Source organism: Sulfuricurvum sp. PD_MW2, from assembly GCF_002633015.1.
Classification (GTDB): Bacteria; Campylobacterota; Campylobacteria; order Campylobacterales; family Sulfurimonadaceae; genus Sulfuricurvum.
Genome location: NZ_NSIU01000015.1, coordinates 1 through 49,970, shown reverse-complemented (window position 1 = coordinate 49,970; position 49,970 = coordinate 1). Strand labels below are relative to the sequence as shown.

At 42.7% G+C, this 49,970-nt stretch carries 51 protein-coding genes; 27 read left to right on the top strand and 24 right to left on the bottom strand.

Annotated elements, in window-relative coordinates; genetic code table 11:
• Window positions 1-160: 160 nt before the first annotated feature.
• From CJD30_RS07990 to CJD30_RS07980, 3 genes are all read left to right on the top strand, one after another.
• On the top strand, window positions 161-592 hold the full coding sequence (locus CJD30_RS07990) for a MarR family transcriptional regulator (protein WP_294918134.1): 432 nt from the start codon (window positions 161-163) through the stop codon (window positions 590-592).
• 169 nt (window positions 593-761) lie between these two features.
• Window positions 762-2,327, top strand: a complete 1,566-nt coding sequence (locus CJD30_RS07985; protein WP_294918132.1) for a methyl-accepting chemotaxis protein — start codon at window positions 762-764, stop codon at window positions 2,325-2,327.
• Window positions 2,328-2,445: 118 nt separating this feature from the next.
• Entirely contained in the window at window positions 2,446-2,682 is a 237-nt protein-coding gene (locus CJD30_RS07980) for a CDGSH iron-sulfur domain-containing protein (RefSeq protein WP_294918131.1), read from the top strand.
• Here CJD30_RS07980 and CJD30_RS07975 read toward each other — a convergent pair.
• The gene (locus CJD30_RS07975; protein ID WP_294918129.1) at window positions 2,679-3,566 is read right to left on the bottom strand and encodes an AEC family transporter; all 888 of its coding nucleotides are present in this window, start codon (window positions 3,564-3,566) and stop codon (window positions 2,679-2,681) included. The genes CJD30_RS07980 and CJD30_RS07975 overlap by 4 nt on opposite strands.
• A 90-nt stretch (window positions 3,567-3,656) precedes the next feature.
• Here CJD30_RS07975 and CJD30_RS07970 point away from each other — a divergent pair, with 90 nt between their 5' ends.
• Window positions 3,657-4,571, top strand: coding sequence for an MBL fold metallo-hydrolase (locus tag CJD30_RS07970; protein ID WP_294918127.1), 915 nt, complete (start codon window positions 3,657-3,659; stop codon window positions 4,569-4,571).
• On the opposite strand, the gene CJD30_RS07965 is transcribed toward CJD30_RS07970, so the two are convergent.
• From CJD30_RS07965 to CJD30_RS07935, 7 genes are all read right to left on the bottom strand, one after another.
• Window positions 4,532-5,059: a YceI family protein gene (locus CJD30_RS07965; RefSeq protein WP_294918125.1), complete on the bottom strand. Its 528-nt coding sequence runs from the start codon at window positions 5,057-5,059 to the stop codon at window positions 4,532-4,534. The two genes, CJD30_RS07970 and CJD30_RS07965, sit on opposite strands and share 40 nt — an antisense overlap.
• A complete protein-coding gene (locus tag CJD30_RS07960) occupies window positions 5,056-6,009 on the bottom strand; it encodes a hypothetical protein (protein WP_294918123.1) in 954 nt (317 codons plus the stop codon). Before CJD30_RS07960 ends, CJD30_RS07965 begins: the two co-directional genes overlap by 4 nt.
• Window positions 6,006-7,553, bottom strand: coding sequence for a cbb3-type cytochrome c oxidase subunit I (locus CJD30_RS07955; RefSeq protein WP_294918121.1), 1,548 nt, complete (start codon window positions 7,551-7,553; stop codon window positions 6,006-6,008). Before CJD30_RS07955 ends, CJD30_RS07960 begins: the two co-directional genes overlap by 4 nt.
• On the bottom strand, window positions 7,531-8,163 hold the full coding sequence (locus CJD30_RS07950) for an ATP-binding cassette domain-containing protein (protein ID WP_294918119.1): 633 nt from the start codon (window positions 8,161-8,163) through the stop codon (window positions 7,531-7,533). Before CJD30_RS07950 ends, CJD30_RS07955 begins: the two co-directional genes overlap by 23 nt.
• Window positions 8,160-9,239: an FtsX-like permease family protein gene (locus CJD30_RS07945; protein ID WP_294918117.1), complete on the bottom strand. Its 1,080-nt coding sequence runs from the start codon at window positions 9,237-9,239 to the stop codon at window positions 8,160-8,162. The genes CJD30_RS07950 and CJD30_RS07945 overlap by 4 nt, the downstream gene beginning before the upstream one ends.
• Window positions 9,236-9,694 (bottom strand): hypothetical protein, encoded by a 459-nt coding sequence (locus tag CJD30_RS07940; RefSeq protein ID WP_294918115.1) that lies wholly within the window; start codon window positions 9,692-9,694, stop codon window positions 9,236-9,238. Before CJD30_RS07940 ends, CJD30_RS07945 begins: the two co-directional genes overlap by 4 nt.
• Before the next feature lie 68 nt (window positions 9,695-9,762).
• Window positions 9,763-10,815, bottom strand: coding sequence for a hypothetical protein (locus tag CJD30_RS07935; protein ID WP_294918113.1), 1,053 nt, complete (start codon window positions 10,813-10,815; stop codon window positions 9,763-9,765).
• Window positions 10,816-10,982: 167 nt separating this feature from the next.
• Between CJD30_RS07935 and CJD30_RS07930 the strand changes: the two genes are divergently transcribed.
• From CJD30_RS07930 to CJD30_RS07920, 3 genes are read left to right on the top strand one after another with little or no spacing between them, the layout of a single operon-like run.
• Window positions 10,983-11,588: a hypothetical protein gene (locus tag CJD30_RS07930; protein ID WP_294918111.1), complete on the top strand. Its 606-nt coding sequence runs from the start codon at window positions 10,983-10,985 to the stop codon at window positions 11,586-11,588.
• Entirely contained in the window at window positions 11,585-12,466 is an 882-nt protein-coding gene (locus CJD30_RS07925; protein ID WP_294918109.1) for a hypothetical protein, read from the top strand. The genes CJD30_RS07930 and CJD30_RS07925 overlap by 4 nt, the downstream gene beginning before the upstream one ends.
• A gap of 7 nt (window positions 12,467-12,473) precedes the next feature.
• Window positions 12,474-14,768, top strand: a complete 2,295-nt coding sequence (locus tag CJD30_RS07920) for a diguanylate cyclase (protein ID WP_294918107.1) — start codon at window positions 12,474-12,476, stop codon at window positions 14,766-14,768.
• Here the strand turns inward: CJD30_RS07920 and CJD30_RS07915 are convergent.
• Window positions 14,749-15,957 carry an OmpA family protein gene (locus CJD30_RS07915; protein ID WP_294918106.1) on the bottom strand — a complete coding sequence of 403 codons (1,209 nt, stop codon included), beginning with the start codon at window positions 15,955-15,957 and terminating at the stop codon, window positions 14,749-14,751. The genes CJD30_RS07920 and CJD30_RS07915 overlap by 20 nt on opposite strands.
• Window positions 15,958-16,024: 67 nt before the next feature.
• On the opposite strand from CJD30_RS07915, the gene CJD30_RS07910 reads away from it, so the two are divergent.
• Window positions 16,025-16,792, top strand: coding sequence for an RMD1 family protein (locus tag CJD30_RS07910; protein ID WP_294918104.1), 768 nt, complete (start codon window positions 16,025-16,027; stop codon window positions 16,790-16,792).
• Between the two features lie 76 nt (window positions 16,793-16,868).
• Window positions 16,869-17,159, top strand: a complete 291-nt coding sequence (locus tag CJD30_RS07905) for a c-type cytochrome (RefSeq protein ID WP_294918102.1) — start codon at window positions 16,869-16,871, stop codon at window positions 17,157-17,159.
• A gap of 3 nt (window positions 17,160-17,162) precedes the next feature.
• Here CJD30_RS07905 and CJD30_RS07900 read toward each other — a convergent pair whose 3' ends face one another.
• Together CJD30_RS07900 and CJD30_RS07895 are read right to left on the bottom strand one after the other, a co-directional pair.
• Window positions 17,163-19,685, bottom strand: coding sequence for an EAL domain-containing protein (locus CJD30_RS07900; RefSeq protein ID WP_294918100.1), 2,523 nt, complete (start codon window positions 19,683-19,685; stop codon window positions 17,163-17,165).
• A complete protein-coding gene (locus CJD30_RS07895) occupies window positions 19,682-21,019 on the bottom strand; it encodes a diguanylate cyclase (RefSeq protein WP_294918098.1) in 1,338 nt (445 codons plus the stop codon). Before CJD30_RS07895 ends, CJD30_RS07900 begins: the two co-directional genes overlap by 4 nt.
• Before the next feature lie 168 nt (window positions 21,020-21,187).
• Between CJD30_RS07895 and CJD30_RS07890 the strand changes: the two genes are divergently transcribed.
• Window positions 21,188-22,582, top strand: a complete 1,395-nt coding sequence (locus CJD30_RS07890) for a diguanylate cyclase (protein WP_294918096.1) — start codon at window positions 21,188-21,190, stop codon at window positions 22,580-22,582.
• Here the strand turns inward: CJD30_RS07890 and CJD30_RS07885 are convergent.
• Window positions 22,536-22,853, bottom strand: a complete 318-nt coding sequence (locus CJD30_RS07885; RefSeq protein ID WP_294918094.1) for a hypothetical protein — start codon at window positions 22,851-22,853, stop codon at window positions 22,536-22,538. The genes CJD30_RS07890 and CJD30_RS07885 overlap by 47 nt on opposite strands.
• A 102-nt stretch (window positions 22,854-22,955) precedes the next feature.
• On the opposite strand from CJD30_RS07885, the gene CJD30_RS07880 reads away from it, so the two are divergent.
• From CJD30_RS07880 to CJD30_RS07860, 5 genes are all read left to right on the top strand, one after another.
• A complete protein-coding gene (locus CJD30_RS07880) occupies window positions 22,956-23,717 on the top strand; it encodes a M15 family metallopeptidase (protein WP_294918092.1) in 762 nt (253 codons plus the stop codon).
• The gene (locus tag CJD30_RS07875) at window positions 23,702-24,298 is read left to right on the top strand and encodes a hypothetical protein (protein WP_294918090.1); all 597 of its coding nucleotides are present in this window, start codon (window positions 23,702-23,704) and stop codon (window positions 24,296-24,298) included. The genes CJD30_RS07880 and CJD30_RS07875 overlap by 16 nt, the downstream gene beginning before the upstream one ends.
• Window positions 24,299-24,302: 4 nt before the next feature.
• Complete coding sequence (locus tag CJD30_RS07870) at window positions 24,303-24,749, top strand: nucleoside deaminase (RefSeq protein ID WP_294918088.1); 447 nt, start codon at window positions 24,303-24,305, stop codon at window positions 24,747-24,749.
• Window positions 24,750-24,828: 79 nt separating this feature from the next.
• The gene (locus CJD30_RS07865) at window positions 24,829-25,092 is read left to right on the top strand and encodes a hypothetical protein (protein ID WP_294918086.1); all 264 of its coding nucleotides are present in this window, start codon (window positions 24,829-24,831) and stop codon (window positions 25,090-25,092) included.
• Between the two features lie 73 nt (window positions 25,093-25,165).
• Window positions 25,166-26,473 (top strand): methyl-accepting chemotaxis protein, encoded by a 1,308-nt coding sequence (locus CJD30_RS07860; RefSeq protein ID WP_294918084.1) that lies wholly within the window; start codon window positions 25,166-25,168, stop codon window positions 26,471-26,473.
• Here CJD30_RS07860 and arsC read toward each other — a convergent pair.
• Window positions 26,470-26,814: an arsenate reductase (glutaredoxin) gene (arsC, locus tag CJD30_RS07855; protein ID WP_294918083.1), complete on the bottom strand. Its 345-nt coding sequence runs from the start codon at window positions 26,812-26,814 to the stop codon at window positions 26,470-26,472. The two genes, CJD30_RS07860 and arsC, sit on opposite strands and share 4 nt — an antisense overlap.
• A 122-nt stretch (window positions 26,815-26,936) precedes the next feature.
• On the opposite strand from arsC, the gene CJD30_RS07850 reads away from it, so the two are divergent.
• From CJD30_RS07850 to mobA, 6 genes are all read left to right on the top strand, one after another.
• Entirely contained in the window at window positions 26,937-27,926 is a 990-nt protein-coding gene (locus tag CJD30_RS07850) for a hypothetical protein (protein ID WP_294918082.1), read from the top strand.
• Window positions 27,926-28,327, top strand: coding sequence for a hypothetical protein (locus tag CJD30_RS07845; protein ID WP_294918081.1), 402 nt, complete (start codon window positions 27,926-27,928; stop codon window positions 28,325-28,327). The genes CJD30_RS07850 and CJD30_RS07845 overlap by 1 nt, the downstream gene beginning before the upstream one ends.
• Window positions 28,317-29,831 (top strand): HD domain-containing phosphohydrolase, encoded by a 1,515-nt coding sequence (locus CJD30_RS07840; protein ID WP_366722935.1) that lies wholly within the window; start codon window positions 28,317-28,319, stop codon window positions 29,829-29,831. Before CJD30_RS07845 ends, CJD30_RS07840 begins: the two co-directional genes overlap by 11 nt.
• A 69-nt stretch (window positions 29,832-29,900) precedes the next feature.
• Window positions 29,901-31,169: a 3-isopropylmalate dehydratase large subunit gene (locus CJD30_RS07835; RefSeq protein ID WP_294918080.1), complete on the top strand. Its 1,269-nt coding sequence runs from the start codon at window positions 29,901-29,903 to the stop codon at window positions 31,167-31,169.
• 69 nt (window positions 31,170-31,238) lie between these two features.
• Window positions 31,239-31,697 (top strand): DUF2780 domain-containing protein, encoded by a 459-nt coding sequence (locus CJD30_RS07830; protein ID WP_294918079.1) that lies wholly within the window; start codon window positions 31,239-31,241, stop codon window positions 31,695-31,697.
• A 2-nt stretch (window positions 31,698-31,699) separates the two neighbouring features.
• Window positions 31,700-32,284 carry a molybdenum cofactor guanylyltransferase MobA gene (mobA, locus tag CJD30_RS07825; protein ID WP_294918078.1) on the top strand — a complete coding sequence of 195 codons (585 nt, stop codon included), beginning with the start codon at window positions 31,700-31,702 and terminating at the stop codon, window positions 32,282-32,284.
• On the opposite strand, the gene CJD30_RS07820 is transcribed toward mobA, so the two are convergent.
• Entirely contained in the window at window positions 32,226-33,107 is an 882-nt protein-coding gene (locus CJD30_RS07820; protein WP_294918077.1) for a hypothetical protein, read from the bottom strand. The genes mobA and CJD30_RS07820 overlap by 59 nt on opposite strands.
• A 242-nt stretch (window positions 33,108-33,349) precedes the next feature.
• Between CJD30_RS07820 and moaC the strand changes: the two genes are divergently transcribed.
• From moaC to CJD30_RS07805, 3 genes are read left to right on the top strand one after another with little or no spacing between them, the layout of a single operon-like run.
• On the top strand, window positions 33,350-33,835 hold the full coding sequence (gene moaC / locus CJD30_RS07815; protein WP_294918076.1) for a cyclic pyranopterin monophosphate synthase MoaC: 486 nt from the start codon (window positions 33,350-33,352) through the stop codon (window positions 33,833-33,835).
• On the top strand, window positions 33,801-34,070 hold the full coding sequence (locus CJD30_RS07810; protein WP_294918075.1) for a DUF493 domain-containing protein: 270 nt from the start codon (window positions 33,801-33,803) through the stop codon (window positions 34,068-34,070). The genes moaC and CJD30_RS07810 overlap by 35 nt, the downstream gene beginning before the upstream one ends.
• A gap of 10 nt (window positions 34,071-34,080) precedes the next feature.
• The gene (locus CJD30_RS07805; protein ID WP_294918074.1) at window positions 34,081-35,124 is read left to right on the top strand and encodes a DUF6781 family protein; all 1,044 of its coding nucleotides are present in this window, start codon (window positions 34,081-34,083) and stop codon (window positions 35,122-35,124) included.
• Here CJD30_RS07805 and CJD30_RS07800 read toward each other — a convergent pair whose 3' ends face one another.
• From CJD30_RS07800 to CJD30_RS07770, 7 genes are all read right to left on the bottom strand, one after another.
• Window positions 35,125-36,213: a 4Fe-4S binding protein gene (locus tag CJD30_RS07800; protein WP_294918073.1), complete on the bottom strand. Its 1,089-nt coding sequence runs from the start codon at window positions 36,211-36,213 to the stop codon at window positions 35,125-35,127.
• The gene (locus CJD30_RS07795) at window positions 36,206-36,775 is read right to left on the bottom strand and encodes a molecular chaperone TorD family protein (RefSeq protein ID WP_294918072.1); all 570 of its coding nucleotides are present in this window, start codon (window positions 36,773-36,775) and stop codon (window positions 36,206-36,208) included. The genes CJD30_RS07800 and CJD30_RS07795 overlap by 8 nt, the downstream gene beginning before the upstream one ends.
• 97 nt (window positions 36,776-36,872) lie before the next feature.
• Window positions 36,873-37,271 (bottom strand): hypothetical protein, encoded by a 399-nt coding sequence (locus tag CJD30_RS07790; RefSeq protein ID WP_294918070.1) that lies wholly within the window; start codon window positions 37,269-37,271, stop codon window positions 36,873-36,875.
• On the bottom strand, window positions 37,271-38,473 hold the full coding sequence (locus CJD30_RS07785) for an ethylbenzene dehydrogenase-related protein (RefSeq protein ID WP_294918068.1): 1,203 nt from the start codon (window positions 38,471-38,473) through the stop codon (window positions 37,271-37,273). Before CJD30_RS07785 ends, CJD30_RS07790 begins: the two co-directional genes overlap by 1 nt.
• Entirely contained in the window at window positions 38,473-39,570 is a 1,098-nt protein-coding gene (locus CJD30_RS07780; protein ID WP_294918066.1) for a 4Fe-4S dicluster domain-containing protein, read from the bottom strand. Before CJD30_RS07780 ends, CJD30_RS07785 begins: the two co-directional genes overlap by 1 nt.
• A gap of 9 nt (window positions 39,571-39,579) precedes the next feature.
• The gene (locus tag CJD30_RS07775) at window positions 39,580-42,492 is read right to left on the bottom strand and encodes a molybdopterin-dependent oxidoreductase (RefSeq protein WP_294918064.1); all 2,913 of its coding nucleotides are present in this window, start codon (window positions 42,490-42,492) and stop codon (window positions 39,580-39,582) included.
• A gap of 10 nt (window positions 42,493-42,502) precedes the next feature.
• On the bottom strand, window positions 42,503-43,624 hold the full coding sequence (locus tag CJD30_RS07770) for a rhodanese-like domain-containing protein (RefSeq protein WP_294918062.1): 1,122 nt from the start codon (window positions 43,622-43,624) through the stop codon (window positions 42,503-42,505).
• 301 nt (window positions 43,625-43,925) lie between these two features.
• Between CJD30_RS07770 and CJD30_RS07765 the strand changes: the two genes are divergently transcribed.
• From CJD30_RS07765 to CJD30_RS07755, 3 genes are read left to right on the top strand one after another with little or no spacing between them, the layout of a single operon-like run.
• Window positions 43,926-44,531, top strand: a complete 606-nt coding sequence (locus CJD30_RS07765; protein ID WP_294918060.1) for a hypothetical protein — start codon at window positions 43,926-43,928, stop codon at window positions 44,529-44,531.
• Window positions 44,528-44,902, top strand: coding sequence for a hypothetical protein (locus CJD30_RS07760; RefSeq protein WP_294918058.1), 375 nt, complete (start codon window positions 44,528-44,530; stop codon window positions 44,900-44,902). Before CJD30_RS07765 ends, CJD30_RS07760 begins: the two co-directional genes overlap by 4 nt.
• Window positions 44,892-45,932, top strand: a complete 1,041-nt coding sequence (locus CJD30_RS07755) for an Mrp/NBP35 family ATP-binding protein (protein WP_294918057.1) — start codon at window positions 44,892-44,894, stop codon at window positions 45,930-45,932. The genes CJD30_RS07760 and CJD30_RS07755 overlap by 11 nt, the downstream gene beginning before the upstream one ends.
• A 110-nt stretch (window positions 45,933-46,042) precedes the next feature.
• Here CJD30_RS07755 and CJD30_RS07750 read toward each other — a convergent pair whose 3' ends face one another.
• From CJD30_RS07750 to CJD30_RS07740, 3 genes are all read right to left on the bottom strand, one after another.
• Window positions 46,043-46,852, bottom strand: a complete 810-nt coding sequence (locus CJD30_RS07750; RefSeq protein WP_294918056.1) for a hypothetical protein — start codon at window positions 46,850-46,852, stop codon at window positions 46,043-46,045.
• A gap of 20 nt (window positions 46,853-46,872) precedes the next feature.
• Window positions 46,873-47,883 (bottom strand): hypothetical protein, encoded by a 1,011-nt coding sequence (locus CJD30_RS07745; protein ID WP_294918055.1) that lies wholly within the window; start codon window positions 47,881-47,883, stop codon window positions 46,873-46,875.
• Window positions 47,884-48,061: 178 nt separating this feature from the next.
• Window positions 48,062-49,264 carry an outer membrane protein transport protein gene (locus tag CJD30_RS07740; RefSeq protein ID WP_294918054.1) on the bottom strand — a complete coding sequence of 401 codons (1,203 nt, stop codon included), beginning with the start codon at window positions 49,262-49,264 and terminating at the stop codon, window positions 48,062-48,064.
• Window positions 49,265-49,970 lie beyond the last annotated feature (706 nt).

Below are 49,970 nucleotides of genomic sequence, written 5' to 3'. Positions count from 1 at the left end.
TTATCTGATATAATTTCTAGTACATAACAATAAAAGCAACTGATTTTTAAAGTAAAATAGCTAAAATTCAGAATTATGTTCTGAATATAAATTAGGTAATCAAACAATAATATACTTTTTATTTTATTATAATTTTTTCTAAAATGCACTAAGGAACTTTATGGGATTCAAATCAGATAAATCGATACTATTTCAAATTGCAAAAGCGCGCAATATTCTCAAAAAAGAGTTTGAGAAAGAGCTCAGAGGCTGTAATCTCTCCTATGCACACCGGGTTATTCTCATCCGATTGTCCGAAAAAGACGGTTTAACACAAAAAGAGTTGGCTCAAGATACCTATTTTGAACAATCCAATCTCACGCTGATGCTTGATAAACTCGAGTTGAAAGGGCTTGTCAAACGTATACCGAAAGAAAATGACCGCAGAGCCTATCTGATCAAAATCACTCCTGAGGGAGAAGCCCTGATCCCATCACTTGTCGAAATGGGAGAACAAATTATGGAGAAAGCTCTACATGGAATCTCTCCGGAGAAAAAAGGAGAATTTTCTAGCTTTCTAGAATTGATTTATGACAATTTGAATACTAAATAATAATTTTTTCCCTACACCATGCTTCACCTATTTTAGGTGAATAATCGATTCATCCCCATCCGTTTTTAACTCTCACAAATCTATCAATAAATAAATTAAGAAAAATAATATTATACTTTTGCTTATAGTTACTATCATAACTATAATTCCTATAAGAATGGAAAGTATAATGAAAAACATGACGATCAAAGCAAAACTCTATATTGTTCCCCTCGTTCTTTTGTTGGTATTTATTGCCACATATGCAATCTATGCAAGCAAACATGCTACGGCCGAAGCGGCAATGGAACGTTCAATCGAATCCAAAGATGCCGTTAACGAATTTTTAAATACTCGAATCTCCGTATATCAATTTTTGAAAAAACCTTCCGAAGAGAGTTTGTCGAAAGTACATACGAATCTCGACGCCAATCTCAAAACTGTTTTAACACTTCAAGATAAACTCTCATTACCGGCAAACAAAGAAAAATGTGCCGTTACCGCAGAACGCATTAACGCGTATAAAAACGAATTCGATATCAAAGCAAAACAAATCATAGCAAGCGATATCACCAACCGCAATGATATCGATCTGAGCAACCTGATCAGTATCAGCGGTGAGATTCAAGAAAACCTTACCAATATTGCCTCAAGCGCGGTAGAACTTAGCGAATCTTCTTTAAATGCTGTTAATGAACTGCTTATTTTTTGTTTTATTTTTGCCGTATCGGTCGTATTTATCATCAACCTACTCGTGACCAAAGAGATCACACACTCCATTCATCTGCTTCAAACGAAAATCAAACATTTTGTTGAGACCAAAGATCTCAGAACTCGTCTCTCTTATGATCGAAATGATGAAATCAAAGCGATCATTGACAGTTTCAATATTTTGCTTGAGACCTTGGAACATACGATTCAAGAAGCAAAAATAGCGGCAAACGAAAATGCATCCGTTTCGAGCGAATTGCACAGTACCAGTATGCAAATCGGACAAAATGCCGAAATCAGTATGGATATCGTCCAAAAGACAATCAATGAAATTCAAGAGATTAAAACCTTTATTGAATCAAGTGTATCTTTATCGGAAAAAACCAAGCAAAGCATTGAAATCTCCGGTGAAAAGCTCCATAATGTTCTTGTTGACATGAAACAATTGAAAAACGATGTCAGTGATGCGAGCGAATTGGAATCGAATTTGGCAAGCAAACTCGAGCATATGAGCGCTGAAGCGGCTCAAGTCAAACAAATTCTCGTTGTCATCAGCGATATCGCCGATCAAACTAATCTTTTGGCTCTCAATGCTGCAATCGAAGCCGCGCGAGCCGGAGAACATGGACGCGGATTTGCCGTCGTTGCCGATGAAGTCCGAAAGCTTGCAGAACGAACCCAAAAAAGTCTTACAGAGATCAATGCAACCATTAATGTTATCGTTCAATCGATTATCGATTCCTCAGAACAAATGAACGTCAATGCAAAAAATATCGAGCGGCTTGTTGATGTTTCCGAAAAAGTTGAAAGTGTCGTAGAAGAATCCGTATCCACAATGCAGGTTTCAAAAGAGAATGTAACGCTCAATGCGGAAAACTCTTCCAAAATCGCGACTGACGCCTCTAAAATCGTCACATCCGTTTCTCGTATCAACGGTATAACCTCCGATAATGCACGCAGTGTCGAAGAGATTGCAAGCGCTGCGGAACATCTCTATAAGCTAACCGATGGGCTAAATCTCAAATTACAGCAATTTAAATCCTGACCTGCCTAATCGATCGAGAGAATTCAAACCTCTCGATTTTCTTATAATTAATTCCCAAACTTTATCCGAAACTATTCAAAGCATTGTATGATTGTTCATCTATATCAAGGAATAGATGATGAAAACATTCTTTCAAAATTCTCCCTTCAAAGCATCATTGGAACCCGGGACCAAATACGCGTATTGCACTTGCGGTCTTTCTGCAACATTTCCCATGTGTGATGGAAGTCATCGCGGAACCGATAAAACACCGATAAAATTCAGTGTCGAGGTTGAAACCGACAAATGGCTTTGCCGATGCGGACGGTCAGGGCGAAAACCCTATTGTGACGGTTCACATCAGCAGGGAGGTTAATACACCTTCTCCAAAAGATAGGTGATGATTGGCAGGGTCACCAACGATACTATGATTCCATACCCCACTAAAGCGGCACTCAGGGCAGGAGCAAAACCGGCCGCAATTGCCAAAGCTCCCGCCGTAATCATCGAAGGCATTCCCGATTCCAACACCACTGTTTTCAACGCAAGCGGTTCCGTCCCCATCGCAATAAGTATCCCAAACGCCAAAAGCGGCATGATAATCAGTTTTAAAACAAGCGATTGGCTAAATAAAGCATAATCGACCTCACCGCCGAATTTCATCGAATACCCGACCGATACCAATGCCAAAGGGACAAGGGTTGATGAGAGTATTTGAAGATAGGATTGCATCCCAAGCGGCATTTGTCCAAACACTAAAGCAAATAATAAAAAGATAAAAGGGGGAAATACAAGCATTTTTTTGATGATAAGCCGTTTATGAAATACCCCTGTCTCATACCGTGCAATAATAGCAGCACCGTAAAGCGAAAGGATCAAAAATGTTCCGAACTGATCGTACATCAAAACATACGGAATGGCTTCTTCACCCAAAAGGGTATGGACAATCGGAATGCCCACAAATGAGGTATTTCCCAATGGCATGACCAACAACAGTGCCGCACGCACATGCGGCGGGTGATGGCGCGTCATCATCATTACGATCCCCATCACGATCGGCACAAGGAGCCATGGGGTTATGATAACACCGATAGCGGAGAGATCAAAATGGATTTTCGGGACCTGAAGCAAAACGGTAGCAGGCAAAGAGACATAGATCACAAAAAAATTCAGGCTTTTGGCAAAATCAATCGGAGCATTGGCTTTTTGCAAAAGAATCCCGATTGCCAATAATGCGACAATAAATGCAAACTGCTCCATTATTCCCTCCGATTTTATTGTGTGCAATAGTAATCGTCTCCCCCTTTTAATCCTCTAAAAGGTACAATAAACGAAAAATTCGAGCATGTCATGATAAATCGCTATACTTCCCCGAAAATCCGATTCACCTCGATTCTAAAATGGCAAGTCTCAAAATTATTGCATACACAAAAAACGATACCCTCTAGTTTGCCGATTCTCTACCAAGACCATTTACCGGAGGGAGCGTATGCTCTCTGGCTTGGCCATGCTTCTCTATGGCTTCGTTTAGGCGAAACGACGGTTGCGATTGATCCCGTATTGGGCAATATTCCTCTGCATAGCCGATATTCACCTCTACCGGTACCAAAAGAGCATCTCGTTGCCGATGTTATCCTCATCACGCATGCCCATTATGACCACTATGACAAATCCTCGGTCTTATTTTTATTGGAACAAAATCCAAAAACGATTATCGTCGCACCGAATGGCTTTTGGCGCTACCTCAAAGGAAAAATTCCACGTGAGCGATGTTTTGAGATGGAGTGGTGGGAATCGGTCATGGTTGGGGATTTATTTATTACCTTCACACCGAGCCTGCACTGGAGCAACCGAATCCATTTTGACATGAACAAAGCGCTGTGGGGGGGATATGTCATCCAAAACAGCGAGCACACCCTTTATCATTCGGGAGACAGCGCGTATGGGGAACATTTCAAAGAGATACATGAACGCTTTGATATCGATGAGGCATTTTTACCGATCGGCGCCTATCGTCCCGAAACGATAATGAAACACAACCACACCAATCCTCCTGAAGCATTACAAGCAGCGGCAGATCTGGGAGCAAAAAGATTTATTCCGATTCATTATGGAACCTTTAAACTCTCCGATGAGCCTGTGGATGAACCCATCGAATGGTTGGAGCATCTGAAAAATACAGAAGTGTATCCCTTTGAGATACAGATCGTCCGCGTCGGAGAAATTTATCGTTTCAATACAACGTCGACGCTCAAATCAACCTGATCACGGACGGTAAGAAACATCATCTTGATCGGCTTGATCCCATAATCGCTCATTTTTAAACTGCTGGACGCTTTAATATGGACTTTATTGCCCTCTTCGTTAATCGTCCCATCAAAACTGATTGTTCTGTTCACACCGTGAAGATTCATCGTCCCTTTTAGAGTATACGCATCACCGCCTTTTGCGCTAACCTCTTTGATATCGAAAACTGCTTTTGGAAAGGATGCTGATTCCAATGCCTCTTGCATATGTTCGTCCCGTTTTTTGTTATCACTGAATAAATCATTCATCGATACTTCAATAGCACCTTTGAGTGATGCAGGAGAGCCGTCCATACTCAGGTGTGAAGCCGCTTTTTTAGTCATAGGATCAATCGTCGAATCCCCGAATACCTCCGTATGCGCTTTGATTGTTCCCGCTTCAAAACTCAAATTTCCCGCATATACCGAAGAAACCAATAACAATGCCGCTATACCGACTCTAATCATGAAACTCTCCTAAGATAAAATAGATAGACCAAGGTAAATATCCCCAGTACAAGTACCGCAATCCAAATTTGATGCGCTAACGCAACCGCATTGGCGACAGATGTAGCAATCCAACCGACCCCTATCATCGACAATCCGATAAGACGTATATCCGCCAATCGGATCAATGTTTGAAACAAGAGAACATTATAGTACGAAATAACAACCGGATAGATAACCGTTAATATCCACGGGATTTGTAATCCGTACATCATATAACTGAAAATAAATAGGATCAAAATGATGCGTGTTTGTTTCATCAACTCCGTACCGTAACGATACGCTAAATAAACTCCGGCTAAATGAGATAGGATAATCACCAGTGGATATGTACTCCAAATATCCATATTTCCCGATCGGCTTAACGTCTCAAACAGTGCCGAATCGGCAAAAATCCACAACATCATAACACCTAATGTCGTCCATTCAAACGGAACTTTTTTGACCTCTTGTGTCGATTCAAATCGTACAAAACACAATGCTATCATCGAAATCAAGGGAAGAACTATCGCAATATTTCCCCTCTCATCAAAAGGATAGGTATACAGCGCAGTCCCCAAAACGTATGAAACAGCCAATCCGATGGATAGATAAAGCTTACTCTGCTCCCGAAACAAATAGAGCAGCAAAGGGGTCGTGTACCCCACAACAAACCCGAGTATAAGCAGCATCCAAAGCGAATAATCGGGATATATCCATGAAATAATCATTTGAACCACAAACAAAACACATAACTCATATTTAAGAAAGCGATGGCTCAATAATGCACTGAGCAATGCTCCGATTATTCCGCCTATAGGAAGGGTATACAGATCATGGATATGGGAATGAAACGCTCCTACCACGCCCGTCTGAGTGATCAGAAGATAGTACAAAAGCTGTGAGCTAAGAACAATGACAAAAAAATTCAATCTTTACCCCGCAAAAATAACCAATACAAAAGAGCAAATGAAATATCATACAAGGCAACCAACAATGCGATACCATCTAATGTACCGGCCATATAAAGGGCAGCAAAAACTGAGGCACATACCGCCCGAATCGATGCAGAGAGTTCGGCAAACCGATATGGAGTCACACTATACAAACCATACCAATGCGTCAATCCCGTTCCGATCATAAACGCAAAGACGATGTACTCATACGTACCGCTAAAATGAAATCCTAGCAATGAAAAAAGAGCACTGCCGCCAAGAATCAGTACAGCTCCGCCTCCCGCATCACTCAAAAATCCGCTCAAATGATAAACTTTCACCGCCGAATCAATTCGTACCTTTAGCCGATCAAAGGTGATCCGCAACACGACACCAACGATCATCGCACCAACCAATGCACGAACCCATAAGAACGGTTCAATGGATTCGTTTAATCCTCTTGCTTCCAAAATACCCGCTATACTCAACGCCACGGCCATGATTCCCATCAAAACACTCCATGCTATGGCATAAATGCGTCGAAAAAGGTTAGGCAAGAGATGATGCACAATGGCAAGAGCCATAAACGCCACTCCAAGCCCCATTGCAATATGAGCATGCCCTACTACGAGATCGTTACGATGGATTAATGCACGGATATCCGGAATAAAGAGAAAGTTTCCCTCTATATCCACAAAAATAAATGCAATAATGGAAAGAATCAAATAAGGATTGGTTTTGAAACTCACACCTGCATCACGAAGCCATATCCATAACAAGGGCACATACAAAAGGGTGAGATACTGAAAAAACCACTCCTCGGTGTAACTTAGAGTGTGGAAAAAATTACGGATAACGAGGGATACGATATATCCGACCAACGGAACAATCCATAGCCCATGCCAACGGGGTTTAAACTCATCTATGGCAACAAGTTTGATCAGCAGATAATAGATCGGGATAAGGGCAAAACTCATCCCGAGCGTATTGTCTCCGTGCGGTCCGATCAACGTTTTTTCCACCTGGCCGTACTGAGGATTCATCAAAACAATCAACGCAAGGGGAGCAACAATCACCGCCGCAAGTGATACGTTTACCCATAAAGGACGTTTGGCATAACGGCGCAGTGCATCGAGCAGAGCGAAGAGATAAAAGACTCCGCTAAAGGCAAGGAGAAAATTCAACTGATAGGGAAAATCGTAAAACGGTAAGCCCCGAATATTGCCGAACAGCAATGCCATACTCATAAAAAGTAAAAAAAGATTCCATACGACAAAATAACGTCGCAAATGGACAATCGCATTCTGTGAAAGCACTCCCTCTTTCTGGAACAGCGCAAACGGTAGCAAAGAGAGCATCAGTGGGAAAAATCCGTACAACATCTGCGAAATATGAAGCGAACGTGCACGTTCAGGAGAAAGCAGGCTCATTGAACCATCCAATCCTAATATCTCCATGGCATAAACCAACCCTGCAAATAGCCCAAGAATCAGCCAAAACAATGCAAGAGGAAGTTCATCATCGATGAATTTGTTTAACAATTCCGTCCTCCATTTCAATAATTGTATCCGCATAATCGACTATTTTTTTATCGTGTGACGCAACGACAAAACCCGTCCCTGTGCCTGAAAACTCCCGGAAGAGTTCATATACCCCAAGCGCGTTTTTGCTATCGAGGTTCCCCGTCGGCTCATCGGCAAATACCACAGCAGGAGCGTTCACCAATGCTCTGGCGATCGCTGCGCGCTGACGCTCTCCGCCGGAGACCTCATCACTGTAGCGGTGAGAAAGTTTAGCGATTCCAAGTGATTGCAATAACAACTCGATACGCCCCTCATCGATTGCACCGAGCGCGATATTTTCACGTAGCGTCAAATAGGAAATCAGATAATGAAATTGAAACACAAATCCTATGTTGGCACGGCGAAAATGATCAATATTTCCCCATTCACCCAAAGTTTTTCCATCGTACAGAGTCATCCCTTTCGTGGGTTGCAGCAACGTTGAGAGGATCGAGAGCAATGTTGTTTTTCCGCTTCCGCTCTCTCCGATAATAGCGGTAAAGCTTCCCGAATTTATCGTAATATCGACCCCATTCAATACTTTTTCGTGGCCGTAAAAATGTTCCAATCCATGTGCTTCGATTCTCATGCACCACCTCGTTGGATCAAGTTCATAGGATCAATACGGGCAGCATAGATTGCCGGAAGCAGTGTACCGAAAAGCGCCATGCTGACCGAGATGATGAATACTTTGATTGCCAGTAATGCCGTAATCTCTCCGTTAATGTAGCCTTGAAATTTATCGGCATGTTTGATCATCTCCAATACGGCTTCGGAGGCTCCTAAGGCAAATATAAATGCCAAAACCGCAATAATGAGCGTTTCCCCCAATAACTTAAAAATAATCACCCGAGACGAGAGTCCGATAGAACGCATAATTCCAAATTCGGCTTTGCGGTCGTTGACCACCATGCTCATCATACTGACAATCCCCAAGATTCCCATCAAAAATGCCATCGCTCCGATAACGTCGGAACTGGTTTTAATGATTTTGAACTGGTTGTACGAATCGATAAACCCATCGGTTGTTTTCGCTTCCATCTGGGAGTATGCTTTGTTGATCTGAGCAACGACCGAATCGCTTTTACCAAGATCCTTCAATGCAATGAGAAAAATCGAAGCACTCTTATGAAATACCTCACCCGCATCCTCCAATCCCATCACTACTCCGCCGTCCTCAAACCCGATATGGCTTTTAAAGACTCCACTGACACGGAATTCTCTTTTTGAAAGAGAAATCGTTTCAGGGTGTTTCAGGGTCTCATAAATTTTCGAGCCAAGCATCACTTCGCCCGATTTCGGGTATGAACCTTTTTTTAAAGCATAGCTTTTAAACCGATTCTCGCTGGCACCGTAAATACCGACAATAGGTAACGGTTCTACCGGAGCCGCACCCAAAATCAAAGCACTGATCTCTTTAACACCGTTCATGCGAGCTATCTCAGTCGTAACAGTACGGTTAATATCACTGAAAAACGTATCGGCGATCCCTTTTTGAGTGACGATAATATCTCCGTCGGTTTTGAGCATGGAGCTGTACATACTCACAACTCCACCCGATATGGCACTGATGAGAAAGATCGCGGCAATGGATACGGCCATACTGATAAAAATAAGGGCCGTTTTAAACCTGTTTTTTCGAAGTGCTTTGATCGGTGTTATCACTGTTCTATCGCTTTTTTCAGCTCATCGGCGGTTGAGATGAAATCAACTTTTGTCAGAAAATTTCCCCGAAATTTCATCACGGTAATTTTATCTTCCTGATAGGGAAAATTGATCCCCTGCTCTTCATCTTGGATCAACAAAACCGTATGATTGTATTTGCGCATTTTCGGGAGTGCGAACGTTTCGGTGATGAATTTCGGCATTTGGCTGATATCGGCAACAAACGCAGCTTTATTCTTCGCCAAATACCCTTTTTCCTGAGTACTCAAATACTCATTGACCGTTGCACCAGTCCCTTTTTCAAAGGCCATAACAAGTGTTTTCGGCATCACTTTTAACGTATAGCGTTTGCCAAACTGATCATTAAGATCCAACGGCATAACGGAGTGTCCTACTTTATAGGGTGCCCCCCATAAACTTAACGTCATTAACAATACAGCAGTCACTTTTTTCATAAAAATCCCTTATATTCTATTCTATCGAAAGTATAAAAGAAAAAGGGCTAATTGATGGTTAATGCTATTTAATGAGAGAGCTTGCTTAATAATTGTCCAAGTTTTTCATGCTGTTGTAATGTGAGATAAAAACTCTGATCCATTACTTTGTCCAGATGATTCATCTCAGTAAGGGTAATTCCAAACGGATCTTTTTTTGTTACCTTGCTTCCTGTCGAAGCGATCACAACGTTGTCAAGCTTTTTCGAGGCATGACGGACAAAATAGGTGAGAAAATATCCGCCGGAATGATCTTTTTCAATTGCTACTACAACACGAGAAGCATTCGAATTGTCCCATGAGAGATCAGGAGCAAGTGTTTTAAAATCATCCACGCTCAAATAACCTATATAGACTTTGGTATAAATATCATGATACCGCTGCGTTGCCGGTCGGCGGAAAAAATCAACGTCCATCGGATCTTTCCCGCGAAGTGAACGGAGCATCCATGAGAGTGTCGCATAATACTTAAAAGCGGCAATTTTGAGATCTTCGGCATGCGCGATTTTTGAACTCTCGATACGGATCATCGGTTGGCGTGGCGATTTCGAACTCAGCCGTTCCAAAATGTGACGGGCACTGTAAGGTTTTGTCATCCAAACAGAAGCAAATGAAGGGAGATCCGAAGTTCCCGTTGCCCCTTCGTTGAGCACCAACAATGCTTTGACCTGATAGCGGGGAAATAAAACTTCGAGCAATGCCCGTTTTTTACGGAGACGTTTTTTGAGATTACTCACCGATTTGACCAACGTCATCTCGACGAAATAGAGCTCTTTGTCCGTAAATAAAAGTCCGTCAAACTCTCCAATCTCTTTATGGCGGGCACGATAGATAATCTGCCCTTTCCAGCTCACCGACAACGCATCGCTTTGTGCACGGGTACGATGTTTGTGCGGTCCTTTGATGATAAAACTCTTAATTTGCGGTTCATTTGCCGCATAACGGAGCAGTTTTTCGTAGATATAGTTTTCATACACTTCCCCCTCAAACGAGCGAAATGCACTGATGTATCCCTCATCCTCAATGCTCAACCCTTTTGCCTCAAGCGACAAAAGATGATCGATATTGTAATCGTAATACAAAAGATTATCGCCGAGTTCTGCGTCGCCCTCAGGGATAACGGTATGGTCGATGGTTAGGATGGTAGCCTCTTTTGGCGGATTAGGGTACCGATAAAAAATACCCGCCGTTATTTTACCTTATTTTTTAACTAACACTACTCTAAAGATCATCGTGATATACTATATACATGCAAAATCGACCGACCGAAGACCAAATCCGCGCCAAATTCGTCACTTCATTGATGGAATATTTCAAAATCGAAGAGGATATCAACCTCCGTGCACACATCGCCGATTTGGTACGTCACATCCACCCTTCACAGTATCGAGAGTTTTTTCGCCGTTTATCACTTCGAGAGATGCCCTACAAAAACGGATTTGAAAAAATTGCACTCATTGCGGAAGAGTTTGAATCTCAAGCCCTAACCCCCATCGACCAAGAAGCACAAAAACGTGCTGAAATACTCTATACCCTGATGTACGATATCCGTCGTGATGTCAGTCTGGTGCGAGACAGCGAGAAAAGTGCACTGGAACGGTTTGAAGCGATCCGATTTACCTCGATCCGCCATGCCGGAGATGAGAGAGCTTTACTCGATGAAACCGATATCAATGTCGTCAAAACTCTCACCAAAAAGTGGATCTATGATTATGTTTCACTCGACAAAAGTCTTTTTGAAGCGCGTGTGGTTCATGAATACCGCAATGAAATTCTCCGTCGGGAACGCGATTCTCAATCTCCTCTCTTATCACCGATCAAAACAAAACTCATCGATTCGATCAAACGTTCATGATTACGATCCCGACATCTCTGATTGATCGCGATGATCTTAGCCTCATGGAGCGTTCTCTCATTCCCCTCATTGCCCGCCATACCCAGCAATGGGGCGACAAGCCAAGCGATGTCGACGCTTCTACACTCGCCCAAGCGCTTCGCCATACCCCGCGCGAAGTAATCGAGGCGTTGGATGCAATGGTTAAAAAAGGAATTCTCAAAACCCTTCGCAAAAAAACACCTCAAGGGGTAATGATCTACTATACTTTCGAGCCGATTTCCGCCCTACCGACTGTCGAGATGAGTCTTTCACCGACTCAATACAGTGACAGCAGCTATTTTCTAAACCTCTCCAATGAAGCGTATGAAGAGCTCCATGCATTTGCCTTTGAACTCTGCGATCGGGAAGGACTTCGACGTGAACTGTTTGAGGATTTTGCCCTCTATCAGCGTTCACGGAATAACCGCTCATTTGACTGGTGCGCCGAATTCGAGCGCTGGGTACGCAAAGAGATCGCATCAAATGCTCCGGTCATCGCATCACAACATGCCCTTGCCGAAACCAAACCGACCACTGAAGAGTTCGAGATGGCACAGTATTTCATCCGCCATCTCGCCTCTATCGATCCGCAGTTTGAAGAGCCGTTTAATGTTATGAGCTGGGCTGCGCAGATTCGACTATTGATCGATACGGGCGGATACTCGCTTCTCGATGTCAAAGCGGCTATTGACTGGCTTTTCAGTGCCAAAGGAGATTGGTTCCGTCCGAATGTTCCCGATGCCTACCATTTGCGTAAACACTTCAAGCGGCTCATCGCTCATACCCGCAGTTTCCGTGATGGCAAACCACGCCTCCCGGATGACATCGATCTCTTTGATTTATATGAGCAAATGTAGTCAATACATGCAATTATTCCTCATTATTTTGTTCATCTCTTCCTCTCTATTCGCTGCAGAAAAAATCTCTTTGCAGCTTAAATGGCACCATCAGTTCCAATTCGCGGGCTATTACGCAGCGCTTGAAAAAGGATTTTTTCGCGATGAAGGTCTTGATGTAGAACTCAAAGATCGAGACATCGTAAAAAACAATGTCGAACAAGTACTTCAAGGCGAATCGCAATACGGCATTGCCGATTCGGTGTTATTTCTTTATCAGGCGCAGAAAAGCCCTATTGTTATTATTGCTCCTATTTTTCAGCACTCTCCCAATATATTGCTCACACTCAAATCAAGCAGTATCGACAGCCCGTATAAACTAATCGGCAGACGGGTCGCCTTTTATCCCAATGATGCCGATGGCCTTCCTATCCTTGCTATGATGCATGAAACAGGCGTTTTAAAAAAAGGATTCAACCGAGTCAATGCCGATTTTGATTTCAAAGCGTTTATCAACAAAGAGGTCGACGCACATCATGGCTATATTACCAATGAGCCCTATGCTCTTCTTCAAAAAGGGATAGAAACCAATATTATCAACCCACAGCATTTCGGTGTTGATTTATACGGTGATACACTTTTTACATCCCAAAATGAGTTGCTCAACCACCCTAAGCGGGTTGCGGCTATGAAACGGGCGACCATACGGGGATGGGAATACGCACTCTCTCACCAAGAAGAGATAATTCGTCTGATCCAAACCAAATATGCACCGCAAAAAAGCCTCGATCAACTTCGTTATGAAGCAAAAGGGATAGAGTCTGTTATTTCCGCTACGACGATACCGATCGGGACACTTGATTATGGGAGATTAGAGTACACTCAAAATCTTTTAAAACGTCATGGTCTGATCAATTCCAATATCCCCTTAGACAAATATATCTACAAAGATGCCCTTAACAATCAGCTCAATCTAACACCTCAAGAAATAACATGGCTAAAACAGCACCCCGTTATCCATACTGCTATCGATACATCCTGGGCGCCCTTTGAATATCTTGATGCCAAAGGAGAGTATAAGGGTCTAGCGGCCGATTATCTCAGCCTCATTTCCCAAAGACTCGGCATCCGGTTTGAACCCTACACCAAAGGGGTGTGGAAAGATGCGGTTTCACTCATGGAACGCCATCAGCTCGATATGTTTCCCTGCGCAGTGAAAACTCCTGAGCGAGAGATGTACGCAACATTTACTCCCCCTTATCTCAATTTTCGAATGGTTATCGTCACCGATGAAAATGTCGGCTACTTGAACGATATTAGCGAGCTCAAAAATAAAACCGTAGCCGTTGCACGGGGTTATGTGAGTGAAGAGATCCTAAAAAAACACTATCCGTATATCAACCGGTATGCGGTCAATACCATCGCAGAAGGGCTTGAAGCGGTCGCGACCGGCAAAGCATTCGCCTTTATCGATAATACGGCTGCCATCACCTACGCAATCAAAAAAGAGGGTTATGCAAATCTCAAAATCTCCGGTGAAATACCCCATAATTCGGAATTAGCAATAGGTATCCGTAACGATTGGCCGATTTTTGCCAAAATCATGGAAAAAGCGATTTTGTCAATCACTCCTGAAGAGCGAGAGAATATTTACAACCGCCATATCCGTATCGAGTATACACAACAGATGTCATGGGAAAGAATGTTAAAAATATTAGCTCCGCTCGGAGTGATTGTCGCACTGTTACTGTACTATACCCGTAAACTCAGCCTTATGAATACCGCGTTGCGTAATGCCGTTGATTCATTGCATGCAACGCAACATGAACTCCAGATTCTTTCCTCCACCGATCCGCTGACCACCCTTGCAAATAGATACCGACTTGATGAAGCATTGAAACAAGCAATACGCGGCGCTGCTCGCTACAACCGTCCACTTTCGATCATAATCGTCGATTTAGATTTTTTCAAAGTAGTGAACGATACGTATGGACACCAAACGGGAGATGCCGTACTCAAAAGCGTTGCCGCTGTTTTCAGAAGTAATTGCCGTGAAAGCGATATTATAGGGCGATGGGGAGGTGAAGAATTTTTGATTATTTGTCCTGAAACCGAAGCTGATGAAGCGGTTCTTCTGGCTGAAAAGCTTCGCAGCACTCTTGAGTCTAAAGTGATATTTGACGATTACACTCAAACAGCTAGTTTCGGTGTATGCGGCTACACCAAAGATGATACGCCAGAGCGCCTCATCATCCATGCCGATGAAGCACTTTACACCTCAAAAAGTCAAGGACGCAATCGCGTCAGTGTGTGTTTAGAATAAACTCGATCCGTCGATTTTTAGATCGTCCCTCTTCGTTATCGTTCGAGGCAACAGGATCAGCATCACCCATCCCGTTTACTTTAATAGTATTTGCGCTGATTCCTTGTGTCATCAAATAATCCGCAACCATTTTGGCACGCGCTTCCGAGAGAATACGGTTATCCGCATACAGAGCTTTCAAACGTTGCGGTGGAATATTATCGGTGTAACCATTGATAGTTACCGAAGTATAGCCCCCTGATTTAAAGAGTTGTGCCCATTCACGCAAACGTTCTTTACCCGTTTCACTTAGGGCTACGACTCGACTCTCAAAAATTTGAAAGTTTCTAAAGTAAGGAGCGGGAGCTGTCGCCGTAACAGCCGGCTTTTCAGGAGCTTTGAAGAGTGCAACAGACTCTTTTTTGGGTTCAACGGCGATCGTCTCTTTTTGAACTTTCGCATCAGAAGAGGCAATCACAACCGGCGATGGTGTGGAAACCGGAGTCTCTTCAACCATGATCGGAGCTACCGGAGCCATCTTTTTCTCTTCGATGATAACCGCTTTAGGAGTTTCGATGACGCGGCTAGGTACACTCACTTTCATTGGTTCTGCCATAGCAATACTTGCAGCACTTTGCCCCGGTCGGAGTTTTTCCAACTCCATCATCACACAGGCCCCTTTAACATCACGGACCGTCAAAGTATAGGTGTTTCCGTTACGCTGCCACTGCGGATTTTTAAGCGGTTTAAGATCTTGATCCAAACCTTGATACTTGCGTACACCATACCCTTTTGGAATATTGACCGTAAGGATATTCTCTGCCGTTACGCAATCACTGCTCCCCTTGCAATCCCCTCCGCTGAGAAGAATTTTAACGATTCCATTCTCTTCTGAAACAATAAAATCATCTTTATTGGCACGTTCAAGATACGAGTAGCGATCGGTATTTTCAAATGAGAGTTTTGTCAATCCTTCTTTGGTTTTTTCCATTCTATGATTAGCAGGACGGACATAAACGATTCGAGTCGGGTCAAATCCTTTTTCAAACATGAACCCGTAATTTTTATTTTTTTCGCCCTGATAGTTGAAATGGAAAATCCCCTCCGAGAAATCGGCTTGAGGATAAAATATCATCTCCGAAACATCAGCTTGAAGCGAACTCCAACCCACCCATAATCCTACCAATCCAACGACTATTTTACTTTGCATTATCACCCCAATTGTAATCAAGGGATGATACAATAAATCAAACCAATTTTCGGTTAAAGGGATATCAATGAACCTCCTCTCACTCAATCTTTCTCATCCGTTAACCACCTCTACCGTTGAATACGCTCTTGATATCACCCTCAGCAAAGGCTTAGAGAACGGTTACTACGGCGCCAATGCATCATTCCATGTTGTTTTAGCTCCGTTTGGCGTTCTCACTCTCATCGCAGAGGATAAAAAGCAAATTCTTGAGGCACTCTCATTGTTGCGGATCTCTCTGGATACCGAACATCTCATTACTCAAGACTATCCAATACATGTCGATCCTCATCTTGCTTCACCTTTTAATGTAACGAATGAATCGATCTTCTTGCGGGAAGCTTCAACACTTAATCTCAATATTATCGCCTTAGCCATCTCTCAAAGCGTAGGCTTGGAACGTTATGAAAAACGTCTCGACACCCTTTTCTCCCAAAGCCGCCGAATCGTCGAATCGATACATACTTTTTCAATCAGCCGTCGTTCCCATCTTATGCAATTTGCCAAACGTCTCGCACTCACCCGTCACGATATGCTCAGTAATCTGCTACTTTTGGACAAACCGAATATTTTATGGGATAACGAGGAAGCAGAGGCCCTCTATATCCGTCTTGCTTTTATTCTAGAACTTTACGATCGGCATGAAACAGCACTCTCGAAACTCTCACAGATCAAAGAGGATGTGATGCTTGTCATGGACATTATCAATCATAAAAAAAGCGAATTTTTGGAGTGGATCATCATCATTTTGATCGCTGTAGAAATTGTGATGGGAGTTTTTGAGTTTATTCACTGATAGCATCGATAGGATTGAAATAGAGATATGCATTTTGTGCTACAATGATTCAATCAGACAAAAGGAGGAAAAAAGGGTGAAAAAATTATTGGTTTTATCGGTTCTAGGACTCGCATCGGTATTGTGTGCGGCAGATGGTGCAAAACTCTATGGTGCCAAGTGCGCTGAATGTCATGGAATAGATGGAAAAGAAGCGTCTATTTCCGGAAAAGCGATTGCAGGAGGAAGCGGAGCGCTAGCCAAACTAACAGGCTACAAAAAAGGGACTTTCGGCGGAGATCAAAAAGCATTGATGCAAGGGACTGTTACAGCACTTAGCGACAGTGAGCTAAGCACCATTGCAACGTATGTTGATTCTCTAAAATAACCTTTACGCGAGGAGTTTTTCAAACTCCTCGGCCGGAACCGGTGGACTTTTAAAGTATCCCTGATACATTGTGCAGTTGAGTTGTTTCAAAAACTCGATCTGCTCAATCCGCTCCGTCCCCTCGGCCAAAATCTGAAAGCCCAATGCATGCCCCATCGCAATAATCGCACTGACAATCGCCATGTCATCATTCTCATAGGGGATATCATCCACAAAGCTTTTATCAATTTTGAGTACATCTATCGGAAACCGCTTTAAATACGAGAGGGACGAATACCCTGTACCAAAATCATCGATGGCGAGCCTTATCCCGTGCGCTCGAAGACTATGGAGCATCGAAACCGTCTCCTCTTCCCGCTGCATCAGAGCACTTTCAGTCAGTTCCAATTCTAATCGATCGGCAGGATAACCGGTTTTTTTCAAAGCATTTTCAACCATATTGGGAATATTTTGATGGCGTACCTGATGCGCTGAAAGATTAACTGCTAAGGTCAATCTATGCCCCTGATCTACCCAAATTTTTCCTTGTCGACACGTCTCATTTAATACCCACTCACCGATCTCGCCGATTAATCCGGTCTCTTCGGCTATCGGGATAAAAACGGCGGGAGAGATCACCCCTCGTTCTGGGTCATTCCATCGGATCAATGCTTCCGCACCTACAATTCTTCCGGTTTGTATGTGAACTTGAGGTTGATAATACACTTGAAATTCTTGATTCCTGACGGCACTACGCAACCGTGTTTCACATTCAATCCTACGCCGTGCAGAATCTGTCAGTTCATCCGTATAATATCTGTATCCGCTGCGTCCTTCAGATTTGGCTTTATAGAGTGCGGCATCCGCATGCTGCAATAAAATAGCCGCATCTTCTCCGTTATCAGGATAAATCGCGATACCTACACTCGATCCTACATGAATCACTTCCCCTTCGGAAAGACGGTACTCTTCGGATAAAGCGATAATCATCTCTTCGGCAAGCTTGCCGGCATCCTCAAGACGACCTATATTTTCAATCACGACGGCAAACTCATCTCCCCCGAGCCGAGCAATCAAATCACCGTCTCGCAAACGGGTCGAAAACCGTTGTGCCGCCATTTGAAGCAGCTCATCTCCCGCACCGTGGCCATAGCTGTCATTAATGTCTTTAAAACGGTCCAAATCAAACATCAGCAAGGCGATCTGAGTATCGTTGCGCTTTGCTTTATCAATAGAGTTTTGAAGATGTGCCTGAAAAAGAGCTCGATTTGCCAATCCGGTGAGAGGATCGAAATTCGCAAGCGTTTCAAGCCGCTCTTCGTATTGTTTACGTTCTGTAATATCATGATAAACAGCAATAATATGGGAGTTTTCCCCTAATTTAACAGCAACGGCATTAACCCATACATTCAATAATCTTCCATCTTTGGTACGATGGATCGTCTCAAAACTATCCCTTCCATCACGCATAATCGTGTCAACTCTTCGTCGAGTAACATCTGGAGATTCAATAACTTCATAATCGGATACATTTAATTGAGCAAACTCTTCAGCACTGTATCCCAAATGCTCATGTACAGATTCATTAAATTCAACTGCTTTGAGAGTAGCATTATCGATTAAAACAATACCGTCCGGCAACGCTTCAAACAATTTACGCAGTTTGGTTGCATTTTTTTCAACTTCCTCTTTTTCCGTGCGAATAACCCGTTTACGTTCACTGATTCGCGCTATTGCGGCACTTTTCTCATCGATTACACGGATCAGATATTCAAAATACGCACCGTGTACCGCATGAAGAACATCGTGACGGGTGAGGATACCGGTGAGTTTTCCTTGCGTATCCACAACAATCAATTGATGAACGCCGTGTTCCTCCATCATGGATGCAGCCTGATGAAGGGGAACCTCTTTTTTTACGATTAAAATCTCACGATGAAAGAGATTTTCAACCTTTTCATCCTGTACATGAGTATCCAAAACACATCGATGGGCGATATCACGCTCCGTGATAATGCCGATAGGGATGGAACCGTTTAACACGATCGCATAGTCGCACTTTCGCTCCTGCATCAACAATGCCGCTTCGCTCAAACTCGTTTTTAGCTCTACTATCAGAGGAGACTCGCTCATAGCCTCGGCAACGATTTTAAACTTTGTTAAATGTTCCAATCCGATATGTCGAAGAAAATCCCCCTCCGTGATCACTCCAACAAACCGCTCTTCGCTATCCACAACAATCAAATGGCGGAAATGTTTCTCTTCCATCAGAGCGTATGCATCATGTATTTCCATCATATGATCGACACAAAATGGATTTTGTGTCATCACTTCCCCCAACGGGGTAGAGGTTTTAATCGACTCCGCTACAACTTTTAACGCGTCATGTTCTGTAAAAATCCCTATCGGACGATTCTCGCTATCGGCGATGACAACCGAACTAATAGCATAATCGCTCATTAATTCAAGAGCTTTCGCAACCGTATCGCTCACTCTGAGCGTCATTATTTTATTGGAAAGTATCGATTGAAGAAGTTTTTTTTTCATTTTCGCATCTCACACGCAATCGTACGGTTGCGTCCGCCGTCTTTGGCCGCATACAATGCATTATCGGCTCGTTCAATCGCATCGATCAACGAATCCTCAGGAGAGACTTCGGTAACTCCAATGCTGCAGGTTACCCTTCCTACCTCATCAAAGGGGTGCGACTCAATTAAATTACGGATTTTTTCTCCGACCAAATACCCCTCTTCACACCCTACATTTCTCAACAGCAATACAAATTCCTCTCCCCCCCATCGGGCGAATAAGTCAGCTTCACGGATGGTAGAGACCACAAGAGAGACAAAATGTTTTAACACATAATCTCCGATATTATGACCGTACGTATCATTCACCTGTTTGAAATGATCCAGATCGATCATCATCAAAGCCAGCTTTGTCCCCTGTCGCTTTGCAATCGAGCGTTCTTGCGCGAAAAGTTCCGCGAACATATGCCGATTATGGATTTCGGTCAAAGCATCTTTGGTTGCCAATTGTGTTAAATGACGGTTTTTTTGCTGCAAAATTTGGGTAATTTCTTCAAACTGTTTGAAATGATCCTGCATGAGCTGTGACCATTTCAAATAGGTTCGTGAAATCAAATCCTGCTGTGTAACGATTCCTACCACATCCCCCTCATCATTGGTTACGACGATTCGCTTGAAATGACGATTTTTAAGATATTCCAACCCTTCTTGAATCGTCGCTTTCTCACTCAGCATCTCTACCGGAGAGGACATCACTTGCGATACCGGCACCTCAGGAGAATTACCCTCTCCGATGAATTTCAAAACATCTTTTGAAGTGAGAATTCCTGCTGGAGTATTTTCTTTTTGGATAATGACACAGTCACTCAGTGAATCTTTCATGTAATCCAAGATTTCAGCCATCGGAGTCTCAGGCAAAAAGCTTTTATATCCGTACTTTTTTTCAAAAATAGTAGCGATCTGCAATGATTCCAAAACAACTTGAGGATCGACACTCGCCACAATATCGCTGTTTGTCACAAGACCGTACAAACTCCCGTCTTTGTTGCATACACAAATATGTTCATCGCTATCATTGGTGAGATTCAACGCATTGATAATATTGCTCTCTTTATCGATGAGCGGCAATGGACGTAAAGTGACTTTTGACAAAGATGTAGTAAACGGAACTCCGGAAAGTTTGAGACGTATAATATCTTTTGTCGTAATAATATAATGAAGTGTTTTATTAACAACAATAATACTGCGATGGTTATGCTGATGCATTTTGCTCAGCGCGTCTTGGATACTCTGATGGATATCAACCGAAATGACATCCGTTGTGGCGATTAAACCAAGAGTTGGAAAAAACATATTACACATCTCCTCTTTACTAGTCTATTTATTGTATCGCTTTCCACCCCAAATCGACGTAAATTTTATAATCTACTTTTAATATAATCATAATATTTAACATAATATAATTCATAAAACCGCCAAAAGGATTTCCCAAATTCTTATGATTTCTACTATGTTCTTTGTATGCTCCTACCGGATACATTGTTTTCATACCCTACATCATGTACGGTTTCTCTCCCTTTTTCCGTTGTGATAGAAATTTTCGCCATTCCTGCACTGATTGCCGTTTTGGCTTTATGGATTACCCATTCACTCGTTTTAAATCGCCGTCTTATTAAAAATCAAAATCGTTACAGACAATTTTTTAGCGATTCTCCCGTTGCCCTCATTGTTGTAAATTCGAAACACTCTATCATCGAATGGAATCAGGCTGCTGAAACAATTTTTGGATGGAGCGAAGATGATGCAAATGAGAAAAATATTATTGAGTTGATCGTTCCGAACTTCGATAAAACGCATGTATATACTGTTTTAAAAAAAGCATCCAAAGATGGGATAAGCTACTCAAAAAATTATAATTTAACGCATGACCATCGTGAAATTTTTTGCGAATGGCGCAATCGTCTTTTGGAAAACGGAGATATTCTCTGTATGGCACAGGATATTACCCACTCCCAAAAAATGCTCGATGAACTTCATAAACGCTCCAGTGCTTTGGAGAGTGCCGGGGATGCCATCTTCTATACCAATCATAAAGGGCTTATCGAGTTTGCCAATTCACGATTTTTTGCACTTGCGCTTGAAGACCAAGGAGAACTTTACGGTATGCATATTGGCAAATATCTTTTTAAAGAAGCCTTGGCTTTTAACGCTATCCTCTCGCAATTTGATGCCAACCATACATGGCGAGGCAAAATTGAAAAAAAATCACGGTCCGGAGAAAAAGTTTTCAGCATTACTATCACCGCACTCTACCACCGAAATCGTCTTATCAGCTATATCGCCAATCTTCATGATATCAGTTACATCACATCGCATGTGGATGATCTCACCTATCGTGTTCAACATGACCCTCTGACCGGAGCTATTAATCGTGCCACGCTGTACGATCGGCTCGAACACGCAATGAACCGCGCCAAACGAAAACAAGAGCAACTGGCCATCTATTTTATCGATTTGAACGACTTCAAACTGGTGAATGATACATACGGGCATGAAGTGGGAGATCAACTCTTACAGAGCATAACACACAATATCCGTTCATGTCTTCGCAACAGCGATACCGTTTGCCGCTATGGGGGAGATGAATTTATCATTATGATCGAAGAGGTCAAAGGGGAAGATCATCTCCACAGCGTTTATGAAGCGATCAAAACAGCGATTTATGAACCTGTCATTATCAACTCCGGCTTGGTTCTTCATCCCCGTGCCAGTATCGGAGTAGCCCTTTACCCTGATGATGGGGAAGAGTCCGATACACTTATCAAAGCCGCCGATACCGCCATGTATATAGTCAAAAGACAAAAGAGTATTAGCGAACCCGAACCAAAACTTTACGCTGACAATCACAATCGCTAAAATAAACCCATTGTTCCTGATACATCGGTTGCGGTGCATAAACGACAGGGTTACTCTGAACATAGCTGATTGTATCGCGGCGCGGTTCAGAGAGTGCATACCCAAGGACTCCGCCGATGACAAGAGGAACAACCCAATTGCCTCCACGATGATGAGACATTCTCTCATGGCGTTCATATCTATCGCCCCGATCATAATGACCGGCCTGAGCACTTGATACGAATAAAACGGTAGTGCTCATTATCACTACCCACGGTTGTATTTTTTTCATAGGAAACTCCTATTGTTTAGATCGTATCATCATGACAAAGCGCTGTGAAGTGATTGTGAAGTAAAAGATGCGCTAAAATAACACCCATTATCGGAGGAAATCATGCGTCCATTTACCCTTTTCACCGCTTCTGCGTTACTACTTACCCATCTTTGGGCAAATCCCCAATGCTACGTGGATGCCTATCCGGCGTTGATCACTTCTGCCGACAAAGAGAGTATTGTCCTCAAAAATGGACTCAAACTACCCTACCGAACCCCTACTGCAAAATCATCCTGGGACGAGAAAATCAACAATGCCGATTTAGAGACTCAACTCTCCCAGCGCTATGATGCGGGAGGTATCGATACCCCGCCGCCGTATCTTTTTGATCCGGGACGATTGCGCTATCAACCTTTTTTCCAAGCCCTCTACGGCAAAGACAAACAAGCCATTGAGAAAAATCTGGTGTCGATCAGCTGGCCGACCCTCAAAGGTTCTATCAAGCTTCCGGTCAATAAAGTAGGCGATGCCGATACAACGCTCTATGCGATCGGACAGGAGATTGCTGCGTTGCCAAAACGTGATCGCATCTGGGCAGAGGGGGCTACGACGTATTGTTACCGCGTTATCAAAGACACCGATCGTCTCTCCATGCACAGTTTTGGAATCGCGATCGATCTGGCTCCGACAAAAACCCAATATTGGAAAGATGAAGCACCTTCAGAGACGGCACATATCGGCTATCGTAATACAATGCCTCTCTCTATCGTACGGATCTTTGAAAAACACGGCTGGATTTGGGGGGGGCGATGGTATCACTACGATACGATGCATTTTGAATACCGTCCTGAACTTTTAGTATCTTCATGCAAAGAAAAATAATGACGGCACATCGTCTCTTCACAACCAAAACAGGACAATTTATCCTGTTTAAATACATGATCTATGCCCTGCTAACGTTCAATATTTATCTCTTCGCCATCAATGGAACGTTCACAGAAACGATAGAAACGGCGGCATGGGTTGTGATTCTCGCCCTCTTTGAGTGGGAAACCTATCATCTCAATGAAGAACACTGGAGCTTTATCGAAAAAGGGATCATTAGTATATTGAGCTTTTTTGGCTACAGTGTTGTTTTATTCTCGTGCTACAGCTATTTTATCGAAGCGGAATGGCTTGATTTCATCAACTCTCTGACATGGATTTTTGTCATCTTGGTACTGCAATACGACATCTACTTTCCCGGACACTACGCTAAAAGCGAATGGACGGTGCGAAATATCCTCAAATTCACCCTCTATGGAGCATTGTTTATGTTTGCGGTTATTTGGGGAATACAAGGGGAAGCACTTGATTTTTATGATGCTTTTTTATGGATACTCTCTTTCTTTGTCATCGAAATGAATGTCTTTAATTTCGAACACCGTTTTGTTGCAGAAGATACGGCCCCATCTCATGAATAATCCGATGACTCAAGCCCTCCTTGAAGCCTTAGAAGGTATGGAACACGGAGACGGCGGTCCTTTTGGTGCCGTGATCGTTCGCAACAATGAAATCATCGCATCGGCACACAATCAAGTCCTCACAACCAACGACCCTACTGCCCATGCCGAGATCAATGCGATCCGGAAAGCCTCAGAAACGCTGCAAACCCATGATCTTTCGGATTGTATCTTATACACCTCCTGCTACCCGTGTCCCATGTGCATGGGGGCAATATTTTGGGCTCGGATTCCCACCGTCTATTATGCTTCGTCGATGGATGATGCCGCAGAGGGTGGATTTGATGATCGGATCTTTTATACGATGATTCGCAATCCTGAAACATCGATTACACTCTTAGCAACCGATTCTGCGAAAGGCAAAGAGTTGTTTTCCCGATGGCAAAACAAAGAGGATAAGCAAGTGTATTAAAACATTCCGGTAACCGTAATGTGATCGTATCGTAACCATCCGTATCTAAACTTGTGCACTTTTTTAGTGAAGGTTTTGCATGACGGCTCGTAAATCATTATCGGTATTTACCAAACTCTCTATACGGCAAAAGATTACCCTGATTGTTGTGATGGCGCAATTGTTTGCTCTGGTGGCGATTCTCATCGGAGTCATCGGAATTTTTTTATCCAATACCTCCCTCAATACCATCCATACCCAAAGTCTACAACCGCTTCAAAATCTCCGAAGCTGTAAAAATGCCCTGGATAAAGAGATCCTCCTAAAAGCGACCGATCTTTCTCTAAGGGGTAGGCGATTTTGAGTCGACTCTCCTTGCAGTAAAAAAATCACATGCCCTTTTTAACGATAATTGGAAAGAGTATACAAACGGAACATTGACGCCGGATGAGACAAAACAGCTCGCCGAAACCAATAAAATAATTGATCGGGCCGACCGATCGATCATTTTATTGGAACAAGCGATGGAAAAAAAGGAGCTAATGGGGATTTTAGATCTGCTTCAAAGTGATTTTCCCTACAGTATTTCCCCGGCAAGTTCAAAAATAGACGAACTCATCGAAATACAGATTGCCAATGCAAATCATCTCTATAGCATTGCTCAAGAGGAGTTTAAAAAAACGATTCTGCTGATCGCGATCATCTTTCCTCTGGGGATGATCCTCGTCCATATCGTTTTGCATTTTATTACGAAATATCTCCTCAAAAATATTGCCAATCTGACCAAAATGGCACAGCATCTCCGAGCAGGCGATCTATTGGAGAGGATCGAAACCGATGGGAGCGATGAACTGGCCGTTGCCGCTCAAGATATGAACAATTCGATGGACACGCTGCAAAAAATACTCAACGGTATGAAGATGGCATCCAATAGCAGTATCTCTTCCGCACAGGAACTCAATAGTGTCTGTACGCTCATCAAAGGGAGATTAGAAATGAGCGCTTCGGATATATCGCAAACCCATACGCAAATCGGAACTCTTCAGAATATTGTTCAAAACACATCCGTATCGGCAGAAGATACCACTCTAAAAATCACCGAAGCATCCACTCAGCTTTCACACGCCAGTGAACAGATTTTGCAGATGAACACCGATATTCAAAACGTGGCACAAACACAACAGCTCCTATCAAACGATCTCAAAGAGCTCTCCGCCCGTGCCCAAGAAGTGCGAGGGGTTCTCGATATTATCGGGGAGATTGCCGATCAAACGAATCTTTTAGCGCTGAATGCAGCCATTGAAGCTGCACGTGCGGGAGAGCACGGCAGAGGATTTGCCGTCGTTGCGGATGAAGTGCGTAAACTCGCGGAACGGACGCAAGAGAGCCTTGCTCAAATCAATATTACGATCCGTACCATCGTCGATGCGATTACCCACACCAGCCAAAAAATGGATAAATCGGCTAGTTCAATTATCGTCGTCTCAAAAGACTCCAATGCGGTTCAAGTTATGCTTCAAACTTCATCGTCTTTGATGAGTATTGCAACACAAAGCGTCCGCTATTCGAACGAAGGTCTTCTCAATATCATGAACGGGATGCAAGTCATCTCATCCAAAATCGACTCGATCAACTCGATCGCATGTTCAAATACACAAAGCATCAGTTCCATCACCCACGTTGCTAACGGTATCGATCAAAATACCGCTGAACTCAATCAGCAGCTTCAAAAATTTCGGACTTAACCTAAAAATTCAATCACTTTTTCAACCGGGCGCCCGATAACGGCTCGATTTCCCTCAATCACAATCGGTCGTTCGATCAGTTTGGGATATTCTGCGAGGGCATCGATCAATTTTGATTCCTCATTGACCTGAGATAATCCCAGTTCTTTATAAAGATCCTCTTTGGTTCGCATCAACTCTCGCGCTGAAACTCCCAATTTTTGTAACACGGCAACGATCTCATCGCGTGATGGCGGGGTATCGAGGTATTTAAAAACTTCAGAATTCACCCCTTTTTGCTCAAGAATCTGAAGTGCTTCGCGTGATTTGGAACATTTTGGATTATGCCAGATGGTGATCATACAGTCTCTTTATTTTTATCGAATTATAATCATTTTTTGCGTCTCTATCTGCAAGCAAACCTTATCTGATTTTATGCTACGATTGAATACTTCAATAATTGAGCAGTCGAGAGAGGGTATACGTGTATTTAAAATTTTTATCTCTTTTTTCTCTTCTTTTCCTCACTTTGGCACACGCAGAACCATACGAACTCGGGCGTGGTATTCACTATAGTGATTCGTTGAATGTTGGCGGCTATTTTTCTACAGAATTTGAATCCAATAAAAATACCGATACCTTTACACTCGATGATGTTGCCCTCATGGCTTATGGGGACATTAACCCTACGATATCCTATTTGGCAGAATTCGAAGCCATCCGCTTTTATCATAAAAACTTCACCGACGGGGCAGAAGAGGGAAACCCGAAATTCCATGCCGAACGGCTGTATGGTGATATTTGGCTGTCCGATGCTTTCAATATCCGTTTCGGTAAACAGATCACACCGATAGGCTACTGGAACAAAGAACCGATCAACGTACTGCGTGATACCACCTCCAATCCTCTCTACAGCACACTCCTTTTTCCAAGATTGCTGAGCGGGATCGACATCAACGGATATGTACCGCAAACTAAAGGTATGCGCTATCACCTCTTTGGGCAAAACAATCGAGATTTGGACGAAGAGTATATCAATCTTCCCAATACTCACTTTTATGGGCTAGCCTTGGAACAAGAGTTTTCCATGGAACTCAATGCCGGAGTAAGCATCGGAGAATATATCACCAAAACCAATCAGCGAACCCGTTTTATGCAAGCCGGAACCAAATACGACGATAGTCAATGGCAATTCATCCTAGAGGCGCTTCTAGCTAAAAATCAGTATTCTAATACCCAAGAAGATTACGCTTTCTCAGGGTATGCACAAACGATGTATCACGTGACTCAAGAACATGCCCTCATCGGTCGATATGAATACTTCAACGATCATCACACAAATTACAAAGACAATATTGCCATTCTCGGATACAGCTATCGTCCGCTCTACCCCGTATCACTCAAAGGTGAATATCAATGGCACTCCTTGCACGATGAGAATCGGGCATTATTTTCATTATCGGTACTCTTCTGATGAAGCCGCTACTTTTGATGTCTCTATTCGTCTCAACCCTCTTTGGAACCCAATACAGTCTTATCATCTCCAAAAAAGTTCCAATCACCGCGATTACAGTTGAACAAATACGCGATATTTATCTCCAAAAACGTCATAGTGTCGGCGATCAGAAAATCATCCCTCTGAATTTGGTAGGACAAGAGCCTTCCCGTATAGCTTTTGAAGCAACTGTGATCGGAATGGGAAGGGATCGGCTCAATACCTATTGGATGAAACAGCATTTTCAGGGAAATTGCCCACCGACAACGCAGCCTTCTCATGAATCCATCAAAGCATTTGTCCAGAATGTCGAGGGATCTATCGGCTACATCCCCTCTTCGATGGTCGATAACTCGGTAAGGGTAATCTATGAGTTTTAAACTCAAAACGATACTTCTCTTTTTAGGAATCAGCCTTATTCCCTATGCGTTAAGCATGATTCTCTTGGGTAATTCTTTTTATCAAGAGCAGTACAAAGCGATCACGCAAGAGATGAAAACACAGGTACGATTAACCTCAGAACGGATCGATCAGTATCTACAAACTCTCCATAACGATATGCTCTTTATTGCAAAATCGGAAGTGATGAATGATATTTATACGCAAGATTTAGATCATCGCATCAGCATGGTACTGAGCTTGAAGAAAAATGATATGAAAATGCAAGGGGACTTTTACGTTGTTGATCCAAATGGAAAAATCATCGCCTCTAGCGATTTCTCTTCCATCGCTCAAACAAAAAAAACTACTCCTCTCTTTAGTATCCCTATCCATTCAAATTTCACTCAAAAAGAGATTGCCAGATTGATGGTCACCTATCCTTTTGAGAACTTTCGACCTTTTTTTTCAAATACACCCAAGCGCCACTATTATCTCGAACATCGTGATGGCACCATCTCTCTCAAACCGGCTATTTTTGAAGAATCGCTCAAAGTTTCTCATAAACTGACCAATTATCCCGATTTAAAAATTGTTCTGGAAGAAGAAAAAGATTTTGCGTATCGGTTATTGTACAAATATGAACAGTGGTTTATCGCCTTGCTTCTTCTAGGAGCTTGTTTTATCGGTATCGCCGCCTATTACGTCGCAACAGCTCTGATTCGTCCGGTTATTATCCTCTCTGATACGGCCAAAATGATTACCCGCACCCAAGATTATACACAGCAAGTCAGCGTGAATCGTGATGATGAAATTGGACAACTCTCCAATGCTTTTAATACGATGATCGAAGGGATGGATCATGCACTCGGCGAAATCACAACACTAAACCATGAAATTGAAGATACCCAGCGCGAAGTTGTTTTTACGATGGGTTCAATCGGAGAAAGCCGTTCCAAAGAGACGGGAAACCATGTCAAACGGGTTGCGGAATATTCCAAACTCTTAGCTTTGTATTACGGACTGGATGAAGAGGAAGCCGAGATGCTTAAACAAGCTTCTCCTATGCATGATATCGGCAAAGTCGCTATTCCCGATGCTGTTCTTAACAAACCGGGACGTTTTGATGAAGAGGAGCGTCGCGTTATGGAGACCCACGCAGCACTCGGATACGACATGCTAAAACACTCCGGTAGAAAACTGCTCCAAGCTGCGGCCATCGTTGCATATGAACACCATGAAAAATGGGATGGCAGCGGCTATCCACGAGGATTAGCAGGTGAAAATATTCATATTTATGGACGTATCACAGCGTTAGCTGATGTCTTTGATGCGCTCGGAAGCGACCGTGTTTATAAAAAAGCGTGGGATGATGAACGAATCTTTACCCTCTTCAAAGAAGAAAAAGGGCGTCATTTTGATCCTCACCTCATCGATATCTTTTTTGATCACTTAGACGAATTTATTACTATCCGAGAAACTTTTAAAGATATTCACGAATCCTAATTCCTCAAAGGCTAAGGGACGCTATGGTATAATCACCCCATTATTTAGCCCCTTTGTGAAGGTATTATTATGGGTCAAACGATTACAGAAAAAATATTCTCCGAGCATGTCGGACATCCTGTTTATGCGGGAGAGATCGTCCGTTCACCGATCGACATGGTTATCGGAAACGACATTACTACCCCTATTTCGATCAAAGCATTCGAAGATTCGGGAGCGACAAAACTTGCTAATCCAGACGGATTCTCAATCGTTTTGGATCACTTCATCCCTGCAAAAGATATCGCGTCTGCGAACCAAGCGCGCATCAGCCGTGATTTTGCAAAAAAATACGCAATGAAAAACTTCTTTGATGAAAAAGATATGGGGATCGAGCACGCATTGCTCCCTGAAAAAGGTCTCGTCGTACCGGGTGATGTGATCATCGGTGCAGACTCGCATACTTGTACCCACGGAGCTCTCGGTGCGTTCTCTACCGGTATGGGTTCGACCGACCTTGCGTTCGCTATGGTTACCGGAGGCAACTGGTTCAAAGTTCCTGAGTCTATCAAAGTCGTCCTAAGCGGCAAACCGGGTAAATATACGACCGGAAAAGACGTCATCCTCGAGGTCATCCGTATGATCGGCGTTGACGGTGCCCTGTACCAAACACTCGAATTCGTGGGTGATTCTATCCAGTATTTCAGCATGGATGATCGCTTTTCAATGTGTAATATGGCAATCGAAGCGGGAGCGAAAAGCGGTATCGTGGCGTATGATACGATTACGGCTGAATTCCTCTCCGATAAGCCTCTTGCTCGTGAACCAAAAATCCACTACTCCGATGAAGACGCAATTTACGTTCAAGTGCTCGAAATCGATGTAGGTAATCTCGAGCCGGTTATCGCCTATCCATTCCTTCCAAGTAACGGACATAGTCTTAGCCAAGCGGTTAGCGATAACATCAAAGTTGATCAGGCATTCATCGGAAGTTGCACAAACGGCCGTTTGAGCGACCTAAAAATTGCTGCTGAAATCCTCAAAGGCAAACGGGTGCATCCGGATGTTCGCCTCATTGTCACTCCAGGGACTCAACGTATTTTGCGCGAAGCGACCAAAGCGGGCTATATTGATATCATCATCGATGCGGGCGGGGTTGTTTCCAATCCTACGTGCGGAGCATGTCTTGGTGGTTATATGGGAATTTTAGGAGACAATGAAGTCGCCGTTGCTACTACCAACCGTAACTTTGTCGGACGGATGGGAGCGCGCAGTTCAAAAGTTTATCTCGCCAATTCTGCCGTTGCGGCAGCATCTGCGATCGCCGGATACATTACCGATCCATCTACCATCAACTAATATTTCTCCTTATTGGAGAAATACATCCTCCTAAGCTATAATAGTCACATTTATTCACCGGAGATATTTATGCGTTCACTTTTTCTTGCCGCTTTGTTGATAATTTCTAATGCCAATGCTTTGGATTTCGGATCTGTTGTACAAACACTGACGCCTGCCGCACAGAGCGCCGCACCTGCATTGGATGCTTCATTAACCTCAAATCCACTCATCAAAAACCTCACTTCCACCTTGGGGATTACACCGACCCAAGCGGTTGGAGGAACAGCGGCTATCATCAACAATGCCAAAAACAATATGAAACCTGCTGATTTTACAGCATTAACGAAACAAGTTCCACAAGCAGGTACCCTGTTAGGTGCAGCACCTGCCGGACTGCTCGGAATGGGGACGTTAGGTTCACAATTTAGCTTTCTGGGGATGGATGCTTCTATGATTAGCAAATTTACCCCGTTGGTACTCCAATATCTCCAAAGCGGTGCAACGCCTGCAATGGATAAAATTCTCGCTGCCGCAATGGCAAAATAATAATGTTTTCAATCCCCTGCATCCTCTTTGCCGGGGGTAAAAGTTCTCGGATGGGTCAGGATAAATCTCTCCTCCCTTTCGGCAATTTCCCAACCCTTGCCGAATTCCAATACGATCGCCTCAGCAAACTCTTCTCCGTTGTCGCTATCTCAACCAAAACACGTGAAAAATTTGATTTCTCAGCCCCTTTTATACTCGATCCAATAGAGGTTGACTATGCACCTACGGCAGGATTTGTAAGTGCATTTAGAGCATTGGAGGATGAACGTATAATGGTACTCAGCGTCGATACACCGTTTGTCAATTATGAAGTTTTTCAAACGCTTTTGGATGCAGACAGCGAAGATCTAGATGCGGTGATTGCCCGTACTCTGACAGGATCCCATCCGCTTTGCGGTATCTATCACCGCTCGCTCGTAGGAGAATTTGAGCGGATGCTCCGTGAGGGAGATCACCGTTTAGGAAAGCTTCTCGCCTCATCATCGACTCGATACGTCGAGTTCGACGATGAAACCCCGTTTGCCAACCTCAACCATCCTCACGAGTATCAAGAGGCTCTTTCTCGCTTTTGCGAACCAAATAAATAAAGACCGCAAAAACCAATAACAAAAATGAAAGGGCAGCAATAAGCGTCGATGCATACGGCAAATCTTTATAATCGTGCAATGCGATTTTAAAGACAACCAATAACGCCTCAATCAACAATGCGATAATAATCGATACCGAAAAATTGAGTAATGTCTTGGCGTTAAACGCATCGCTCACATGTTGTGTTTTCGGCAATACTTCCTGCTCAAAAATCGTTTTACCCAAATCATAAACCGCTAGCCCCAGTGTCAATGCGATAATCGGTTTAAATACCGTATCCATGCTCAGAGGCTCCGCTCCCACCAAATAACCGACGAATGTATAAAAACCGTACAAAACCACGAATACACCGAAAAAGAGCAGCCCTCCGCCTATGACAGCGTACGATGATCGATTGATCCGTTTAAAGACATCGTTTTTCTCAATCAGATCAAATCGTTCCAACAAACTGCGCACACGAAAATCTAAAAACAGATACCCCTCCGGTACTGCATAAATCACCGTAATACACAAATGGCCTGTTGCCGTAGAGATATAGGGTTCGCTTACTTGGTATCCTTTTTCAAGAGCGCTCTCATCGACCAAATAGGCACGATCCGCTCCGGCATGATGAGCCTCCTCGCGATCAATATAGATATTGGGTGAATTTTGAACAAATCCCTCATCACATTGATAAATGAGCTCGAGACTCGGAAATGTTTTATACAATCTCTCTGCAAGTTGCACGTTAAATGTTTTTAAACTGACCCTTCCAAGGGAAGTGATAATAAATTTTTCAATTAACGGGGCATTTGCAGCATAACTTCGTACTAAATTTTGCATTTTTTCCCCTTTGGTTTGGATTTCTAACTATTTAGGATTGCTACCATCTATATCCATAATCGAGCAATCCTATGCTTTGAAGGAGGTATGAGGATTTTGGAATTACATGCTATCGATAGCATTACCGAAAACTCATGCTAAAACTATAACCCAAAATCAAGCTTTCTTATGATCAATTTTTAATCACTGCTCGATTAACAACTCTAAGCTATAATAATAAAAAGAATAATGAAGAGTATACTATGAATTTAACCCATCTTGATGAGCGTGACCGCCCAAAAATGGTCGATGTCTCAGACAAAACCACAACTTCACGTACTGCAGTTGCGAGTGGATTGATCACCATGAGTGCCGGTGCATTCAATGCCGTCATCAACCAAACAGCCAAAAAAGGGCCCGTACTTCAAACTGCTGTCATTGCGGCTATTATGGGGACAAAAAAAACCTCCGATCTGATACCGATGTGCCATCCGCTGAACCTCAGCGGTGTCCATTGTGACATTGAAGAACTTCCGGATCTCCCAGGGTTTCGTCTCACCGTTACGGCAAAACTCAGTGGACAAACCGGAGTGGAGATGGAAGCACTGACAGGAACAAGCATCGGATTACTCACGATTTATGATATGCTCAAAGCGATTGACAAATCGATGGTGATCGGTCCGATCCAGCTCGAAACCAAATCAGGAGGCAAAAGTGGTGATTATCAACGAAACAACCCAAAAGCTTGAGCTCGAATACCCATGCAAATGGTGTTATAAAGTCGTTGCCTACGAACGTGCCGGTATCGAAATAGCCGCCATGGAAATTATTGGGGAGCGCTCCTATTCGCTGAACCCTTCCAATGTGAGCAAAGGGGGGAAGTACATCAGCATGAACTTGGAGCTTCTGGTGCATAATGAAGATGAACGCACCTACTTTTACGAAACACTCAAAGCCCATCCCCACATTAAAATGGTGTTATAAGGAGTACCCTATGAATTTGGAAACGTTAAAACGAGACATCAAAAGCCGTTATCGCCATCTCTCAACCGGAGACATTGATGCAAAAGTCTCTTCGGTCATCGATGCACTCAATACCGAATGGGCGATGAACACTCACGGACTCTCACTGCAAGAACTCAAAACTTTCGCCAGTGCTATTCTCGAAGAAGAGGGGCACTCTTTACACGATGAACTCGAAGAGCTTATTGCCCAAAAAGAGCGGATCGAGCGTCAAATTTTACGCAAAAGCGAAGAGCTTCAACATCTTAAATACTCCCTTTTCGATGCACTCGAAAAACACCTCGGAAATTCCGACGAGATGCTTGAAAAACTCCATCAAGTCAAACTTCAATCCGTTGATCTGCTCGATATTCTCGAAGAAATTACCGAAAGTGCCATCATCACAACTCTCGAAAAAGGGTCCGATATCGAAGAGACACTCCATGAGATCATCAAAGAGATCACCTTTGAAACACTCAATGCCAATGTTCTCAATGCGGTGAGAATACGCCGTATTTTGGCTAGCATATTACAAAGTGCGATCAACATTGCCGAAGCAACTCCCAATCAGGCAGATACCATTTTCCGTGGGACATTGCACGGTATTCGCAGTGCATTGATCAAATCGATCGAAAAATTCCATCAGTATCTTCTCTATGTTCCTGACGAAGTCAAAGCCCTCTATCGCGATGAATACAAAACAATCGAAACCGAACTTGATCGTATCGATACCCTCTTTAGCCAGATTTTTCATTCGCTCAAAAGCCATAATAGTGCATCCATTCTCCAGCATCTTGAACGAATCTCTCATGAGACCTCTTCCGATGAGCTCTCCAACCTCTCCAAAGAGACCGTAGAGTTATTGCGGAACCGTCTTTCCAAAATTAAACGGGGCGTAACGATGCGGGGTACAAAACTATTGCATTCAAAATCGGCACAAGAGGCAAAAGCGATTGGGGTACGCGCATGGAGCGTCGCCAAATCGACGATGCAGGGTGCTATAAAAGGGGCAAAAGAGGCAATGGATAAGAAGTAATTACTTCATATCCTTGGCTAGCGTAAACATAGTGCTAAATTGTTTCGTATAGCTCTCACATCGATCACAAATAGGCTCACCACCCTTGTAGGGGAAGGGACAGCGGCATTCATGACACATCACCATCTCATAATGAACCAGCTGTTCCGCACGATCAAACGCAATACTTATAAGATCGTATCCCTCTTTAGCGCTGATCGCATTTGTTTTACAAATATCTTCACATATTCCGCATCCGATACATTTGCCTTGCGAAAAATAGATGCCCTGTTTGTCAGAACTAGGGAAAAGCGCATCGGTCGGACAAAACTGCGTACAATCGCTGCAATTGGTACACGCTTGAAAATCAATCTGTTTATTAAAGAAGAGCGAACTTGCTTGCGCAAACGATGTCGTCTCTAAATTTCCGACAACTTCTTTGAGTGAATTTTTCAGCAAAATTCTCTTGAGCGGCATTCTTTGATCTGGAAGCTTATGATGCGCCTGCGTCATAGAGATATGTGCTACCGATTCATCCGACAATGACTCTTTAACTTTCTCAAACCCTTTACGAAAGAGTGCGCGACGAGATGCCTGTTCCTCTTTTTCCTCAATCGTTTCTATTCGAGATGACGTTTGAAGCATCTCAAGGAATTGATTTGCCGCTTCGATTTTACTGCGTATTACCGATTCCAGATGGGTGTTTTCATTGAGCACACATGTTGAACAATGGCTCATGTCGCACAAAACACTCTCTTCAGTGCGCAGTGCCATAACAGTATAATGTTCAACATCAAAGACACCCAAACACGGCGTTGATGTTTTACACGAAATAGTTCTGTCGTTTTGGTGCTGATACGATGCTGCAAATCCATTCGGATCAAAACTCTCTATCTCTAACGCTTCCGTAGGACAACTTCCGATACATCCCGCACACTCAACACACTCATTTTCAAACAGCGTCAATTTATTCCGTACGATATTGAGCGCATTTTTAGGACATACATCGATGCAGATTCGGCAATCATTATGAAAATACTCATTGCGAAGACATCGCGTCCCGGTAAAACTGAATAGATTGTTTTTTTGGATAAAGTTCATATTACCCATGGATATTTTCTCCATTCAAAAACTCATAGTCGCTACTCAAAAATTCAACAATAAAATCGCAAATATCTCTGAAAAACGGGGTTTCTGCCATACTTTTCATCCCCATCATATACGGTACAACCCATGGGAAAAGATGCTTATCCAAAAATTCGGATTGAGGTTCTACTTCATTGCGATAAATCAACATTTGCATAAAAGCAAACTCAATCCCTAAATGATCCGGTGCCATGATATCGGTCTGATCCATATTGACTTCAAATCCATGAGTAAAATAAAACGCCATAACCGGATTTTGCAATCCTACAAGCGTCTCATTTTTAGCATCGAGCACAAACGATTCAACCGGTTGCGTATTGAGAATAAACATCGAAGAATAATCAATATTCATGGCGTCATACAATGCATCTTCATCGGTATTTTTAAACCACTCTTGTGTCTCTTCACCGATAATCTCCAAAAGCTGCTCATTGTTTTTGAGATCATGGATAAAACGACGGTCAGGAATATTACTCATCACACGAGATAGAAAAGCATAAATATACAAACGGTATTCATTGTTCATTGAAAATTCCTAAAAAAAGTAATAGATTGTGTCATACGAGGGCTTTAAGACAGCAAAGTTTAGATAATTACCAGCCCAAAAAGAGCTGGTGGGGTGGTTATAAGCACCCTTTGAAGAACGATTTTTTAGGCGGTGGCGGAGCTTTGAATTCCGTCGCTTCAATCGTATTGGTTTTTTCATCAAGTGTACCAACGATGATAACGCCATTCTTATTCATCCCTTCGCCAAGCTCAGAGACTTTAAGTTTTGTAGTATCAATGTTATACACTTTTCCGGTTCCATGTTGGAAAAGTGCCAATTTTGGATGTGTTGTTTCACCCGGTTGAATATTTTTAAAACAGCCATCTGATCCACATGTATAATTTTCCAAGTAACAATCCGCAAATGCACCTTGAGCAGCACATGCAGGAGTCGTTAGCAACCCTTCAAACTCTTGACCTTCAGCTGCAAACACGTTAAAAACGAGTGCAGCACAAATCAATGCTACTTTTTTCATTATTCTACCTCCACTTTGAGAGTTTTGAGGTACGCTACGATATCCTCAACCGTCGCTTTATCCAAGAAACTGTAATCGGTCATCGTAGAAACGCGTTTCCCTTTTTCAATAGTATACCAAGGTGTATTTTTGTGTGCATTACGATTGTAACCTGGTACGACAACTGCAGATGGTTTTAAGATTGATTCACGCAAATATGCAGCAGTTGAGTATCCACCGACATTTACAAGAGACGGAGCCATCGTTCCAGCCGGAACTGATTTGTCCAGTTGGTGACATCCTGCACAACCATTGGTCTCAGCTGCCAATTTACCTTTTGCAGCATCCCCTTTTGGTGTTTCTGTTGCTTCTGCTACAACCGCAGCGTTTGCTTTTTCACCTTCGAGGTTGATTGCAACCCATGAAGAGAGAAGTTTCAACCCGTTACGTCCGTGTTTTTCACCGTCCCAAACTGCGATTGCAACCGGCACAGTACCTGATGCAGATACGTAGTCATCTTTTAACGAACGAACAAGTGTACCTGTCCACCCTTTGTTCTCATATTTCATCGCTGCATTAGACTTGACCGATTTATCTTTGATTTCTGTCAATGAACGGAACCCTTCTCCTACAAATACACGCTCAAAATCGGTATTTGCCAAAGAGACGACTTTTGCATCATATTCAGCCAATTCCTTACCGAAAACACCTGTTTGTTGTCGGTTGATTTGTGTAGAAACATCTTTGTTTCCGTTTGGCTCATATACTTTATCGGTCGCTTTTTGAAGGTGGACAACAACAGGACGTCCATCAGAACCCATACCGATATAAGGGAGTGGTTGAGCTTTTTTAGTCGTACCGGCAAACTGAAGTGCAAATCCGTCACTGTAGGTATCAGTACATTTGATCCCCTGTACATTTTTGCTCCCATCAGCCCATTTGACAAGGATAGCAATTTCACTTCCGTTGTGAAGAGCCGCAACTTGTGCTTTTTTACCTTTATTGGCTTTGTTAGCTTCAATAGCCTCTTTGTCGTTAAACTCGATAGCACTCTGCGGATACAATGCAACAGTTGCAAATTTCGCCTTGCTCCATAGTGCAGAATCAGCATTAAGCGCATCAAGTTTATCGCTAACTTTGACCGCAGTGAGACTCAAATCCCCTGCCAATGCCGCAGAGGCGGCAACACCCAATGAAAGAATAGTTGTTAGAAGCTTTTTCATTAGTGATGTCCTCCTGCTTTTGTAAACTTACCGGCAATGTAACGTGTATCGACCGGAGCCAATGGGTTACGTTTTGCTGCTTTAGCAACTTCTTGATAGTAGTTGTTATCAAGGCGGAACATATCTTTGTGTTGATACGCGATCAATAGATCCATCAACTCACTAACACCGGTCTCTTTACGTTTTTTCATCTCCGCTTTAAGCGTTTTGATCGCATCGTGTACCGCAGGTCCGAAAAGTTTTTCCAACTCTTCAACCGGTAAACGTGTTGATCCCTCGATGATTTTACCCTCAGCGTCAAACTTCGCCGGAGATTCGGTCGGAGGAATGTAGTATACGTTCGGCTGTGTTCCATAATCTGAACGAAGACCTAGCGCAACTTTATATTTGTGTACCAATTTGTATACTTGTGACTCTTCATCATCCAAGAACCCTACAAAACGGATACGACCGACACATTGCTGCGCACACGCCGGTGGAAGCCCTTGCTCGATACGTGGGAAACAAAGAATACATTTCTCAGATTTAGAGATTTTCGGGTTGAAATAGATTTTTTTGTAAGGACATCCCGCGATACAATAGCGGTATCCTTGACAGCGATCCAAGTCAACCAATACAACACCGTCTTCTTCGCGTTTGAAAATCGCATCACGCGGACACGCACTCAAACAACCCGGATTTGTACAGTGGTTACAAATACGCGGCAAATAGAAGAAATAGTTGTCTTGCGGGAATGCACCGGCACCTTGGTCTTCATCCCAGTTTGGTCCCCATGTCGGAGAAACGTGCGGTTGAAAGTGATTGCTATCGCTTTGTCCACCCATCAATGACTCATAGTTATAATCCCAAGGTACCCCGTAATCGGCTTCTAGATTTGGGATAACACCCGGCTGAAGATCACCCGCAGCGTCAAATCCGCCGCCGAGTTCCATCCAGTTTTTTGGATAACCGGTACCAGGATAGGTCTCGACGTTATTCCAATACATATATTCACGACCGTTACGGTTCGTCCATTGCGTTTTACATGCTACGGTACATGTTTGGCACCCGATACATTTATTCAGGTCCATTACCATTGCTAATTGTCTTTTAGACATCTAAACCCCTTAATACTGTACGTCTTTAGCTTTTTCGTAGTTAACCGCGCCGTCATATGCGTATTGGTTACCATCCCACAGACCACCAAATTTGAGGTGACCCCATCCGTCTGCCATTTCAAGAAGATTCAATGATGTCGGTACAACTTCATTGTGCCCTTTGTTTTTCAAATACATGTACGGTTCCCATCCATGCTCTAACACCAATCCATCCGCCGGTGCTGAAGATGAGAGTTTTGCCATTGCATAGAACTCACCAAGAGCATTGTAAATACGGATCGTATCGCCGTCTTTAATTCCTTTAGACTCAGCAACTACACGGTTTACTTGAATTGCAGGAACACCGCGTTGCAAACGAAGCAATGTGCGTGATGTTTTATAGTTCGAGTGAATTGACCATCGAGCATGCGGTGTCATAAATACGTACGGATAGTCTTTAGACTGAGGACGGATCCCTTCCATACCTGTATTGGTTGCTGCACCCATTTTGATGTACATATCGTGGTCAACATAGAATGTTTGACGACCTGAAAGTGTCTCAAGACGTTCAAATTTATACAAATGGAATTCCATCGAGCTGTACGGACGGTCAGAGTACAACGGTGAAGACTTCGCCGCTTTTTCATTGATGAGCAAGAATCCTCCCACTTTGTACATTTTTTCCATCGTCCACGGCTCATACTGCTCACATTTTTCCAATGCCGCTTGTACTGCCATTTTGTCAGTTCCAAGATAATTCTCACCTGCGCCCTCAGATTCAGCATCTGTATTGGTGAACTCTTTGTGGAAAATCGTCAAATCATGGAAACCAGGTTTTGCGAATTTTTTATGATCCGGTACTTTTGCTTTTGCAATATTTTCCGGACGGTTTGCCAACTCTTCCATTTTTTTAGCAAGGAATGTAAACATTGACCACTCATCCATCGCTTCACCGACATTTTTAATGTTTGCAACCGGCTGAGCCAAGTTCGTAAAACGGTGGTAACCCGGAGACGTACGTAAGTCATAGACTTCATAGTGCGATTTTGCCGGAAGCAATACATCTGCGTATTGAGCAGCTTCTGACATACGGTAATCAACATATCCGAAGAATTTTGTTTTAGACAAGAATGCTTTACGGTACTCATTCCCTTTGTTACGACGGAATTTAGAGTCTGCTACGATCAGAGCACAATCCGGTTGCCACCATGGTTTGTTCACGTTTCCGTGATGTGATTCTTGATTGATTTTGTCATTTTCACCCGATTTGAGCATCTCAGAAAGTACTGCCATATACTCTTTTTTGCTCATACCGTTTTGAGCACGTTTAACATCTTCGTCCCCAAAATACTGATCAAATGTTTTCATCCCGTCACCGAATACGAATTCGCCTACGAATCCAGATCCGAAACGTGCGTTATATTTACCGCTGAATCCTGCAAGAACACCCAATCCTGAGAGAGTAAACTCATTTTCAGTATTCAATCCGCCATACGGTCCCATACGCCCTGTCAATCCACAGATAGATGAAATATTCCAAATAGACATAACACCGTTGAAGTATTTGTTCAATGAGAATCCGGTAGTGATTTCAACAACTTTCGGCAATGCGATATCGCGTGCCAATTGACGTGTAGTAGACGGGTGAACGCCTGTCACTTCCTGAATCGATTCCGGGCTGAATTTTGCTGCCGATTTTTTGAGCATTTCAAATACGGTTGTCACTTCACGTTTGTTACCGTGCATGTCCGTAATCGTCCATGTTCCTTCAAGTTGTGGTTCAATCCCTTGCTCATCAAGACGCAATGATTTGATTTTAGACCCTTCAGAACCCGGCATCAATGCAACTTTACCGGTTGCTTTGTTCATACAATAGAACTCTTCCATGTATTTGTGATGATCTTCATCATTCGCTGCATGTTCCATATCGGAGCGGCGAATCATTTTTTGAGTTTTTACATCGACCAAGAATGGAAGGTCGGTGAATGTTTTCATAAACTCTGGTTTATAAAGTTTTTCATTCAAAATAACATTGATAACACCCATCGCAAGAATGTTGTCTGAACCCGCTTTGATTGGAATCCAAAGGTCAGCTGATTTAGCCGTTGCATTGAACTCAGGAGTAATAACGATGATTTTTGCCCCGTTATATTTTCCTTCCCATACGAAGTGAGCATCCGGAATACGGGAGACAGATGGATTTCCACCCCACATAACCGCTGTATCAACGTTATACATGAAATCCCATGTACAACCGACGTTACCCTCACCGTACGCAATCGCAGCACCCGAGAACATATCCCCAAGGTATGATGATGGATAGATACGAATCGCACCGAGTTGTGTCGAGAAACGAAGCGGTGCACCACGGCGACCTTCGGTCAAAAGACCGGTTCCCGCATGAACCATCAATTTATCCGGCCCGCGTTCAGGGTCTGTCATACAATTGAAAATCTCTTGACATACACGTTCAGCCGCTTCATCCCAGCTGACACGTTTCCATTTACCTTCTCCGCGTTCACCGACACGTACCATTGGATAAAGGATACGATCTTTTTGGTACATCACTTGTGAGTGTTGTACCCCTTTATTACATCCGCGCGGGTTGAAGTCAGGAATTTTTGCATTGATTACCGGATAGCGAGCCGATTGGTTTTCACGGGTAACAACACCATTGTTTGACCAAACTTCCCACGCACAGTTACCTTGACAGTTTACACAGTGGTATGCAAATCCGTGTTCCTCTTTTTTGCCGTAAACAAATGAGAACTCGTTTCGGTACATCTCTTCAGTATAATTGGTATTCGGGTAGTTGTTTTTCCCGTTTTCCACTGAAATTACATTGGTTTTTGCAAAAAGTGAACCTTGTGAAGCCACTAATGCAGCCGTCATTCCTGAAACTTTCAAAAAATTACGGCGTTGATTGTTCATTACTTTTGTCATTATTATAGCCTTATCGTTTAATCGGAAGGTTCATATCGTTACCCCAAACATCCCAGCTTCCTGTGAAAACTTTGACGTTTTTGTAACCCAACAATTGAAGCGCAGTAATATGCTCTGAACTTCGTCCGGCACCTACGTGACAATATGCATAGATTGTTTTATCCGGAGTTATCCCATAACGGTTGTACACTTCTTGAATTTGCTCTGCAGATTTGAACGAAAGTTTTTTATCTGCATCAGAAATTTGTGACCACTCGATAAAAGTAGCACCAGGAACATGTCCGCCACGAGCAACATTATCCATTTTACGCTCACCGATAATTTCTCCGATTCCGCGAGAATCGATAATCACATATTTTGAATTTTTCCCGTTTTTGAGGATGTCTTCCATCGCATGCTTGACTTCATCTTTACCGGCGATTACATTGTACTTGATTTTTTTAGGATCGATTTTGTAGGTTTTTGGTTTAACTTCCTCATCCCCTTTGACAACAAGAAGACGTTTTTCAACCTCAACCATTTTGTCTTTCAATGCTTTGCTGTCCGCTTGTACTTTTGCAATAGTCGCATCCAAAGCTGCTTTATCCGCACCCTCTTTTTTCAATGCTTCTTTAGCATCTTTTAGCGCTTTTGTTGCCGCTTTAAGATCTTTATTCAATGCATCATACTCTTTTTGAGCAGGGTCAATTGCCATAATTGCAGCACGCCCACCGTTGAGTACTTTGACATTTTTGTGACCGTAGCTGTCGAAAAATGAGTAAACACCTGTCGCATTCGGCCCTTTAAAGTCATCGTACGCGATAACTGTCATATCATTGCTGATCCCTTTTTTACCGATCGTTTGCTCTGCATCATCAACACAACGGTACAACGGCGCACAATGCATTTCACCATCAATATCTGAATGGTGAAGGTGGTGAGCATACATCTCTACCGATCCTTTGATATGGCCGAGTTTATAAATATCTTCGTTATCACCCGATACGAACATCACTTTTGGATTACCAATCAGCTTGACCGCTTCTTCGGCAGAAATAAGGATTGAATTGTCCTTATACCCATCGGCCGCCATCAAAACCGTTGACGCCGACAGTGATGCCGCAACACATAGTGTTTTTAGCAATCTGTTCATCCGTGCTCCTTTTTTTAAATGTGCACACTCTAGTGCGTAAATTTACGGAATTACCATTTCCATTATAGATACGCCACTCTTAATAGATGGTAAAAATCCCCTTATTCTCGTTATTCGGATTACAAATTGTTACATACTTATCACATTTCACCTATCCTATGATTACTGTATGTTTTTTTATGTTTTCTTATAAATCGGATACTGTCATTTCTCTTATATTGAACAATTAATAATTACATTTTAATCACTTTTTGATAGTATGACAATTATTTTTACATTTACATGCTTAAGGAGATGCGATATGGAGAATATCAACGTTCAAAATGCCATCAATACATCCGATACTTCAACGCTCATTGAATTACTTGAAGACAAAACACTTCCCATCGAAGACGTTCAAAAAATTTATACTGCTTTCAAAACCGATAAACAAATTGTCGGACAAGTTGCGATGAACTTATCCTTGCGTACTTCCGTATACGATCGTGATAAAGAGTACAGCCAGATCATGGTCGATCTACTCATCGACATTGCAAGCAATCCTGTTGATATGGGGGCACGCTGGGCTGTAGCCAAGAACCCGCACACACCGGTAGAAGTACTTCGTCATCTCTCTAATGATTCTATCAATTTAGTACGTGCATTGGTTGCTTCGAATCCCTCAACACCCAGTGATATTTTAGAAAAATTCTTCAACGATGAAAAAATAGTTCGTGACGGACTTTCAGGCAATCCGAATACACCGGCCAAGCTTCTCAAAATTCTCACAGCTGATAATGATAAAATGGTTCGAATGCGTTTAGCTGAAAATCGCTCTGCACCGAAAGATATTGTCACATTATTATTAAATGACACCGATCCGGATGTATGCAAAGCAGCAAATTCCAATCTAGAAGAGCGTGCATGAAAAAACACCATTTCGAAGAACGAAGTCAATTTATGAGTTTAGAGAATCATTTTCTCAATACTTTTTTTTCGGGCCTTTATTTAAGTGCTGCAGACCTTATTACCATTGGCAATGCCAACGGCATTGAGTTGCATATGCACTCACGTGAAATGCTTATTAAAGATCTTTTGAATGAGTCTAACAAAAAAGGGAGCCTTCAAGGTGTTATTACATCTCTTACTTCCCTAATCGATGAGCGGATCAGCGCATGTCATCGCCTAAGTATCGACTATCCGGCTGCTCGAAATGCGTTAGCCAAAGTAGCTCAAAAAGCAACCGGAAGCAAAGCTCTTTTAGCACGCGAAATGCGGGGAAATCCATATGAATACTAAAGAACTTCAAGAAGCACTCAATGCTCTCGCCTACCCTGGTCTCAGCCGAACCCTCGGCGAACTCAAACTTATTTCAGAAGTCAAAGTCAGTGATAACCATGCACAGATTGAACTTCTCACCGTGAGTGATGACTCTTATCTAACGGTCAAATCAGCTATCGAAGCATCATTTTCAAAAGATTTCGCATCGATGAATATCACCAAAAAAATGACGGCAAAAAAAGATATGAATTACGGCAACAGTGCAACCCCGAATAATCGAGCACCCTATGCCGCAAATGTCATCGCAGTCACCAGCGGCAAAGGGGGAGTCGGAAAAAGTACCGTCAGTGTCAATCTCGCTATCGCACTTGCACAAAAGGGGTATCGTGTCGGGATTTTGGATGCTGATCTCTATGGTCCCAATATTCCACGTCTAACCAATACCGATATGGAAAAAATCAAATGGAATGATGATAATAAAATCGTCCCGAGTGAAAACTACGGACTGAAGATTATGAGTGTCGCCCTCACTACACCAACCTCGGATACCCCCCTTGTATGGCGCTCTTCCGTTGCCGTTTCAGCATTGATTCAATTTCTTGAAGATGTCGCATGGGGCGAACTCGATTTTTTAGTGATCGATATGCCTCCTGGAACCGGTGACATCCAACTCACTATGGCGCAAGAGCTCCCGATCACTGCCGGAGTGATCGTCACAACGCCTCAATTGGTCGCCAGCGATGATGTAAGCCGCTCCATCCGTATGTTTCAAGATATTCACGTCCCTATGGCAGGACTCGTCGAAAATATGAGCTATTTCATCGCTCCTGATACCGGAATACGCTATGATATTTTTGGAACCGGCGGCGGCGAGCGTCTATCAGCACGTTACAACATTCCGTTATTAGGTCAAATTCCACTCAATATGGAGATTCGTGAAGGTTCGGATAACGGAGAGCCTCCCGTTGTTTTAGGCAACGATACATTAAAAAGCTATTATCGAGAGATTGTAGAGAATATGTTAAAATCGGTAAAATTCAGAGTGTGAGTTCTCCCGCATCCGAAAGATGCGGGTAGCTTTAGTAGGGGGTTGCATGGGACAAACTGTCCCTGCCACTTTCAGGGCTCTGCCCCCAAAGTGTATCACCATCAAAATGGTTATTTAAAGATTTTCTTTAAATCGTTTTCAATCGCACCCGGTACCGTTGCAATGGTCATGAACTCATTCATTGTCAATAACGGATAGCTAATCGCGATAAAGTATTTTGCACTTAACGCTTTTGCCTGACCACCTTCGATCAATACTGCCCATGGTAAAAGCTGAGCGTTTTGAGTTCCGGTCTTTTTGACAAATCCGTTTGTTCGGCGATCCATCTCGACAAATGCGACATAGCGATCTTCCCCTACTTTGACAACCGCAGTCGTCCCTTTTGCTTTTTGAGCCTTGGCGACCAAATCAGCAGTCGAGCCTTCGCCTACAACCATCATCTCTTCATAGTATGGCATACCAACCATAAAGTGGTATCCTGCCAACCCTGCAAATTCCCACTTGTCAGCAGAATCTTTCAAAGGACCGAATGCTTTTTCCAAAGCGGCCAATGTCGCAGCAGAAGTTGCATGATTGTATTCGCCTTGCATGAATGCTTTTCCAAAATAAATCGGGTTCGCGATACTAAGTTGTTTATGTTCATCATCTACCAAAATACGTCCAACAGCCGCAAGAGCACGTGTCGGTTTATTGGCCATTGTTTTCATTTGAGCATTCGTAAATAAAACAGTCGTTCCACTGTCAGTCGCTTTTGTTCCTACAACTTCGAAGCCTGCAGAAGCGAGTTTTGATTTCACGCTCTCAACATCGCTGTACGCTCCAATTTTATAAGCGGAAATAACTTTTTCTACTTTAACCCCTGCTTCTGCTTCAGGAGATACACCCGCACATCCGCAAAATCCGATTACGAGTGCGCTCATTAGTAGTGAATAGAATTTTTTCATTTTTCTTTCGCTCCCAATCCGACCATGATTCCGGTGATCTCTTTATCTAAACTGCGGATAGATTCCACCATTTTTGGATCATTGATCCCCATAACAGCAATCCAGTTCTCTAGACGCGGCATACCGACGATCAATTTGTTAGAACCTTTTTCTACGTACATATACATTGAGCACGGTGCAAATGCTCCCGCATCCGGACGCCCTTTGTTGAATATCCCCTCAGAAAAGCGGAAATGACAAAGTGAGTAAACCCAATACTCATCATAACGGCCGAATTCGATATTGTTATCGGTCATAGCACCTTTAATATCTTTATATCCTGCGATGATGTATTTATTTGCTTCGAACGCAGACTCAAATTTACTTTGGAAATCACTTTTGAATGCATCCAAACTTGCTCCGCGCTCAAACGGAACCTCAAACGTCATCATCGGTTTAGCCGGCAATGCTTTGTAGTCCACCGTTTGAACTTTACTGCCGATCTCTTTTTCGACCAATTTATCAAGCGGTACAAACGATGCTGCGAATTTAGCACGTACATCCGCATCTTTCACACCGACGATATCAAGCATAGCTTCCGGTGTTACGTGTCCAACATAGGTTTTATTTTCACCCATTTTTTTGTAAATGTGCAAATTGAACGGAGAAAAACCGCCCAATGATGGCTCTTTCATCAACAATGGTCCAACAACAGAATCATTAGTGATCGAGAAAAACCCTAAGTTATCCAACGTCTCTTTAAATGTCGGATCGAAATCAGGATGCTTTTCTTGAGTCCCTTTTACCGTTTTAAACTCAGTACCCCATTTCGTTTTGTACGCATCATTAATACGCTCATGCGGATCAGATAGAACAAAACCTAATGAATTCATTTTGTTATTGACCATATCCATATAGACTTTTTCTTTATCGCCTTCACCGACATAGAATTTTGCCCCTTGAGCACCAAATGCCATTGAAGCTGCCAATGATAATGCTGCTGCACCGATTAGTAATTTACTAAACATACTATTCTCCTTCGTAATAATCGCTATCGAGCCGTGATGCCTCTGTTTATAAGAGTATATTCTATCACAAAACAATCAAATAAACGATAACAACAACTCAAAAACTATGAACTCTGATTATCGCTGTAAAAAGTGAGTAAATTGTGAACTCTCCCAATGGGAGAGAAGGAGAAATAACTTAGAAGTTGAAGTTAAGTTGCATGCTAACAGCATCTTGGCTGTGTTTTGTTGAAATAGCAGCTGGAGTCCCCCCATTCATTGCTGCTACACTATACGATTCTGTTGTTTCTGGAACATATACATACGCTAGATCAAGTGAAGTCATTTTATTAAACGCATAACTTCCACCTACAGTGTAGTGCTTTTCAACGATAGCCGGGAATCCTAACAAATTGAAAAAGTTGTTTACAGCACCTTGAGCTGTAGCCCCGTTTTGTTCTTTAATTGGATTTTTTGCATAGTTATAACCTGCACGTAATGCCCAATTGTCTTGTGTGAATTGATAACCGAACATATAAACATTTTGGTCTTCCCAACCAAAATCTTTGTATCCTTTTGCACTTCCCCATTTGATTTTTTTGTAGTCAAATGCAAATGTATTGTTTGCCATCTTGTATGAAATACCCGCTCCCATTTCAGCCGGTTGCTCCAAATTATCTGATAGAATTGCCGTACTCATCAGTCCATTAAACTGTGTAGTAGCAGCTTTAATTTGACCTTTATATGTCATATCAATAGAAGATTTATAAGAAGCACCAACTGTCAAACCGTTTGTTTCATAGGCTGCACCAAGATTGTAACCTGCGCCAAAATCTTGTGCAACACCTTGTGTAGTACTTTCAGAACCACCAAATCCAATTAATTTGTATTTAATATCCAATGAGCCATATTGAAGTACTGGTGCAACACCAACGCTGAATCCGTTAGTTTTATATGCCAATGGCACTGCGAATTGCATTAACTGCAAATTTGTAACCATATTCATATTCATTCCAGTATCACGATAGTCTGTACCCATTCCAGCTGTACCAAACATACCGATACCCCAACTGAAGTTATCAGAAACTTTTTGTGCAATTGCAACTTCAGGAATTACAGAAAGGTCTGCATCACTTTTTACACCACCTGCACCCATTAAATTGGTTTCTACATCTGGCATAAAAATAGTTCCACCAAATGAAACCTCTGTTCCTTTAACACTTCCGATTAATGCAGGATTAGCAAGAGCCGATTCAGCACCATGAGACATACCAATACCGATACCACCCATTCCACGTGCTTTTGCACCCATACCGATTAAGTGATCCCCATTGGTAGCAAATGCTGAAGTAGCACTAAGAGCGATAGCCGCAGCAACCGCGATTTTAATTGAACGTTTCATTAATTCTCCTCGAACAGTTTTATTTCGAACCAGTAAACAGTTCGTTAACAACATCATTATAGGAGGGTTAAAATTAATCGGAACTTAACACGAAAATATCACATTATATATTTTTCTTATAAAACGAATTAAATATGTAATACGACGTATTAATAGGATTATCTTATAGCAATATTTCGTCAAAATTGACCATATAGTCATGTTAAGCGCCTAATTAAGCTATGATATGAAATAAAACTCTTTTTTTTCAATAAAAATTTTCTTCATGGATGTGAATATTGGTAACAGTATGTGTGACTATTTTGTGATACATAAACGTAAATTAGTCTATATAGCATGAAATAAGCCTCAGAAAGCATTTTATTATTGATAGATATACTCTCTCATGGTTTTATAATTTTTTACGGCGTATACGTACGTCTTATGATTTATAGAGACGTTTCAGTAAGAACATAGAATGCGAGCACGCTTAACATTAGGAGGAGAGAGCTAATAGGGTATCTGATAGGGAAGTAGCACAAATTGAATGACCAAATATGAATTAGCGAGCTAACAGGAGTCAGAGAGCGTAATAGGATCGTTTAATACATAGCTTTAATTGGAGATTTTAAAGACAACAGTTTAGTAGATTTGCTTTTGATTTTGAGTGAGAAGTTTTTTTTGATTATTTTAGTAGAAGAAGAAATTCTGAGAGCCAGGCGGCGAC

Coding starts and splice junctions, on each gene's coding strand:
- CJD30_RS07880 (WP_294918092.1), top strand. CDS start 22,956: ATGCGTCCATTTACCCTTTTCACCGCTTCTGCGTTACTACTTACCCAT.
- CJD30_RS07760 (WP_294918058.1), top strand. CDS start 44,528: ATGAAAAAACACCATTTCGAAGAACGAAGTCAATTTATGAGTTTAGAG.
- CJD30_RS07770 (WP_294918062.1), bottom strand. CDS start 43,624: ATGAACAGATTGCTAAAAACACTATGTGTTGCGGCATCACTGTCGGCG.
- CJD30_RS07975 (WP_294918129.1), bottom strand. CDS start 3,566: ATGGAGCAGTTTGCATTTATTGTCGCATTATTGGCAATCGGGATTCTT.
- CJD30_RS07970 (WP_294918127.1), top strand. CDS start 3,657: ATGATAAATCGCTATACTTCCCCGAAAATCCGATTCACCTCGATTCTA.
- CJD30_RS07830 (WP_294918079.1), top strand. CDS start 31,239: ATGCGTTCACTTTTTCTTGCCGCTTTGTTGATAATTTCTAATGCCAAT.
- CJD30_RS07950 (WP_294918119.1), bottom strand. CDS start 8,163: ATGAGAATCGAAGCACATGGATTGGAACATTTTTACGGCCACGAAAAA.
- moaC (WP_294918076.1), top strand. CDS start 33,350: ATGAATTTAACCCATCTTGATGAGCGTGACCGCCCAAAAATGGTCGAT.
- CJD30_RS07865 (WP_294918086.1), top strand. CDS start 24,829: ATGACGGCTCGTAAATCATTATCGGTATTTACCAAACTCTCTATACGG.
- CJD30_RS07745 (WP_294918055.1), bottom strand. CDS start 47,883: ATGTTTAGTAAATTACTAATCGGTGCAGCAGCATTATCATTGGCAGCT.
- CJD30_RS07940 (WP_294918115.1), bottom strand. CDS start 9,694: ATGAAAAAAGTGACTGCTGTATTGTTAATGACGTTAAGTTTATGGGGG.
- CJD30_RS07755 (WP_294918057.1), top strand. CDS start 44,892: ATGAATACTAAAGAACTTCAAGAAGCACTCAATGCTCTCGCCTACCCT.
- CJD30_RS07875 (WP_294918090.1), top strand. CDS start 23,702: ATGCAAAGAAAAATAATGACGGCACATCGTCTCTTCACAACCAAAACA.
- CJD30_RS07915 (WP_294918106.1), bottom strand. CDS start 15,957: ATGCAAAGTAAAATAGTCGTTGGATTGGTAGGATTATGGGTGGGTTGG.
- CJD30_RS07785 (WP_294918068.1), bottom strand. CDS start 38,473: ATGAAAAAGCTTCTAACAACTATTCTTTCATTGGGTGTTGCCGCCTCT.
- CJD30_RS07870 (WP_294918088.1), top strand. CDS start 24,303: ATGACTCAAGCCCTCCTTGAAGCCTTAGAAGGTATGGAACACGGAGAC.
- CJD30_RS07925 (WP_294918109.1), top strand. CDS start 11,585: ATGATTACGATCCCGACATCTCTGATTGATCGCGATGATCTTAGCCTC.
- CJD30_RS07900 (WP_294918100.1), bottom strand. CDS start 19,685: ATGAAAAAAAAACTTCTTCAATCGATACTTTCCAATAAAATAATGACG.
- mobA (WP_294918078.1), top strand. CDS start 31,700: ATGTTTTCAATCCCCTGCATCCTCTTTGCCGGGGGTAAAAGTTCTCGG.
- CJD30_RS07990 (WP_294918134.1), top strand. CDS start 161: ATGGGATTCAAATCAGATAAATCGATACTATTTCAAATTGCAAAAGCG.
- CJD30_RS07910 (WP_294918104.1), top strand. CDS start 16,025: ATGAACCTCCTCTCACTCAATCTTTCTCATCCGTTAACCACCTCTACC.
- CJD30_RS07890 (WP_294918096.1), top strand. CDS start 21,188: ATGCTCCTACCGGATACATTGTTTTCATACCCTACATCATGTACGGTT.
- CJD30_RS07805 (WP_294918074.1), top strand. CDS start 34,081: ATGAATTTGGAAACGTTAAAACGAGACATCAAAAGCCGTTATCGCCAT.
- CJD30_RS07895 (WP_294918098.1), bottom strand. CDS start 21,019: ATGTTTTTTCCAACTCTTGGTTTAATCGCCACAACGGATGTCATTTCG.
- CJD30_RS07845 (WP_294918081.1), top strand. CDS start 27,926: ATGAAGCCGCTACTTTTGATGTCTCTATTCGTCTCAACCCTCTTTGGA.
- CJD30_RS07965 (WP_294918125.1), bottom strand. CDS start 5,059: ATGATTAGAGTCGGTATAGCGGCATTGTTATTGGTTTCTTCGGTATAT.
- arsC (WP_294918083.1), bottom strand. CDS start 26,814: ATGATCACCATCTGGCATAATCCAAAATGTTCCAAATCACGCGAAGCA.
- CJD30_RS07920 (WP_294918107.1), top strand. CDS start 12,474: ATGCAATTATTCCTCATTATTTTGTTCATCTCTTCCTCTCTATTCGCT.
- CJD30_RS07800 (WP_294918073.1), bottom strand. CDS start 36,213: ATGGGTAATATGAACTTTATCCAAAAAAACAATCTATTCAGTTTTACC.
- CJD30_RS07775 (WP_294918064.1), bottom strand. CDS start 42,492: ATGACAAAAGTAATGAACAATCAACGCCGTAATTTTTTGAAAGTTTCA.
- CJD30_RS07820 (WP_294918077.1), bottom strand. CDS start 33,107: ATGCAAAATTTAGTACGAAGTTATGCTGCAAATGCCCCGTTAATTGAA.
- CJD30_RS07985 (WP_294918132.1), top strand. CDS start 762: ATGAAAAACATGACGATCAAAGCAAAACTCTATATTGTTCCCCTCGTT.
- CJD30_RS07780 (WP_294918066.1), bottom strand. CDS start 39,570: ATGTCTAAAAGACAATTAGCAATGGTAATGGACCTGAATAAATGTATC.
- CJD30_RS07885 (WP_294918094.1), bottom strand. CDS start 22,853: ATGAAAAAAATACAACCGTGGGTAGTGATAATGAGCACTACCGTTTTA.
- CJD30_RS07980 (WP_294918131.1), top strand. CDS start 2,446: ATGAAAACATTCTTTCAAAATTCTCCCTTCAAAGCATCATTGGAACCC.
- CJD30_RS07930 (WP_294918111.1), top strand. CDS start 10,983: ATGCAAAATCGACCGACCGAAGACCAAATCCGCGCCAAATTCGTCACT.
- CJD30_RS07835 (WP_294918080.1), top strand. CDS start 29,901: ATGGGTCAAACGATTACAGAAAAAATATTCTCCGAGCATGTCGGACAT.
- CJD30_RS07750 (WP_294918056.1), bottom strand. CDS start 46,852: ATGAGCGCACTCGTAATCGGATTTTGCGGATGTGCGGGTGTATCTCCT.
- CJD30_RS07740 (WP_294918054.1), bottom strand. CDS start 49,264: ATGAAACGTTCAATTAAAATCGCGGTTGCTGCGGCTATCGCTCTTAGT.
- CJD30_RS07840 (WP_366722935.1), top strand. CDS start 28,317: ATGAGTTTTAAACTCAAAACGATACTTCTCTTTTTAGGAATCAGCCTT.
- CJD30_RS07795 (WP_294918072.1), bottom strand. CDS start 36,775: ATGAACAATGAATACCGTTTGTATATTTATGCTTTTCTATCTCGTGTG.
- CJD30_RS07765 (WP_294918060.1), top strand. CDS start 43,926: ATGGAGAATATCAACGTTCAAAATGCCATCAATACATCCGATACTTCA.
- CJD30_RS07790 (WP_294918070.1), bottom strand. CDS start 37,271: ATGAAAAAAGTAGCATTGATTTGTGCTGCACTCGTTTTTAACGTGTTT.